Source organism: Actinoplanes derwentensis, assembly GCF_900104725.1.
Classification (GTDB): Bacteria; Actinomycetota; Actinomycetes; order Mycobacteriales; family Micromonosporaceae; genus Actinoplanes; species Actinoplanes derwentensis.
Window position 1 is genome coordinate 2,505,025 of record NZ_LT629758.1, and the last position, 57,064, is coordinate 2,562,088.

General features: G+C 69.1%; 53 protein-coding genes and 2 pseudogenes (2 of these 55 running past the window's edge). 19 read left to right on the forward strand and 36 right to left on the reverse strand.

Annotated elements, in window-relative coordinates; translation table 11 throughout:
* The 16 genes from BLU81_RS11595 to BLU81_RS11675 all read right to left on the reverse strand — a co-directional run.
* Positions 1 to 1,239, reverse strand: partial view of an alkaline phosphatase family protein gene (locus BLU81_RS11595; protein WP_092544200.1) — the 5' portion only. Its footprint begins 129 nt before the window's first position; 1,239 of the gene's 1,368 nt are visible here — the first part of the coding sequence; its start codon is at positions 1,237 to 1,239; the stop codon falls past the left edge of the window.
* On the reverse strand, positions 1,236 to 2,372 hold the full coding sequence (gene eboE / locus BLU81_RS11600; RefSeq protein WP_092544202.1) for a metabolite traffic protein EboE: 1,137 nt from the start codon (positions 2,370 to 2,372) through the stop codon (positions 1,236 to 1,238). The genes BLU81_RS11595 and eboE overlap by 4 nt, the downstream gene beginning before the upstream one ends.
* Positions 2,372 to 3,223 (reverse strand): TatD family hydrolase, encoded by an 852-nt coding sequence (locus BLU81_RS11605; RefSeq protein WP_092544204.1) that lies wholly within the window; start codon positions 3,221 to 3,223, stop codon positions 2,372 to 2,374. The genes eboE and BLU81_RS11605 overlap by 1 nt, the downstream gene beginning before the upstream one ends.
* A complete protein-coding gene (locus BLU81_RS11610) occupies positions 3,223 to 3,747 on the reverse strand; it encodes an EboA domain-containing protein (protein WP_092544206.1) in 525 nt (174 codons plus the stop codon). The genes BLU81_RS11605 and BLU81_RS11610 overlap by 1 nt, the downstream gene beginning before the upstream one ends.
* 12 nt (positions 3,748 to 3,759) lie before the next feature.
* Entirely contained in the window at positions 3,760 to 4,689 is a 930-nt protein-coding gene (locus BLU81_RS11615) for a sugar phosphate isomerase/epimerase family protein (RefSeq protein WP_092544208.1), read from the reverse strand.
* Positions 4,686 to 5,603: an SCO3242 family prenyltransferase gene (locus BLU81_RS11620; RefSeq protein WP_307833801.1), complete on the reverse strand. Its 918-nt coding sequence runs from the start codon at positions 5,601 to 5,603 to the stop codon at positions 4,686 to 4,688. The genes BLU81_RS11615 and BLU81_RS11620 overlap by 4 nt, the downstream gene beginning before the upstream one ends.
* A gap of 74 nt (positions 5,604 to 5,677) precedes the next feature.
* A complete protein-coding gene (locus BLU81_RS11625) occupies positions 5,678 to 6,826 on the reverse strand; it encodes an inositol-3-phosphate synthase (RefSeq protein WP_092544212.1) in 1,149 nt (382 codons plus the stop codon).
* A gap of 127 nt (positions 6,827 to 6,953) precedes the next feature.
* Complete coding sequence (locus tag BLU81_RS11630; protein ID WP_172890791.1) at positions 6,954 to 8,120, reverse strand: Gfo/Idh/MocA family protein; 1,167 nt, start codon at positions 8,118 to 8,120, stop codon at positions 6,954 to 6,956.
* A 54-nt stretch (positions 8,121 to 8,174) separates the two neighbouring features.
* Complete coding sequence (locus BLU81_RS11635) at positions 8,175 to 9,236, reverse strand: substrate-binding domain-containing protein (protein ID WP_092544216.1); 1,062 nt, start codon at positions 9,234 to 9,236, stop codon at positions 8,175 to 8,177.
* Between the two features lie 95 nt (positions 9,237 to 9,331).
* Entirely contained in the window at positions 9,332 to 10,384 is a 1,053-nt protein-coding gene (locus BLU81_RS11640) for an ABC transporter permease (RefSeq protein ID WP_092544218.1), read from the reverse strand.
* On the reverse strand, positions 10,381 to 11,889 hold the full coding sequence (locus BLU81_RS11645; RefSeq protein ID WP_231954763.1) for a sugar ABC transporter ATP-binding protein: 1,509 nt from the start codon (positions 11,887 to 11,889) through the stop codon (positions 10,381 to 10,383). The genes BLU81_RS11640 and BLU81_RS11645 overlap by 4 nt, the downstream gene beginning before the upstream one ends.
* Before the next feature lie 170 nt (positions 11,890 to 12,059).
* Positions 12,060 to 13,199: an ROK family transcriptional regulator gene (locus tag BLU81_RS11650; protein WP_172890793.1), complete on the reverse strand. Its 1,140-nt coding sequence runs from the start codon at positions 13,197 to 13,199 to the stop codon at positions 12,060 to 12,062.
* 572 nt (positions 13,200 to 13,771) lie between these two features.
* A complete protein-coding gene (locus BLU81_RS11655; RefSeq protein WP_092543021.1) occupies positions 13,772 to 14,179 on the reverse strand; it encodes a hypothetical protein in 408 nt (135 codons plus the stop codon).
* Between the two features lie 7 nt (positions 14,180 to 14,186).
* On the reverse strand, positions 14,187 to 15,011 hold the full coding sequence (locus BLU81_RS11660; protein WP_092556768.1) for an IS5 family transposase: 825 nt from the start codon (positions 15,009 to 15,011) through the stop codon (positions 14,187 to 14,189).
* 546 nt (positions 15,012 to 15,557) lie between these two features.
* Positions 15,558 to 15,770 (reverse strand): DNA-binding protein, encoded by a 213-nt coding sequence (locus BLU81_RS11670; protein ID WP_231954424.1) that lies wholly within the window; start codon positions 15,768 to 15,770, stop codon positions 15,558 to 15,560.
* A gap of 500 nt (positions 15,771 to 16,270) precedes the next feature.
* Positions 16,271 to 16,855: a hypothetical protein gene (locus tag BLU81_RS11675; RefSeq protein WP_092544226.1), complete on the reverse strand. Its 585-nt coding sequence runs from the start codon at positions 16,853 to 16,855 to the stop codon at positions 16,271 to 16,273.
* A gap of 125 nt (positions 16,856 to 16,980) precedes the next feature.
* Between BLU81_RS11675 and BLU81_RS11680 the strand changes: the two are divergent.
* A pseudogene (locus BLU81_RS11680) lies at positions 16,981 to 17,311 on the forward strand (ArsR/SmtB family transcription factor).
* Positions 17,311 to 18,051 (forward strand): cation transporter, encoded by a 741-nt coding sequence (locus BLU81_RS11685; protein WP_092544228.1) that lies wholly within the window; start codon positions 17,311 to 17,313, stop codon positions 18,049 to 18,051. Before BLU81_RS11680 ends, BLU81_RS11685 begins: the two are co-directional and overlap by 1 nt.
* Before the next feature lie 337 nt (positions 18,052 to 18,388).
* On the opposite strand, the gene BLU81_RS11690 is transcribed toward BLU81_RS11685, so the two are convergent.
* The 4 genes and pseudogenes from BLU81_RS11690 to BLU81_RS51785 all read right to left on the reverse strand — a co-directional run.
* Positions 18,389 to 19,621 (reverse strand): outer membrane protein assembly factor BamB family protein, encoded by a 1,233-nt coding sequence (locus tag BLU81_RS11690; RefSeq protein ID WP_092544230.1) that lies wholly within the window; start codon positions 19,619 to 19,621, stop codon positions 18,389 to 18,391.
* A 32-nt stretch (positions 19,622 to 19,653) separates the two neighbouring features.
* Positions 19,654 to 19,923, reverse strand: coding sequence for an MDR/zinc-dependent alcohol dehydrogenase-like family protein (locus tag BLU81_RS11695; RefSeq protein WP_197686195.1), 270 nt, complete (start codon positions 19,921 to 19,923; stop codon positions 19,654 to 19,656).
* A gap of 135 nt (positions 19,924 to 20,058) precedes the next feature.
* A complete protein-coding gene (locus BLU81_RS11700) occupies positions 20,059 to 20,484 on the reverse strand; it encodes a (R)-mandelonitrile lyase (RefSeq protein ID WP_092544232.1) in 426 nt (141 codons plus the stop codon).
* A 33-nt stretch (positions 20,485 to 20,517) separates the two neighbouring features.
* Positions 20,518 to 20,619: pseudogene (locus BLU81_RS51785) on the reverse strand (hypothetical protein); the annotation flags it as partial.
* Between the two features lie 171 nt (positions 20,620 to 20,790).
* Here BLU81_RS51785 and BLU81_RS11705 point away from each other — a divergent pair.
* Positions 20,791 to 21,675, forward strand: coding sequence for a helix-turn-helix transcriptional regulator (locus BLU81_RS11705; RefSeq protein ID WP_092556942.1), 885 nt, complete (start codon positions 20,791 to 20,793; stop codon positions 21,673 to 21,675).
* Positions 21,676 to 21,795: 120 nt separating this feature from the next.
* On the opposite strand, the gene BLU81_RS11710 is transcribed toward BLU81_RS11705, so the two are convergent.
* Both BLU81_RS11710 and BLU81_RS11715 read right to left on the reverse strand, forming a co-directional pair.
* Positions 21,796 to 22,329 carry a hypothetical protein gene (locus BLU81_RS11710; RefSeq protein ID WP_092544234.1) on the reverse strand — a complete coding sequence of 178 codons (534 nt, stop codon included), beginning with the start codon at positions 22,327 to 22,329 and terminating at the stop codon, positions 21,796 to 21,798.
* 49 nt (positions 22,330 to 22,378) lie between these two features.
* A complete protein-coding gene (locus tag BLU81_RS11715) occupies positions 22,379 to 23,029 on the reverse strand; it encodes a TetR/AcrR family transcriptional regulator (RefSeq protein ID WP_092544236.1) in 651 nt (216 codons plus the stop codon).
* A 115-nt stretch (positions 23,030 to 23,144) separates the two neighbouring features.
* On the opposite strand from BLU81_RS11715, the gene BLU81_RS11720 reads away from it, so the two are divergent.
* Both BLU81_RS11720 and BLU81_RS11725 read left to right on the forward strand, forming a co-directional pair.
* A complete protein-coding gene (locus BLU81_RS11720; protein WP_092544238.1) occupies positions 23,145 to 23,606 on the forward strand; it encodes a YybH family protein in 462 nt (153 codons plus the stop codon).
* Between the two features lie 125 nt (positions 23,607 to 23,731).
* Entirely contained in the window at positions 23,732 to 24,820 is a 1,089-nt protein-coding gene (locus BLU81_RS11725; protein ID WP_092544240.1) for a LacI family DNA-binding transcriptional regulator, read from the forward strand.
* Between the two features lie 34 nt (positions 24,821 to 24,854).
* Here the strand turns inward: BLU81_RS11725 and BLU81_RS11730 are convergent, their stop codons facing one another.
* Positions 24,855 to 26,069, reverse strand: coding sequence for an alginate lyase family protein (locus BLU81_RS11730; protein WP_092544242.1), 1,215 nt, complete (start codon positions 26,067 to 26,069; stop codon positions 24,855 to 24,857).
* A 166-nt stretch (positions 26,070 to 26,235) separates the two neighbouring features.
* Here BLU81_RS11730 and BLU81_RS11735 point away from each other — a divergent pair, with 166 nt between their 5' ends.
* On the forward strand, positions 26,236 to 27,249 hold the full coding sequence (locus BLU81_RS11735; RefSeq protein ID WP_197686196.1) for a hydroxyacid dehydrogenase: 1,014 nt from the start codon (positions 26,236 to 26,238) through the stop codon (positions 27,247 to 27,249).
* Between the two features lie 41 nt (positions 27,250 to 27,290).
* Here the strand turns inward: BLU81_RS11735 and BLU81_RS11740 are convergent, their stop codons facing one another.
* The 3 genes from BLU81_RS11740 to BLU81_RS11750 are packed head-to-tail and all read right to left on the reverse strand — an operon-like array spanning position 27,291 to position 30,435.
* Positions 27,291 to 28,142 (reverse strand): carbohydrate ABC transporter permease, encoded by an 852-nt coding sequence (locus BLU81_RS11740; RefSeq protein WP_092544244.1) that lies wholly within the window; start codon positions 28,140 to 28,142, stop codon positions 27,291 to 27,293.
* Positions 28,139 to 29,095, reverse strand: coding sequence for a carbohydrate ABC transporter permease (locus BLU81_RS11745; protein ID WP_197686197.1), 957 nt, complete (start codon positions 29,093 to 29,095; stop codon positions 28,139 to 28,141). The genes BLU81_RS11740 and BLU81_RS11745 overlap by 4 nt, the downstream gene beginning before the upstream one ends.
* Before the next feature lie 26 nt (positions 29,096 to 29,121).
* On the reverse strand, positions 29,122 to 30,435 hold the full coding sequence (locus tag BLU81_RS11750; RefSeq protein WP_092544246.1) for an ABC transporter substrate-binding protein: 1,314 nt from the start codon (positions 30,433 to 30,435) through the stop codon (positions 29,122 to 29,124).
* Between the two features lie 210 nt (positions 30,436 to 30,645).
* On the opposite strand from BLU81_RS11750, the gene BLU81_RS11755 reads away from it, so the two are divergent.
* The 4 genes from BLU81_RS11755 to BLU81_RS11770 are packed head-to-tail and all read left to right on the forward strand — an operon-like array spanning position 30,646 to position 38,557.
* Positions 30,646 to 32,148: a glycoside hydrolase family 43 protein gene (locus BLU81_RS11755; protein ID WP_092544248.1), complete on the forward strand. Its 1,503-nt coding sequence runs from the start codon at positions 30,646 to 30,648 to the stop codon at positions 32,146 to 32,148.
* An 18-nt stretch (positions 32,149 to 32,166) separates the two neighbouring features.
* A complete protein-coding gene (locus BLU81_RS11760) occupies positions 32,167 to 33,102 on the forward strand; it encodes a family 43 glycosylhydrolase (protein ID WP_197686198.1) in 936 nt (311 codons plus the stop codon).
* A complete protein-coding gene (locus tag BLU81_RS11765) occupies positions 33,099 to 35,204 on the forward strand; it encodes a glycoside hydrolase family 36 protein (RefSeq protein ID WP_197686199.1) in 2,106 nt (701 codons plus the stop codon). The genes BLU81_RS11760 and BLU81_RS11765 overlap by 4 nt, the downstream gene beginning before the upstream one ends.
* Positions 35,201 to 38,557 carry a putative Ig domain-containing protein gene (locus BLU81_RS11770; protein ID WP_092544250.1) on the forward strand — a complete coding sequence of 1,119 codons (3,357 nt, stop codon included), beginning with the start codon at positions 35,201 to 35,203 and terminating at the stop codon, positions 38,555 to 38,557. The genes BLU81_RS11765 and BLU81_RS11770 overlap by 4 nt, the downstream gene beginning before the upstream one ends.
* Positions 38,558 to 38,654: 97 nt before the next feature.
* On the opposite strand, the gene BLU81_RS11775 is transcribed toward BLU81_RS11770, so the two are convergent.
* The 5 genes from BLU81_RS11775 to BLU81_RS11795 are packed head-to-tail and all read right to left on the reverse strand — an operon-like array spanning position 38,655 to position 44,921.
* Complete coding sequence (locus BLU81_RS11775) at positions 38,655 to 39,482, reverse strand: LacI family DNA-binding transcriptional regulator (protein WP_092544252.1); 828 nt, start codon at positions 39,480 to 39,482, stop codon at positions 38,655 to 38,657.
* A 48-nt stretch (positions 39,483 to 39,530) separates the two neighbouring features.
* Positions 39,531 to 41,924: a glycoside hydrolase family 2 protein gene (locus BLU81_RS11780; protein ID WP_092544254.1), complete on the reverse strand. Its 2,394-nt coding sequence runs from the start codon at positions 41,922 to 41,924 to the stop codon at positions 39,531 to 39,533.
* Entirely contained in the window at positions 41,921 to 42,742 is an 822-nt protein-coding gene (locus BLU81_RS11785) for a carbohydrate ABC transporter permease (protein WP_092544256.1), read from the reverse strand. Before BLU81_RS11785 ends, BLU81_RS11780 begins: the two co-directional genes overlap by 4 nt.
* Positions 42,739 to 43,599: a carbohydrate ABC transporter permease gene (locus BLU81_RS11790; RefSeq protein ID WP_231954426.1), complete on the reverse strand. Its 861-nt coding sequence runs from the start codon at positions 43,597 to 43,599 to the stop codon at positions 42,739 to 42,741. The genes BLU81_RS11785 and BLU81_RS11790 overlap by 4 nt, the downstream gene beginning before the upstream one ends.
* Positions 43,596 to 44,921, reverse strand: coding sequence for an ABC transporter substrate-binding protein (locus BLU81_RS11795; RefSeq protein WP_092544260.1), 1,326 nt, complete (start codon positions 44,919 to 44,921; stop codon positions 43,596 to 43,598). The genes BLU81_RS11790 and BLU81_RS11795 overlap by 4 nt, the downstream gene beginning before the upstream one ends.
* A 213-nt stretch (positions 44,922 to 45,134) precedes the next feature.
* On the opposite strand from BLU81_RS11795, the gene BLU81_RS11800 reads away from it, so the two are divergent.
* Both BLU81_RS11800 and BLU81_RS11805 read left to right on the forward strand, forming a co-directional pair.
* Entirely contained in the window at positions 45,135 to 46,322 is a 1,188-nt protein-coding gene (locus tag BLU81_RS11800; protein ID WP_092544262.1) for an ROK family protein, read from the forward strand.
* A gap of 124 nt (positions 46,323 to 46,446) precedes the next feature.
* Positions 46,447 to 47,421, forward strand: coding sequence for a glycosyl hydrolase (locus BLU81_RS11805; protein WP_092544264.1), 975 nt, complete (start codon positions 46,447 to 46,449; stop codon positions 47,419 to 47,421).
* A 70-nt stretch (positions 47,422 to 47,491) separates the two neighbouring features.
* On the opposite strand, the gene BLU81_RS49130 is transcribed toward BLU81_RS11805, so the two are convergent.
* Complete coding sequence (locus BLU81_RS49130; RefSeq protein ID WP_172890531.1) at positions 47,492 to 48,037, reverse strand: TetR/AcrR family transcriptional regulator; 546 nt, start codon at positions 48,035 to 48,037, stop codon at positions 47,492 to 47,494.
* Between BLU81_RS49130 and BLU81_RS52045 the strand changes: the two genes are divergently transcribed.
* On the forward strand, positions 47,939 to 48,160 hold the full coding sequence (locus BLU81_RS52045) for a hypothetical protein (protein ID WP_373873375.1): 222 nt from the start codon (positions 47,939 to 47,941) through the stop codon (positions 48,158 to 48,160). The two genes, BLU81_RS49130 and BLU81_RS52045, sit on opposite strands and share 99 nt — an antisense overlap.
* 53 nt (positions 48,161 to 48,213) lie before the next feature.
* Here BLU81_RS52045 and BLU81_RS11820 read toward each other — a convergent pair whose 3' ends face one another.
* Complete coding sequence (locus BLU81_RS11820) at positions 48,214 to 49,236, reverse strand: lysylphosphatidylglycerol synthase transmembrane domain-containing protein (protein WP_157751493.1); 1,023 nt, start codon at positions 49,234 to 49,236, stop codon at positions 48,214 to 48,216.
* A gap of 183 nt (positions 49,237 to 49,419) precedes the next feature.
* On the opposite strand from BLU81_RS11820, the gene BLU81_RS11825 reads away from it, so the two are divergent.
* The 3 genes from BLU81_RS11825 (at position 49,420) to BLU81_RS11835 (ending at position 52,500) form a co-directional block, all read left to right on the forward strand.
* Positions 49,420 to 50,634, forward strand: a complete 1,215-nt coding sequence (locus tag BLU81_RS11825; RefSeq protein ID WP_092556952.1) for a cytochrome P450 — start codon at positions 49,420 to 49,422, stop codon at positions 50,632 to 50,634.
* A 3-nt stretch (positions 50,635 to 50,637) separates the two neighbouring features.
* Positions 50,638 to 51,690, forward strand: a complete 1,053-nt coding sequence (locus BLU81_RS11830; RefSeq protein ID WP_092544272.1) for a M28 family peptidase — start codon at positions 50,638 to 50,640, stop codon at positions 51,688 to 51,690.
* 207 nt (positions 51,691 to 51,897) lie between these two features.
* Complete coding sequence (locus tag BLU81_RS11835; protein WP_231954427.1) at positions 51,898 to 52,500, forward strand: Crp/Fnr family transcriptional regulator; 603 nt, start codon at positions 51,898 to 51,900, stop codon at positions 52,498 to 52,500.
* A gap of 78 nt (positions 52,501 to 52,578) precedes the next feature.
* On the opposite strand, the gene BLU81_RS47925 is transcribed toward BLU81_RS11835, so the two are convergent.
* Positions 52,579 to 53,145, reverse strand: a complete 567-nt coding sequence (locus BLU81_RS47925) for a hypothetical protein (protein ID WP_157751494.1) — start codon at positions 53,143 to 53,145, stop codon at positions 52,579 to 52,581.
* Positions 53,146 to 53,228: 83 nt separating this feature from the next.
* Here BLU81_RS47925 and BLU81_RS47930 point away from each other — a divergent pair, with 83 nt between their 5' ends.
* The 3 genes from BLU81_RS47930 to BLU81_RS11850 all read left to right on the forward strand — a co-directional run bounded on the left by BLU81_RS47930 (position 53,229) and on the right by BLU81_RS11850 (position 55,517).
* Positions 53,229 to 53,489, forward strand: a complete 261-nt coding sequence (locus BLU81_RS47930; protein WP_231954764.1) for a Pycsar system effector family protein — start codon at positions 53,229 to 53,231, stop codon at positions 53,487 to 53,489.
* A gap of 337 nt (positions 53,490 to 53,826) precedes the next feature.
* On the forward strand, positions 53,827 to 54,669 hold the full coding sequence (locus BLU81_RS11845; RefSeq protein WP_172890509.1) for a transposase family protein: 843 nt from the start codon (positions 53,827 to 53,829) through the stop codon (positions 54,667 to 54,669).
* Positions 54,670 to 54,968: 299 nt separating this feature from the next.
* Complete coding sequence (locus tag BLU81_RS11850) at positions 54,969 to 55,517, forward strand: DM13 domain-containing protein (RefSeq protein ID WP_092544278.1); 549 nt, start codon at positions 54,969 to 54,971, stop codon at positions 55,515 to 55,517.
* Positions 55,518 to 55,571: 54 nt separating this feature from the next.
* On the opposite strand, the gene BLU81_RS11855 is transcribed toward BLU81_RS11850, so the two are convergent.
* Both BLU81_RS11855 and BLU81_RS11860 read right to left on the reverse strand, forming a co-directional pair.
* Positions 55,572 to 56,699, reverse strand: coding sequence for a sugar ABC transporter substrate-binding protein (locus BLU81_RS11855; RefSeq protein ID WP_092544279.1), 1,128 nt, complete (start codon positions 56,697 to 56,699; stop codon positions 55,572 to 55,574).
* Positions 56,700 to 57,029: 330 nt separating this feature from the next.
* Positions 57,030 to 57,064 carry the end of a hypothetical protein gene (locus BLU81_RS11860; protein WP_197686200.1) on the reverse strand. 1,252 nt of this gene lie beyond the right edge of the window, so 35 of the gene's 1,287 nt are visible here — the last part of the coding sequence; its start codon lies off the right edge, out of view — the gene reads right to left on this strand; its stop codon occupies positions 57,030 to 57,032.

Below are 57,064 nucleotides of genomic sequence, written 5' to 3' on the forward strand. Positions count from 1 at the left end.
CCGGCCGTGCGAGCCGCGGACCGCGCGGGCGCCCGCGTCCAGTCCGACCACACTCATCAGGTAGCGCATGCCCAGCTTCTTGCGGGCCAGCGCCACCGCGGCCCACCGTTTCGCCGCCGCCGGCGCGGCCGGATCGAAGAACAGTTCGGCCGGGTCGTAGCCGGGTTTGCGGTGGATGTCGACCAGGCGGGCGAAGTCCGGGGCGCGGTCGTCGTCGAGCCAGTAGTAGTAGGTGAACCAGGCGTCCGGCTCGGCGACCAGCACCAGGTCCCCGGCGCGCGGATGATCGAGCCCGTGCCGCACCTCGGCCACCCCGGGCAGCCCTTGCAGGATCTTCTCGACCCGGGGCAGGTCGGCCGGATCACGGACGTAGACGTGCGCGATCTGATGGTCGGCCACCGCGAACGCGCGGGACGTCCACGGGTCCAGGTATTCCATGCCCTGCTGGGTGTGCACGCGCAGCAGGCCCTCGGCGCGCAGTGCCCGGTTCACGTCGACCGGCTGCCGGACGTCGGTGATGCCGTACTCGGACAGCACCACCACCGTCGCGTCCCGTTCGGTGGCGGCCCGCAGCAGCGGTTCCAGGACGATGTCCAGTTCGGCGGCGGCCGCTGCCGCCCGCGGATCCGACGGGCCGTAGCGCTGCAGGTCGTAGTCCAGGTGCGGGACGTAGACCAGGGTCAGATCGGGGTCGTGCCGCGCCATCACCCGCTGGGCGGCCGCACAGATCCACTGCGACGACGCCAGACCGGCACCCGGGCCCCAGTACGAGAACAGCGGGAACGTGCCGAGCGCGGCGGTGAGGTCGTCGTGCAGTTCCGGTGGATCGGTGTAACAGTCCGGGTCCTTGCGGCCGTCGGCGTGGTAGACCGGCCGGGGTGTGACCGTCCAGTCGACGTCGGCGCCCATCGCGTACCACCAGCAGATGTTCGCCACCGTGTAACCGGGCTTGTGCCTACGGGCGGCCTGCCACACCTTCTCGCCACCGACCAGACCGTGATGCTGACGCCAGAGCAGCACCTCGCCGAGGTCGCGGAAGTACCAGCCGTTGCCGACCACACCGTGCCCGGCCGGGGTCTCGCCGGTCAGCAGGGTCGCCTGCACCGAGCAGGTGACCGCCGGCAGCACCGGGTCCAGCCGGGCCGAGAACCCGGCGTCGGCGACCGCCCGCAGCCGCGGCATGTGCTCCAGCAGCCGCGGAGTCAGGCCGACCACGTCCAGCACGACCAGCTTGTTCACTCTGCCACCTGCTCGTGGAGAAGATCGCGGGCGTACGCCAGTTCCCCGGCGATGCCGTCGGCCAGTTCCGCCGGGCCGGCCGGGCGCCGGTCGACGGGCAGCACGTCCCAGGTGTAGGTCTCCACGTCCAGGTGGTCGCACCACGGTTCGTCGGCGGCCATCAGGTGGTGCAGCGCGGTCTCCAGGACTTTCGTGGTGCTCGCCAGCGGTGGTGCGGGGGCGACGTGCAGCGGCACGTGGAAATGCACCCGCCACGGACCGGGCAGGCCGGCGGCCAGCGCCTCGTCCAGGTCGTCGGTCGCGGGGCCGTGCGCCGAGCGGGTCTGATGCAGGAACCGGGGTTCGGCGTACTGCTGCAGCACATCTCGGGCCGCGACCGGGTCGGCGACCTCCAGAGCGGCACTGACCTGCACCTTCACCACCGGCAGTCCCTGTTGGGACAGGCGGTGCAGGGCTTCGGCGGGTTCCTCCCAAGCGCACGCCAGGTGGGCCAGGTCGAGGCAGATGCCGAGACGGCCGGTGTCGACCGCTGCCAGCAGTTCGGTGGCCTGGGTGGTGTTCTCGACGACGCAGCCGGGTTCCGGTTCGAAGCCCACCCGTACCGGACGGCCGGTCTGGTCCTCGATCTCGGCCAGTCCGGCGGCGAGCCGATCCAGGTTGCGGGCGGCGATGTCGCGCTGGTCGGGACGCCACGGATCACGCCAGGCCAGTGGCAGGGTCGAGATCGAACCGCGGGCGGCGTCGTCGGGCAGCAGATCGGTCAGCACCCGGGCCAGGTCCAGCGTGTAACGCAGCCGGTCCTCGGTGGTCCAGTCCGGGCGGTAGACGGCATGTTTGACCACCGGAGCCTGGAACGCGGCGTACGGAAAACCGTTGAGGGTCACCACTTCCAGGCCGCGGGTGTCCAGTTCGGTGCGCAGCCGTCGCCGGGCCCGCGGGTCGGCGGCCAGTTCGGCGGCGGCCGGGGCGGCCAGCCACAAGCCGAGGCCGAGTACGTCGGTGTCGAGCCGTTTGCGGACCGGCACCGCGAACGCGTCGAGTTGCGCCACGATGCCGGGCAGGTCCTCGGCCGGATGCACGTTGGTGCAGTAACTCAGGTGCAGCGTCCGTCCGCTGCGATGCCGCAAACGCATCAGCTACCACCCCGCAGGATGGAACTGCCCTCGAAGGTGGCCTCTTTTTCGAGAATGTCGGTCAGGTCCAGGCGTCCGGACTGGCCGTAGAACTCCACCGGATTACGCCACAGCACCCGGTCCACGTCGTCGTCGGTGAACCCGGCGGCCAGCATCGCCTCCCCGGTGCGCAACGTCAGCAGCGGGTCCGATCGGCCCCAGTCGGCGGCCGAATTGACCAGGATCCGGGCCGTGCCGTGGTCACGCAGGATCTGGACCATCCGGTCCGGTGACATCTTGGTGTCCGGGTAGATGGAGAAACCCATCCAGCAGCCCGCGTCGTGCACCGCCCCGATCGTGACCTCGTTGAGGTGGTCCACCACCACGTGATCCATCGCGATGCCGGACTCCTTGACCACCGCGAGGGTACGGTCCACACCGCGCGCCTTGTCCCGATGCGGCGTGTGCACCAGCGCGGGCAGCTCGTACTCGACAGCCATCGCGAGCTGCGCGGCGAAGACCTCGTCCTCCTCCGGTGTCATCGCGTCGTAGCCGACCTCACCGACCGCCACCACCGAGTCCTTGTCCAGGTAGCGGGGCACCAGGGCGAGAGCTTCCCGGCAGCGCGGGTCGTTCGCCTCCTTCGGGTTCAGCGCGATGGTGGCGTGGTGCCGGATCCCGAACTGGGCGGCCCGGAACGGTTCCCAGCCCACGAGCGCGTCGAAGTAGTCGGCGAACGAGCCGGCGCTGGTGCGGGGCTGGCCCAGCCAGAACGCCGGTTCGACGACCGCGCGGACCCCGGCGGCGGCCATCCGCTGGTAGTCGTCGGTGGTCCGGGACGTCATGTGGATGTGCGGGTCGAAGATGCGCATCAAACCTCCAGCAGACTTCGTGCGTCCTCCGGGAAAGAGCGGCCGGCGGCGGCCCGTTCGTCGCGCAGCCCGGCGGTCATCGCCGCGAGTTCGGCGTCGGCCCGGTCGGTCAAGCGATCCACCACCGCCAGGGGTATGCCCATGAACACGCATTTCAGGACCGACTGCCGCCACGCGGGCTGATCCAGGTGCCGGGCGTACGGGCCGAGAGCCGCGGCCACCAGCCGGGTGTCGTTGGTACGGATCGCGTCGTGCAGCAGCGGCACGGCCTCCGCGCCGATCGGTAGTTGCGGTAGCGCTTTGAGGACGGCCAGTTTTTCGTTCGCGTCGCCGTGCCGGTACAGGTCGTCGACATATCGGGGCAGGTCGGCGGCGGGCAGGGCGAGCAGCAGACGGGCTCGGGCGGCCTCCTTCTCCTCCCGGGCACAGTGCCGTCCGGCCGCGGCGAACAGCCGGGTGATGCTCGGTGGGTCGGCGGCCACCCGGGCCACACCGGCTTCGAGCCAAGCGTTGTGCGGGTCCATCACGTTCTCCCCTCAGGCGGCTTTGAGGAATCGCAGGGAGTCGGCCGCCACCGTCGGGGCGGCGTGCGAGTGGCGGGGTAGTTCGACGGCTACCAGGCCTCGGTAACCAGCCCGCTCCAGCGCGGCCAGCACGGGTGGGAAGTCGATCTCGCCGGTGCCGAACTCCAAGTGCTCGTGGACGCCGCGGCGCATGTCGTCGATCTGCACGTTGACCAGGTGATCGGCCACGGCGGTCACGCAGTCGGGCACCGGCAGCGACTCCAGGCAGCGGCAATGGCCGATGTCGAGAGTGATGCCGAAACCGGCTGGTTCGCCGAGGGCCGCGTGCAGGCGGTGCCAGTCGGCTATGTCCTGGACCAGCATGCCCGGTTCCGGTTCGAAACCCAGTGGCATCGCGTGCTGCTGGGCGGTGGACAGGACTTCGGCGCAGCCGTTCACCAGCCGCTGCCAGGCCGTGGTGTCATCGACGTCGGCGGGTTTCACACCGGCCCAGAACGAGACGGCCTCCGCGCCCAGGTCGGCGCCGATCGTCACGGCTCGCTGCAGGAAGTCGATGCGGCGGGCACGTTCGTCGTGCAGCAGGGTCGGCGCGTGTTTGTGCCACCGGTCGAGCAGGAAGCGGGCGCCGGTTTCGATCACCACCGACATCCCGAGGCGGGCCAGACGTTCGGCCAGCGCGTCGACTCGGCGGGAGACATTTTTGGCGTACGGGTTGAGGTGCCCGTGGTCCAAGGTGAGCGCTACGCCGTCGTAGCCGAGGTCGGCCAGTACTGCCAGCGCGTCGGTCAGGCGGTGGTTGCTGAAACCGTTGGTGCCGTACCCGAATCGCAGTCCGCCTGGGGTTTCGCCCTTGCAGCGGCCGCCGTTCGTGCTTTTGCTCTTATCGCGGCCACCGTTCGCGCTTTCACCCGCGTCGCGGCCGCCGTTCGTGCTTTTGCTCATGTCGCGGCCACCTTTCGGGCCAGGCGGGCCGCTGCGGGGGCGAGGACCGCGGTGGCCACGCCTGCCGCTCCGGCACCGGACCTCGCGGCCAGCGCGCCCTGCAACACCGGAAGGGTGGTGATACCGGCGGTGACAGCGTCCTGGACCCGGGCCGCGGTGGGGTCCTCGGCCGCGCGACGTTGCGCCGCCCCGTAGCGGGCCAGATACCAGGTGGCCAGAGCTGCCGCGCCGAGCATCCGGCGACCGGACCGGGCCCCGGCTGCGGCGACGGCCACCGCCGCGGTGGCGGCCAGCGTGCGCCGGGGCAGCGACGGTTCCGCGCCCTCCACCTCGCGCTGGGACAAAACGGTCACCGTGTAGGTGTGCGCGGCCACCACCAGCGCGGACGGCACCGCGGGCCGCCAGCGTCCGCCGGTGCCGAGCAGCACGTTCAGGCCCCGGCAGGTGGCCATCACCGCCGGGCCCGCGACGGTGTTCTTGGCGCCCAGGTCGTACAACCAGATCGCCCCGGCCAGCGACACCGCCACCGGGATCTGCCGTCGCCCACCGGCCGTGACCGCGATGGCCAGCCCGGCCACGGTCAGCCCGGCGGCGATCCCGCCAGCGGTGGCCGGTGACACCCGGCCGGACGGGATCGGCCGGTGCGGACGCTCGACCGCGTCGACATGCCGGTCCGCGAGGTCGTTGGCGGCCATCCCGGCCCAGTACAGGCACACCGACGCGGCAGCCGTCGCCAGCGTGCGCGGCCTGAGCACCCCGGCGGCGGCAGCACCGGCCACGACGTCACCCGGCACCGACAGCGCGGCCGGCGCCCGGGTGAGTTCGACCAGGTCACGCCACCCGGTCCGATGCCGAGGTTCGCGGCGGCCGGTCACATCCGCAGTTCGGTGACCGGGTTCGCTTCGGTCGGTCACGTCAGCAGTTCGGTGACCGGGTTCGCTTCGGTCGGTCACATCACCAGTTCGGTGATCGGGTTCGCGGAGGCTGGTCATGCCTGGGGTCCGGCGCCGAGGGCGGCGGCGAACGCGGTCAGGGTCTGCCACTGGTCGGCCAGGCCGTGCGGGCCGTCGCCGAGCGGGTCCTTGAAGAAGAACGCCAGTTCGGTCAGCGGGCCGGTGTGGCCGGCGGCGTGGGCGGCGCCGGTGAGGCGGGCCAGGTCGAGGATCAGGGGTGCGGCCAGGGCCGAGTCGCAGCCGTGCCAGGTGAATTCCAGGCGCATGCCGGTGCCGAGGAAGCCGTTGAAGCTGATCAGGTCCCAGGCGGTCTTGAAGTCGCCGAGGTCTTCGACGTAGTCGATGCGGACCACACCTTGCGGCTGGTAGCCGAGGGTCTCCGCGAGGACGCGCTGTTTGCTGGCGGACTTGGCGGCGTTGGCACCCGGGTCGGTGAGGGTGGCCCCGTCGCCGCCGCCGAGCAGGTTCATTCCCGACCAGGTACGAACCTGCAGGTGCCGGTGGGCGAACATCGGCGCCAGCACCGATTTGAGCAGCGTCTCACCGGTCTTGCCGTCGTGTCCGGCGTGCGGCAGTCCCTGCCGGCGGGCCAGTTCGGCCAGGGCGGGCAGGCGGGCACCGGCCGACGGGGTGAAGTCGACGAACGGGCAACCGGCGGTGAACGCGGCGTACGCGTACAGGGCGCTCGGTGGCAGGATAGTCGCGCCGGTGCGCAGCGCGTCCTCGAGAGCGTCGATGGTGTCGTGGGCGGGGTGTGGTTCCGGGGCGGGTTCGGTGGACGACACGTTGATCACCACGACCCGGTCCAGGGCGTGCCGCTGCCGGAAGTCGACCAGGTCGGCGACCAGCCGGGCGGCGGTGATGGCTTGATCGGGGCCGTCCGGTACCGGCCGGATCTCGGCGTCGGCGGCGGCCAGGTCGTCGTGCAGTGCCCGGACCAGGGCGGCCGGTACCACCCCGGCGTCGCCGAGTTGTTCGGCCTTCTTGGTCAGCGGTATCGGTGACGGGTCGTGGCCGCCGAACACCAGGTCACCGAATCCGGCGAGCCCGGACGAGCGGAACTCGGGTAGTTCGGTGACACAACCGGTGGGCGGCGCCAGTCCGGCACGCAGCGCGAATGCTCCGACGATGCTGGTCACGGCGACGCTGCCGCGCCCACCGACCAGCCAGACTCCCAAGGACATCGATCCTCCGAACTCGCGACAACGGTTATGGCAGTCACCGGCCGGCGTCGACCGTCCGGACACGGGGCGCAACCGTGTCCGGACCCTCGCTGGTCGACGGCCGGTGAACTCAGTCGGCCGGCGGTGGTCAGGCGGCGATCTCGGTCAGGGCCGGTTCCACCTCCGACCACGAACCCAGTGCGGCGGAACGTTCGACGGCGTCCAGGACGAGCTGGACCTGCAGGGCGTCGGTGAACGACGGCGCGATCGGAGCCCCGGTGCCGATCGCTTCGAGCAGGTCGCGGGCCTGGTGGGTGAAGGAGTGTTCGTAACCGATGAGGTGACCGGGCGGCCACCAGGCGGCGACGTACGGATGGTCGGGCTCGGTGACCAGGATCCGGCTGAAGCCCTGCTCGTCGGAGGGCAGTGCGGCGTCGTAGAACTCCAGCTCGTTCATCCGCTCGAAGTCGAAGACCACCGACCCCTGTGACCCGTTGATCTCCACCCGCAGGCCGTTCTTGCGGCCGGTGGCGAACCGGGTGGCCTCGTAGGTGGCGATCGCCCCGCCATCGAGCCGGGCCACGAACAGCGCGGCGTCGTCGACGGTGACATCACCCGTGCCGGTCACCGTGTCACCGGCGCTGAGTCCGCTCGAATCGCCCGGCAACGGCCGCTGTTTGACGAACGTCTCGGTCAGCGCGCTCACCCCGGAGATCCGCTGACCGGTGACGTACTGGGTGAGGTCGATGATGTGCGCACCGATGTCACCCAGCGCGCCGGAGCCCGCCTTGTCCTTCTGCAGCCGCCAGACCAGCGGGAACTGCGGGTCGGTGATCCAGTCCTGCAGGTACACCGCGCGTACGTGCCGGATCTCGCCGAGCCTGCCGTCGGCGACCAGCCGCCGCATCAGGGCGACGGCCGGCACCCGCCGGTAGTTGAACCCGCACATCGACCGGACTCCGCCGGCTTGCGCCCGGACCGCGGCGGCCGCCATCGCACGTGCCTCGTCGATGGTGTTCGCGAGGGGTTTCTCGCACAGGACGTGCTTGCCGGCGGCCAGGGCGGCGATCGCGATCTCGGCATGGCTGTCGCCGGGGGTGCAGACGTCGATCAGGTCGATGTCGTCCCGGGTGATCAGCGACCGCCAGTCGGTGGTGTGTTCCGCCCAGCCGAGCTGGGCCGCCGCCGCGGCGACCTTGCCCGGATCCCGGCCGCTGACGGCCGTCATCCGGGCCCGCAGCGGCAGGTCGAAGACCCGGTTCACGGTGCGCCACGCCTGTGAGTGCGCGGTTCCCATGAACGCGTAGCCGACCATGCCGATGCGCAGGTCCGTGGTCTGCGTGGACAAGATGGGTCTCCCTTTGTGCGATCAGAAACCGAGCTTGAGGTACGCGCTCGCGTTCTCCTTGGTGATGGTCTCCGAGGCCAGGACGATCTCCTTGGGGACCTGCAGCTCGACCAGGTCGGACAGGCCCTTGCCCTGGCCGATCAGCCGGGCCAGCGAGATCGCCGAGGAGGCCATCGACGGGCTGTAGGTGACGGTCGCCTTGAGTGGGGTCTTGTCGGCCTGGATGTCCTCCATCGCCTTCTTGGAGCCGGCGCCGCCGACCATGATGAATTCGCTGCGACCGGCCTGGTTGATCGCGGCGAGCACGCCGACCCCCTGGTCGTCGTCGTGGTTCCAGAGCGCGTCCATCTTGGGTACGGCCTGCAGCAGCTGGCTGGCGGCCCGCTGGCCGGTGTCGACGGTGAACTCGGCCGGGACCCGCCGTTGCACGGTGAAGCCGGCCGCGGCGAGGGTGTCGGAGAAGCCCTTGGACCGGTTCTGGGTCAGTTCCAGGGAGTCGATGCCGGGGATCTCGCCGATCACCGGGTTGCTGATTCCCTTGGCTTTCATCTGGGCGACGATGTAGTCGGCGGCGGCCACGCCCATGCCGTAGTTGTCGCCCAGGATCTGGGTGCGGTAGGCGCGGGCGTCCGGGAAGGCCCGGTCCAGGTTGATCACCGGGATACCGGCGGTCATCGCCTGCAGGCCGAACGAGTTCAGTTCCTTGCCGTCGTGCGGCAGCAGCACGATGACGTTGGGCTTCTGCCCGAGCAGGGTGGACAGGGCGGCCCGCTGGGTGGCCGCGTCGGAGCCGGACTCGACGGTCTTCAGTTCCACGTCGGAGTAGGCGGTGGCCTGCGCCTTCGCGTTGGTGATGATGGCGCCGAGCCAGCCGTGGTCGGCGGCCGGTGCGGAGAAACCGATGACGACCTTGGTGCCGGGGGCCGCGTTGCCGGCGCTGGCGCCGCCTTCGTTCGGCTTGATCTGGGCGTCGTTGGAGTTCGTCTCGTTGCTGGTGCACGCGGTGAGGAGGGTTCCCGCGCCGAGTGCGGCACCGCCGAGCAGCAGGCGGCGTCGCGACAGGTCGCGACTGCTCTGTGTCATGGTATCTCCCGATTAATCGGTATGGATGGAACGGAAGAAGGGTGCACGGAACCCGGCAGCCGTCACACGGACGGTCGCCTGACGAGAAGCCGGGACTAGGTTCTGTTGCGGCTCAGGAACTGGGTGACGGCTTTGAACCGGAACTGCTGAACCAGGACGGCGGCGATGATGATGCCGCCCTTGACCATGTTCTGGGCCTCGGTGGACAGCCCGTTGATGGCGAACAGGTTGGTGATGGTGGCGAAGATGATCACGCCGAGCAGCGAGCCGACGATGGTGCCGCGGCCGCCGCTGAGCAGGGTGCCGCCGATGATCGCGGCGGCGATGGCGTCCAGTTCGTAGAGGTTGGCCATGGCGGCCTGCGCGGAGGTGGCCTGGGCGGTCAGCATGATCGCGGCGATGCCACAGCAGAGCCCGCTCAACCCGTACAACAGCATGGTGTGTCGTTTGACGTTGATCCCGGCCAGACGTGCGGCCTCGGGGTTGCCGCCGACCGCGATCGTGCGCCGGCCGAACGTGGTGCGGTTGAGCAGCACCCAGCCGACCGCGGCGACCACCGCCAGGACGTAGACCAGCAGCGGGATGCCGAACAGTTTCCCGGCCGCGATGCCGTTGATGAAGGCGCTCTCCGAGATCTGCGTCTGCTTCCCGGAGATCGACGCGGCCAGACCGCGGGCGGCCACCAGCATCGCGAGGGTGGCGATGAAGGGCACCAGCTTGCCGTACGAGATGAGCAGCCCGTTCACCAGCCCGACAGCCAGGCCCACCACGATCGCGGTGAAGATCATGCCGCCGGGGCCGTAACTCTGGGTGGCGACCGTGGTGGCCCACACCCCGGCCAGCGCGACGATGGCGCCGACCGACAGATCGATGCCGCCGCCGATGATCACGAAGGTCATGCCGACCGTGACCACCCCGATCACCGAGGCGAGCTGCAGGATCGACAGGACGTTGTTCCAGACCCAGGCCGAGTCGCTGTAGAGCTGCGGCTGGGTGACCGCACCGATCACGATCAGCGCGACCAGCACACCGACCAGGACCAGGTTACGGATGGTGTTCTCGCTGTTCTCGCCGCCCCACGGGATCCGGCGGGACCGTTCGGTCCCGGACTTCGGATGGTCGGCGACGACCGGTTCGCTGAGGGTCATAGCGCGGCACCTTCCAGGAGCGACCCCGCCATCACGAGATCGAGGACGGCGTCTTCGTCGATTTGTTTGGCGGGCGCGGTGTGGACCACCCGGCCCTCCCGCATCACCAGCACCCGGTCGGCCAGACCGAGCACCTCCGGGACCTCGCTGGAGACCAGCAGCACCCCGACCCCCTCGGCGGCCAGGTCACGGATCACCCGGTAGAGCTCGGCGCGGGCGCCGACGTCCACACCCCGGGTCGGTTCGTCGAGCAGCAGCAGCCGGGTGCCGCCGAGCAGCCACCGCCCGACCACCACCTTCTGCTGGTTGCCGCCGGACAGGGTGCGCACCGGCCGGCTCACGTCACGCGGGCGCAGTTCGAGGGACTCGGCGATCCGTTCGGCTTCGGCCCGTTCCCGCCGGGCACTGGTGAACCCGAACCGCGCGATCCGGGTGAACGTCGCGAGGGTCATGTTGCGGTGGACCGGCTCGCCGAGCAGCAGGGCTTGACTCTTGCGCTCCTCCGGAGCCATTCCCATTCCCGCGCGTACGGCGGATCCGACGTCACCGGGCCGCAGTCCGCGACCGTCGAACTCGACCGTGCCGGAATCGGGGCGGCGCGCCCCGTAAACGGTCTCCAGCAGTTCGGAGCGTCCGGAGCCGACCAATCCGGCAATCCCGACGATCTCGCCGGCGGCGACGGTGAGTGAGACGTCGGTGAACTCGCCACTGCGGCTCAGGCCCGTCACCCGCAGCAGTTCCTCGCGGTCGGCGGGCTCGGGACGCGGCGGGAAGACGTACTCGATGGTCCGTCCGGTCATCCGGCTGACCAGCTCACCGGTCGGGGTCGCGGCGGCCGGGAGGTCGGCCGCGGTGGTGCGACCGTCCTTGAGAACGGTCACCCGATCGCCGATGACCCGGATCTCCTCCAGCCGATGCGAGATGTAGACGACGGCGATGCCCTGGGCGGTCAGTTCCCGGATGATCCGGAACAGGTTCTCCACCTCGTCGTGGGCCAGCACCGCACTCGGCTCGTCCATGATCAGCAGCCGGGCGTCGTGCGACAGCGCCCGGGCCATGCTGACGATCTGCTTCGCGGCGGCCTGCAGTTTGTGGACCGGGCGACGCGGCGGGATCTCACCGTGCCCGAGCCGGCCCAGGATCTCGGAGGTCCGGGCTACGGCCTGCTTGCGGCGTACGAACCCCGCGCGGCGTGGCTCGTGGCCCAGGAACACGTTCTCGGCGACGGTCAGGTCCTCCACCAGGTCCAGTTCCTGGTAGATGGTGGCGATACCGGCATTCATGGCGGCCTGCGGATCGGCGAACGCGACCGGGTCACCGAGCCATTCGACGGTGCCCGAGTCGGGGCGGTGTACCCCGGACAGCACCTTGATGAGCGTCGACTTGCCGGCTCCGTTCTGCCCGAGCAGGCAGTGCACTTCGCCGGCGCGTACCTCTAGTTGGACGCCGTCGAGGGCTTTCACCCCGGGGAAGGTCTTGACCACATCGGTCAGCCGGAGCACCACCTCTGCCTGCTTTTTCACGGCAGCGTCTTCGTTCAGCCTGCCTTTTGCCGAGCCGGTCCCATCCGGCTCGCCTTTCGCTGCGGCGGTCCCATCCGGCTCGCCTTTCGCTGCGGCGGTCTCTTCCGGCTCGCCTTTCGCTGCGGCGGTCTCTTCCGGTTTCGGCGCGGCTGTCATGACGCCTGCTCGAACGCGACGTGGCTGGCCAGCACGGCGGCTCCGGTGACTCCGGCGCGGGAGCCGAGTTCGGAGAGCACGACCGGCAGGTTGCCGGTGGCCAGCGGAAGTGAGCGGCGGTAGACCGCACTGCGGATCTCGGCCAGCAGCAGATGCCCCAGCTGGGCGAGCCCTCCCCCGATCACGATCATCGAGGGGTTGGAGAAACTGACCAGTGAGGCGAGCACCGACCCGATGCGGTGCCCGCCCTCACGAATGAGCTGGATACAGGCGACGTCACCCTCGGCGGCACCGTCGGCGACGTCGCGGGCGGTGAGCGGGCCGTGCGCGGCGAGCCGTTCGGCCAGCGCGGGTGATGCGCCGGAGCGGGCGGCGGCCGTCGCGTCGCGGGCCAGGCTGACCCCGCTGAACAGGGATTCCAGGCAGCCGGTGTTGCCGCACGAGCAGACCGGGCCCTGCGGGTCGACCTGGATGTGGCCGATGTCCCCGGCACATCCGTCGGTGCCGCGGTAGACGTCACCGTTGAGGTGGATGCCGCAGCCGATCCCGGTACCGATCTTGATGAACAGGAAGTCGTCGACGCTGTGCGCCACTCCCCCGTGCCGTTCACCGATCGCCATGATGTTCACGTCGTTGTCGACCACGGTCGGGCAGCCGTGCTCCCGGGTCATCAGCTCGCGTACCGGAAATCGGTCCCAGCCCGGCATGATCGGCGGGGAGACCGGGACGCCGTCCCGGAAACTGACCGGTCCCGGCACGCCGACACCGATGCCGTCGAGCCGTTCGTACGCGCCGTCGATACGAGCCTTGGCCAGCAGTTCGTTGACCCGGTGCAGGATGTTCTTCGGCCCGGAACGGATGTCGGCCGCCTCGGTGTAGGCCGCGACCGGTTCCAGGCGGCCGTTGGTGACCTCGACGTCGATGGAGCTGGCGCCCAGGTCGACGGCGGCGAAATGCAGGCGCGGATGCAGTTGCACGAGAGTGGACCGCCGCCCGCCGCGAGAAGCGGCCATCCCGGCCTCAGCGACGTACTCGGCACCGACGAGCCGTTCGACCTCGGCGAGAAGCCGGGGCCGGGTCAACTCGAGACGGTCCGCGAGCTCGGCCCGAGAGATGGGCCCCTCATCCCGCAACATCTGCAGAAGCCGCAGGTAGGGCGGATCAACCGACGTACGCACGCACAGCCTCCTCGACACAGTGTCACAGGTTTGTTACGTGCGACACACAGTAGAAGCCATCGATGGAGGTGTCCATAGCTTCATATGAATCCGCACCAACTTTTGCCTGAGTCTGCAAAAGAGCCCCGCCCCGGCGGCACGCCGACCTGATCGACCACAGCCGCACCGGCCTGGCCTGCCACTCCACCGGCGGCCGCAGCGCCGCTTCCACAATGGCCGCCGGCTCTCGGACCCAGGCCGGAGTCAACATGGACGAAACGTTCTGCGACCCGATCCCACGTCCGGTCCGCACGGTCAGCCACTCCTGTCACTCGGCACCCGAACACCAGCCCGGCGGACGCAACACTTCACGCGACAGATTCCAGGGCTGCCATTACCTGCCTGACGCACGGTTCGTCCGGTTCGTCCGGTTCGCAGTAGCGTCCGGCTCGTCCGGCTAGCCGTAGCTCAGGCAGGTCATGCGGGTGCTTTGAGGTGTCTGAGCTACGGCTCGGGTGGCTCGGCTGTAGCTCAGAGGGCGGTAAGAAAGATTAGGTCCGTTTCGGGATGAGAGTGAATATTCCGGGTTCGTTCTCGATCAGGATTCCGCGGCTGACCATGCGTTTGAGTCGTGCCCGCGCGCCTTCGACGTGTTTCGGCGCGGGGTCGACGCCGACGGCGAGGCAGACGTCCTTGGCGCGCATCCCGGCCGGGTTCGCCGCGAGAGCGGCGAGAATCTGTTGGTAAGGGGCGCTGGCGATCGTCGGGTCGTCGTCGGTGAACTGCTCGGCGGCAAGGTCGCGCAGGGTCGTGCGGGTAGTCGCCAGATCGGCCAGCTCGCTGTCAAGGCGGGCGAGTTCGGCGGTGAGTGCGGTGATCTGCTCGCGGAGCTGGTCGGCGGCGTGACCAGCGGTGGTCTCTCGCTCGGCGATCAGGTCGAGGATCGCGGTCAGGTACACGGCGGATTCACCGCCAGGTCGGCGTGACGGCGTTCGTCAGCCGACGCACGATGTTGGCCGTGGAGGCCCAGAGCGTGCGTGACACGCTCGATTCGGGCCGGCTCTCGTATTCGCGGGTCAGCCGCCGGTGCAGCATCAGGGTGCCGTTGACCTGCTCGACCAGCCATCGCTTCTTCACCGGCACGAACCCGGGCCGGACATCGGAGCGTTTCACGACCTCCACGTCGATGCCCAGCACGGCACCGTGCAGGGCGAAGTCCTGTTTGAACCCGGCGTCGACGAAGGCACGGGTCACCGTCGGCGTGTGTTCGGCGACCTTGTCCAGCAGCCGGATCCCGATCGCGTTGTCGGTCACGGACGCGGCGGTCACGATCACCGCGATGATCAGGCCGAGAGCGTCCACGGCCAGGCCGCGTTTGCGGCCGGGAACCTTCTTGCCGGCGTCTTTGCCGGTGGTCGCGGCGGGGACGTGGTTCGCGGCCCGGATCGACTGGGTGTCCAGGATGACCGCGGTCGGGTCCTCGGCACGGCCGGCCTTCTCGCGGGCCTGACAGCGCAGCAGGTCATGAATCGCGGCATCGGTGCCGTCATCACGCCACAACCCGAAGTAGTAGTAGGTCACCGGCTTCTGGGGCAGATCGTGCGGCAGGTACGCCCACTGGCAGCCGGTCCGGTTCTGATACAGGATCGCGTTCACGATCTCTCGGAGATCCTGGTCGCCCACGCGTCCCGCGACCGAGACCCGTTTGGCTCTCCAGGCGTCCAGGAACGGGCCGATCAGCGCCCACTGTTCATCGGTGACGTCACTGGGGTACGGCTTACGCACGTTCATGACCAGCCCAACCGTGCAGCCGACCGGCCTGACGTGACCGATGTTCATCTATCACGCCATCGAGTGATCACTATCTACCGCGTACCCGCAGAACGATCTCCAAACGGACCCAACGCATAGATCAACCTAAACAGTCCGTGACCGCCCTCTCAGACAGGTAATACGGGTGCTTTGAGGTGCCTGAGCTACGGCTAGCCGCAGCTCAGGCGGGTTTGGTTCGAGCGTGGGTTATGGGCAGGACAGGGTGCGGCAGGGCGTGCGTGGACGGCCGGCGCGAGGCCGGAAGGGAGTGATGCGGACATTGCGGCGGTAGGGCGTACCTGCGCTGGAACTTGATCTTTTGGTTTTGGCCATGGAACGCTGGGCGGGGGCTGCCCTGCTCTTTCCGGGGCTCCAGAGGTGCACGACGACGAGGGCCACCACCTCGGCTGCACCGCATCGGGCGCAGACCAGTTCGGGGCACTCGTCGTGACCATCCTGGCAGGACGCACCGACGCCGATCCGAAGTCGTCTTCCAGCAGCCCCGTCACCCAACGGCGGCCTTTCTCAAGCCTCGCTGTTGGCGCTCTGATGGCGGCGATGAACACCCATCCAGGTCTCGACGTCACCGACGAGCCAGACCTTGCCCTGAGACAGGTCAGCAACCGGCTGGGGAAAGTCCGCCCTATTAGTGATCATGTAGGCGCGCTGACGACTGACCCCACCGAGCCGAATGCGGATCTCGTGGGCCCCCATGAAACTGAACTGCTCTCTCGACATGCCAACGACTATAGTGTCGAGACTAGTTGCCCCGCACCTTTTGGATCGCCGACAAACACCTCGCCACCGAAGGTTCCACCGGTCGGCTGAATCCCCATGCGAACCACAGCCCTCAAGGCCAGCGAAAACAGCCGTCGCCGGGACCGGGCGGAAATCGGCCGATGCTGGTGTCATCCGAACGCAGGAACGAGCTGTCAAGATTGTTTCGGGCGCCCGTGACCGGGTCGGTCAGGCACGCAATGAGCTTGCCAACGCGATTCGAGACGCTGACCAGGCAGGGTGTACGCCAGGCCGACTTTGTGACGGCTACCGATTACAGCCGGGAGAGGGTGCGCCAGATCGTCCGTGAGGCCTGACCCGACAAACGGCTGTCGGGGTTCCCTCTCGCGAACCTCGTCCCGCGGAAGCCTCGCGTAGCCATCCGAGCACCTCGATCAGGCCAAGGATTGGCCGGCAGCAGGGCACCGGCGAGCCTGCGAGGCTCAGGGGTCGCCGACGGCTCACCTCATGGGCCGTTGCCAGACGCGGAGCGGGCCGAGCGGTTCGAAGCCCAGCCGCACCGCATCTCGGAGATCCTGTTCGTAGCCGACTATCGCCCGGCCCGGAAACGCGCCGGCGATGGCGGCCACGGCCGAGGCCCTCGGGCCTTGCAGGTTCGACAAGCCGACGACGTCGCCGCTGAGGTGCGCGACAACCGAGCCATCGGGTCCACCGAAGACGGTCACCGTCGGGTCTTCGACGATCGAAGAACTGACCACCAGCCACGTCACCGGTATGAGCACGGGATCAGGCGGGCGCCAGATCCAGGTCGCGTCGAACAACGCTTCGAAGCCACGAGGCGCCAGGTCGAGGTCGGCGAAGCTGTCCTTCACCGAGCAGCCCGGCCCGATGTCGATGCCGTCCAGCACGTCCGCGGAGGACACACCGGGCCGCAGAGTCTCGGCATCAGGGTAGAACGGCGGAGAACGCCGGGCGGCATGCCAGCGGTCAGCCGTGAACGTCGTCGGCAAGCCGTGGGCACGGCAGACGGTATCGACCCACTCGGCATTCTCTCGGACGGCCGCGGCCAGCCGGTGACCCGTCATCACGACAGGTTAAGGGACCCCGGGTCGTACCCTTCAGCAGCCGGACGGTCCACTCATGCCACTGAGGGCGGTAGTCCCCGTGGACCCACATCAAAACAGTACAGATTTCGCTGTACTGTTTTGATGTGGAGATACTGACGCACGGCTCGGTGCTGGCCCGTTTCGGTCATGCCCTGTCGGACCCGACTCGGGCACGGCTGCTGCTCGCCCTGCGCGACGGGCCCGGTTATCCGGCCGAACTCGCCGATCTGCTGGGCTGCACACGGCAGAAGCTGTCGAACCACCTGACCTGCCTCCGCGGGTGCGGCTTGGTGGTCGCGGTACCGGAGGGCCCGCCGGGTCCGCTACGAACTGGCCGATCCACGTCTGGCACACGCCTTGGGTGATCTGCTCGGCCTGGTCCTCGCCGTCGACCCCACCGTCTGCGCGGACTCAGCCGACAAGGGCTGCTGCTGATGACCGGCCCGCTGATCCGGATCACCGCACCCGGGCCCAGACCTCAGCGGCGGGCCGTGCTCACCCGCCGGGTTCGGCTACTGGTCGCGGCGACCATCACCTACAACGTGATCGAGGCGGTCATCGCGATCACCGCCGGCACGATCGCCTCCTCGACCGCGCTGATCGGATTCGGGCTCGACTCGATCATCGAGGTGTCCTCGGCGGCCGCGGTCGCCTGGCAGTTCTCCGGCACCGACCCGGAACGCCGCGAGAAGACGGCCCTACGGATCATCGCGGTCTCGTTCTTCGCCCTGGCCGCCTATGTCGGCTTCGAGTCGGTGCGGGCCCTGCTGAGCGGCTCCGAGGCCGAACACTCGACGATCGGCCTGGTCCTGGCGGCGGTGTCGCTGGCGCTGATGCCCGGCCTGTCGTACGCCCAGCGCAGAGCCGGCCGAGAACTCAGGTCCCGCTCGGCGGTCGCCGACTCGAAACAGACGCTGCTGTGCACGTACCTCTCCGCGGTCCTGCTCGTCGGTCTCGCGGTGAACAGCCTGTTCGGCTGGTCCTGGGCCGACCCGATCGCCGCCCTGGTAATCGCCGCCGTCGCGATCAAGGAGGGCCGCGAGGCCTGGCGCGGCGACGCCTGCTGCGCCCTGCCCACAGCAGCCTCGACCGCACCCGGATGCTCCTGCTGCGGCGAAATCCCCAGCAACGAGTTGCCGGTAGAGTCGAGCGCATCGATGGATCATCGAGGGTGACCAGGCCGCCGCCCTGCCGATCCGGCGGAGCCGTGCCGACACCGATCAACGGCTCGGACCTGACTGTGTGGCATCGCGCAGCGCCGCTGGAGATATCGAGGCAGCCAGCACGCCGACGGCGTCCACGACCGCATCACCTGGGACTTCATCAGGTTCGTGCTCGGCTACCGGCGGAGGATACGGCCGCGGATCAACGATCTCGTCGCCGAGTACGGGAGGCATCTGCGATTCGTGACCCTGAACAGCCGACGACAGGAAAGGCGCTACCGCGAAAGCCGAACCGTCCAGATCAGAAACGCCGAGCGCCCGCTGTGACGCGCCCCGAGGAGATGAATGCTCAGCCGGCGGTCATGATGTGGAGGCGGCCGTCGAGTAGGCGGAGCAGGTGACGTCCGACCAGTTCGTACGACGAGTTGAGCAGTTGGTAGTCGACCTCGCCGATCAGGACCCTCCGGCCGGTGTCCAGGTCGAGGTGGTGGACGCTGATCTGTCCCAACGGGTCGTCGGGCCGGGGTCGCAGGACCAGCAGCCGCCCGGCGCCGGCCGTGGAGGTCGCGGGCTGACCGGGCACCTCGTCGCCGAGTCGCTGTCCGGTCCGGGCGTCGATGACCGACACCAGTGGTTGCCGGCCCTCGTCGGAGGTCCGCGGGTCGCGGGACGTCACGATGCGGTTCCCGAGGGCCGACCAGATGCCGTGGCCGGCGGGAAGCGCCCACCGCCGTACCCCGGTTCCGGGATCGATCCCGGAGATCCCTCTCCGGCCGGACAGGCAGACAACCGGGCCGCAGTCCTGCACGAGACCGCCACCGTCCATCTCGGCCCGCCAGCTCTCGGCGAGGGTGTCCAGCCGGTAGGCGGTGACGGTGAACGTGTTGCCGGAACGAGCCTCCACCAGCACGTTGTCGCCGGCGAAGGAGAAGTAGGGCTCCTCCTCGCCCTGGCGGAGCAGGCTACGGCTGAGCAGCGGGGTGCCGTCGTCGTAGCGCAGCAGGGTGAGTTCACCGGTGTCCACGGCGATGATCCCCGACCGCACCCCCACCGCCCCGGCCCGGTCCATCCGCCGTTGCCAGATCGTCGTGCCGTCACGGGCATTCACCAGCCGTAACCCGTTGGGCCTACGCTCGCGCAGCAACACCGTGCCCGCGGTGTGGGCCTCGACGCTGCCGGCCGGCTGCCACAACCGCGCGCCGGTGGCGGCGTCCAGAACCGTGTCGTGCACCAGCAGGAGCCCCGCGGCGGGCAGCACCGAGAACGATTCGGCCGCGACAGCCGCAGGCTCCGTCGGCCGGGTCCAGCGAACACTCCCGGTGGCCAGGTCGTACGCGGTCAGTTCGCCGCCGCCGTCCACCGCCCGCAACGTCCACACCGTGTCCCGGTCGGCCTGCGCGAACAACGTCCGCGTGACCGGTGCCGTCCACAGCGTGCGCACGGCCGGCTCGCCGGTGGGCACCGAATGCAGCGTCCCGAGACAGGCCGCGGCGGCGACTGCCACCGCGAAACCACGCCGCTGGTGGACGGGCGGACCGGGACGATCCGGTTCGCTCAGGTCACCGAGGTCGATCACCGCCATCCGTCGACCCTAAGGGACTGTCTCGCACCGGGTCAGGGTCGGACGAGGACCTTGAGGGCGGTGCGCTCGTCCACGGCCTGGAAGCCGGCCGGGGTCTCCTCGAGGCTGACGGTGCCGTCGAGGACCTTGCCGGGTTCGACCGTGCCGTCGAGGACGTCCGGCATCAGTTCGTCGATGTGGTTGCGAACCGGGGCGGGCCCGCCGGTCAGGGTGAGGTTGCGGCCGAACAGGTTCCAGCCGATGTCGCCGTCGTTGTACTGCGGCACGCCGAAGCGGCTGATCACATCGCCGGCCCGGACCACACCCAGGACCTGCTCGTACGCGGGTGCGTGGCCGACACATTCCAGGACGGTGTGGGTGCCGTCGCCGCCGGTCAGCTCCCGGACCCGCGGGCGATGGCCTGGCCGATCTGACCGGGACCGATGACGATGACGACCTCAGTCACGGATCACGCCACCGATCTGGTTGGCGCTCTTGTACAGGTCGTCGGTCACCGGTTCGAGCCAGGTGGTCGGATCGCCGCCGTCCGGCTCGGCCTCCAGCATCGCCAGGTGGCTCATGAAGGTGTCCTCGGCGGCGCCGTGCCAGTGGTCCTCGCCGGGCGGGCAGAGCACGGTGTCCCCGGCCCGGATCCGGAGCACGCTGCCGTCGCGGATGCCGACCAGGCCGACACCCTCGGTCACGTGCAGCGTCTGCCCGAGCGCGTGCGAGTGCCAGTTGGTGCGGGCGCCCGGCGTGAATCGCACCAGGGCGACGGTCAGCCGGGACGGTCCGGTGCCCTGGTGGATCGGGGTCATGTAGACGGCACCGGTGAACGCGGTAGGCGGCGTCTTGACGGTGGCGCTGACGTGCTTGAGTTCCATCTCGATCTCCTGAAAGCTCGATCTCCGGAAAGATCAGTCGGTGCCGGGAACCTGTTCGGCGACGCTCATCGCGCCCATCGCCTTGGGCCAGCCGGCGTAGCAGGCCAGATGGGTGATCGCGTCCTTGAGTTCGGTCTCGGTGTTCTGCGCGCCCGACGGTTCTTCTCGTCAGCCATGGCGTATCTCCTCCGGGGGTGGGATCACGTCTTCCAGGAAAGCAGGCGACCCGGGCCGGTGGGAGGCCCTGCTGAGGCAGGTAATGACAGGGCCTGTTTCCGGATCCACCCGGGCCCTACCGTGGGTGTCGTGGACAACCGGGACGACATCCGCGAATTCCTGGCCAGCCGACGGGCCAGGATCACCCCTGACCAGGCCGGCCTGCCCGATTTCGGCGGCAGCCGCCGGGTCGCCGGGCTGCGGCGTGCCGAGGTGGCGATGCTGGCCGGTGTCAGCCCCGACTACTACATCCGGCTGGAACGCGGCAACCTGTCCGGGGTCTCCGACCACGTCCTGGACGCCGTGTGCCGCGCCTTGCGTCTCGACGAGGCGGAACGCTCCCACCTGTTCGACCTGGCCCGTACCGCCAACACCGGCCCGCGCGCCCATCGCCGCGCCGCGAAGCAGAGGCAGCAGGTCCGTCCCGGCACCCGGCACCTGCTCGACGCGATGACCGAGGCCCCCGCGTTCGTCCGCAACGGGCGCCTCGACATCCTCGCCGCCAACCGTCTCGGCGAGGCGCTGTTTTCGCTCGCTTTCGACACCGCGGCCCGCCCGGCGAACCTGGCCCGGTTCTGCTTTCTCGACCCGCGTGCAGGGGAATTCCATCCCGGCTGGGACGATGCCGCGGACACCACCGTGGCGTTGCTGCGCACCGAAGCCGGGCGGGACCCGTACGACAGGGCGCTGACCGACCTGGTCGGTGAACTCGTCACCCGCAGCGACGACTTCCGCGTCCGATGGGGCGCCCACGACGTGCGTCTGCACCACACCGGCGTCAAACGGTTCCAGCATCCGGTCGTCGGCCGCATCGATCTGGGTTTCGAGGCCATGCCGATGCCCGCCGACCCAGGTCTCACCTTGACCGCCTACAGCGCCGGACCGGGCACGCCCGCCTCCGACGCGCTGCGCCTGCTGGCCAGTTGGGCGGCGACCACCCACCAACCGGAGGCCGCACCGGGCACCGGGGTCTAAACCCGTTCGCTACTCGCGGCCCGACAGAGCGCCTGCTGGGACAGCGAGCGCCTGCTAGGTCAGAGAGCCTGCCAGGTCAGAGCCTGATGGGACAGGGAGCGCCTGCGCTGGGGCAGGTGGTCAGCTGAGCGCCGCCACCGCCGCGGAGACGACGGCTCCGGCGAGCAGAACTGTTCCGGTTCCCGCACCGACGACGGCGCTTGGGTTGAGGCCCCGGGACCTGGCGACCGGAATCCCCGCCAGCGCGACCAGGGTGATCAGAGCTCCGGCGACGTGGATGGCCGGGAACTCGATGATCACCGCGACCGGGAACAGGTGCACCCCGACCACGAACGCGATCCACGCCGGGGTCCAGTCACGACGGCGCAGGACGGCCAGCAGGACCGCGCCGAGCGCCGCCACACCGAACTCGATGCCGACGACGATGCCGAACGTGCGGCTGGTGTCCTCGTCGAAGACGGTGCCGCCGGTCCAGTGCCGCCAGGCCAGCAGCACTCCAGCGACGACAGTGAGCACGGCGGCCACCGACCCGGCCAGCAGGAACCGCCGCCAGTGGCGGGGCGGGGCCTCCTGCGCCCACCCGAACCAGCCGGAGGCGAAGAACCCCAGCACCGCCGCGTTCACGGCGACATCGCGAACGTTCTCGGCGAACACCCCGCCTCCCCAGCATCCATGGACGACGATGGGCGGAGTTTATCCATCGTCAGTGTGTCGTCGGCAACCCGGCCGCGGTGGCGGCGATCATGCGCTGCAGTGTCGGCCGGAACGGCGGGAAGACACCGGCGATCTCCGGCTCGCGCTCGTACAGCTCGCGCAGCGCCGCCGGCGGGCGGGTCACCGGGAACAGTTTCGCCACGAACGCGCTGCCGGCCATCACCAGCGAAGCCCCGTCGGCCACGGTCAGTTCCGGGCAGGCGGCGGCGATCAACCGGCCCACGGTGAAGTACGTGTCGATGGCCCACGTCTTGTAGGTCCGCAGGGCCGCCATCGAGACGTTGTGTTCCAGCATCGTCTCGGCGTGAGTGGTGAGGTCGCAGTACAACGGCCGGTCGGCGTACGCGTCGGCGAGCGCGGTCGCCACCCCGGCGTAGCCGCTCGCCTGCCGTAGTGCCGCACCTGCGGCGTGCGCCCAGTCCGCGCCCTCCCGCATCGTCAACTGCAGGTAGATCTCCTCGCGCGTCCCGAAATATCGCAGCACGTTGGATTTGGCGAGCCCGACCGCCGCGGCGATGTCGCCGAGGCTGATCCGGGCCACACCGGATTCCTCGGCGAGGACGGCGGCGGTGGCGAGGATGTTCTCGCGCCGCTGGTTCTTCTGCTCCGGGCGCCTGGCCCGCTGAAACGACGCTTCCATGTCAGACCTCACCTTAGTCCCGCCATTAAGAGAACGTCGTTCTCTTGTTAAGAGCACGACGTTCTTATAACGTGCTCCACGACAGTACGACCCTTCGGCCCTGAATGGCAGGCTCATGACCCCCAGCAGCAGCACCGACCTCGGCCACACGATCGACGCCTTCGTGGCCGCCTTCAATGAACCCGCGCCCGACCTCGACCGGGTCATGTCCTTCTTCGCCGAGGACGCCCGCTACCTGCCCGGACACGGCCCCGAACTGCACGGGCTCACGGCGATCCGGGCGGAGTTCGCGCCACAGTTCGCCGGCCGCTACGGCGCGATGACCTTCGACGTGTACGACCAGGTGATCGACGAGTCACGGCGCCGCGCCACCATCCGCTGGGCGTGCCGGCTGGACATGACCGGTGCGGCCGGCCGGCGCGCGACGCCCCTGGTGCGGCTGTTCGCCCGGCTCCGCTACGGCGGCCGGATGCAGTGGCACGGCCTGGACGTCTTCCACTTCGACGCCGACGGCCGGATCACCGGCAAGTTCACCTACGCGACGTTCCGGCTCCCGCTCTGGGAACGAGCCGACTGAATCCGATCAAAGGCGGGCACCGTATCGCCAGGTGAAGGGCGCAGAAAACGCGTTCTCCCGGCCATCGACTATCCTGTGCTCACCCAGCGTGGCCGAGACCCAGCGTGGCCGGAGGAGCATCGCCCGTGGCAAGGAAGTCAGCGCCGGCCGATGCCGGCAGAACCACCGTCAAGGACGTCGCGGCACGAGCCGGTGTCTCCCCCGCCACGGTGTCACGTGTCCTGCTGGAGAACTATCCGGTCGCCGCCGCCACCCGCACGCGTGTGCTCCGGGCCATGCGGGAGCTGGACTATGTCGTCAACGCGCAGGCCCGGGCGCTGTCCGGTTCCTCGGCGAAGAACGTCGCGTTCCTGGCCGACGACATCACCGGCGCGTTCTACGCCTACATCGCCCGCGGGGTCATGCACCAGGCCAAGGACGAGGGCCGGTTGTGCATCGTGTGCAACACCGACGGGGACTGGGATCAGATCGTCCGGTTCATCGATCTGATGCGCCAGCAGGCCGCCGACGCCGTGATCCTGGTCGGCGGCGCCCGGGAGAACGAGGCCCACGAGCAGCGCCTGATCCACTACGCGCACGCTCTCGCCCGGTCCGGGTCCCGTCTGGTGCTGGTCGGCCGTCCGCCACTGTCCGATCCGACCGCCCCGGCCACCGTCGTCGAATACGACAACGAGGGCGGGGCGTACGCGGTGACCGGCCACCTGCTGGCCGCCGGGCACCGTCGGATCGCGTTTCTCGGGCAGGTGCCCGGCCTGGTGACCAGCAGTCAGCGGGTGGCCGGATTCCACAAGGCGCACCGGGCGATGGGCGTCGACCCCGATCCGGGGCTGATCGTGCCCGGCGACCACAGCCGCGTGTTCGGGCACCGGGCCACCCGCCGGCTGCTGGACTCCGGCGCGCGGTTCACCGCGGTCGTGGCCGCCACCGACGTGGTGGCCGCCGGCGCCCTGCAGGCATTGCGGGAGGCCGGAAAGCAGGTGCCCGGGGATGTCGCGGTCGTCGGGTACGACGACATACCGCTGGCCGCCGATCTCTTCCCGGCGCTCACCACCGTGCACGTCCCGCAGGAGGAACTGGGCCGGGCGGCGGTGCGGCTCGCTCTCAGCCGGGGTGAGAACGCCGGGCCGCAGCACCTGATGCTCGGCACACACGTGGTGGTGCGCGATTCGGCACCGCCGCCCGGCCACACCCCGGTCCGCCCGATCGCGCCCTGAGCGGCAACTTCGCGTACAAGAGCGCCCTGAGCGGTTACTTCGCGTACAACAGGGTGCCGAATCCGAGCTGGTCGAAGCCGCCGCTGTTCGGGCCGTAGTCGCCGCCGCCGCCTTCGGAACGGCCGAGTTCGGCGATGGCCTGGATGTTCGGCACGGATCGGCGCAACCGCCCGTAGTAGTGGTAGTACAGCATGTCCCACACCGGCCGGGACTGCCCGCGACTGGCGGCCGAGATGACGGTCTGGCTGGCGGTGGCGCAGTTCTGCCCGGTTCCCCAGGTGTAGGTGGTGTACGGGACGTCGTTGCCGAGGTTGTAGCGGGCGACGTACTCGGCGGCTCGCTGGAACCGGGTGCTGTCGTAGCTGTACAGGTCGTCGCCCTGGTTCCAGGCCATCTCGCAGATCGCGCCCATCTGGCCCATGCCCATCACACTGTGGCCCTGGTCGCGGCCGGACTCCTGCCACTGGGCCAGGCCCTGGCTCGCGTAGACGTACGGCACCGCGTGGGTGATCGAGCCGTTCCCGGCGCCGGTCTTGAAGTAGTTCACGGCCTGGTCGTATTTGGCGGCGTCGTCGCAGAGGATGCCGATCGCCATGATCGAGGCCATCGTGCACAGGTCCCAGTTGGCCCAGTAGTTGGTGATGCAGGCGTCGTTGTGGTTGGTCAGGAAGTCGTTGTTGACCGGGTAGAAGACCGTCAGCATCATGCGCTGGAAGCGGGCCAGGTCGAAGCCGCTGTAGCCGCGCATCAGCTCGCCCGCGTTGGCGAACTGCCAGCCGTAGATGCCGGCCGCGAGGAACCGGTCGGCGTTGCCGGTGATGGTGGTGAGCGTGGCCGACCAGGCGTTGAGGATGTCGCGGGCCCGGTCACCGTGGGCGGTGGTGCCGGCGATGCGCCAGCGCAGAGCGTTCTGGTACGCGGCGTGGATGTCGTGGTAGAGGATGCCGTAGTTCTGGCCGGTGCCGCCGCGGATGATCGTGGCCTGTGGGTTGGCGACCCAGGTCGACTGGGAGTGCGCGTTGGCGGCCAGGCGGTTCCAGCCGGACAGCCACGGGTCCTGACCGGCGGCGACACGCACCTTGGCGCGGTTGAGGTCGCCGGCGTTGTGCAGCATGCCGGGGTGGGTGAAGGTAGCGGGCGCCGCGGCGGCCGGGGGGAGCGCCGGTGCGCTGACGGCGCCGGTGAGCCCGAGGCCGGCCGCCGTCAGCAGGCCCCGGCGGCTGAGGCGGGGGTGGTGACCGTGATTCATGAGTCACTCTCCAAGTGAGAACACGGCGTAGAGAACGTTATCTACGTAACGTAGGCGTAACATCGATGTCCGTCAAGGAAACAGGCGGACAGTGCACGTTGACGGGCACGACGTCGATTTCTAGAGTAGATAACGGTTTCTGTAAGCGCTGCTGAGGTGGAGGAAAATGATCGTGGTGCAACGCCCGGTGGCACTCTTCGCGATGCGCTCCCGGCACATGACCGAGGTGTTCACACCCGACGTGCTGGAGCAGATCGGCCGGCTCACCCGGATCGACCCCGACCTGGTCGCCGAACGCTTCGACGAACCCCGGATCCGGCGGGCCCTGGCCGAGACCGAAGTGCTCATCACCGGCTGGGGCTGCCCGCCGCTGGACGCCGCCACCCTCGCCGGCGCGCCCCGGCTGCGCGCCGTCCTGCACGCCGCGGGCAGCGTCAAGGCCCACGTCACCCAGGCCTGCTGGGATCGCGGCCTGACGGTGTCCTCCGCGGCGGCCGCCAACGCGATCCCGGTCGCCGAGTACGCCCTGGCGGCCATCCTTTTCGCCGGCAAGGGTGTCTTCACCCTGCGGGAGCGTTACCGCGACGACCGGGTGTTCACCCCGGCCGCGATGGTCCCCGGCGTCGGTAACTTCGGCCAGCGGGTCGGCATCATCGGCGCGTCCCGCATCGGCCGGCGCGTGCTGGAGCTGCTGCACCCCTTCGACCTGGACGTGTACCTCGCCGATCCGTACGTGACAGCGGCCGAGGCCGCCGACCTGGGCGCCACACTGCTGCCGCTGGACGACCTGCTGCGTGACTGTGCCGTGGTCAGCGTGCACGCGCCGTCGATCCCGGAGACCCACGGCCTGCTCGACGCCCGGCGGCTGGCCCTGCTCCCGGACGGCGCGGTCCTGATCAACACGGCCCGTGGTGAGATCGTCGACACCGCCGCCCTGACCGTCGAGGTCGGCGCCGGGCGGATCAGCGCCGTCCTGGACGTCACCGATCCCGAGCCGGTGCCGTCCACCTCGCCGCTGTTCGACCTGCCGGGTGTCTTCCTCACCCCGCACGTCAGCGGTTCGCACGGCAACGAGATCCACCGGCTCGGGCAGAGCGCCCTCGACGAACTGCGCCGGTACGTGACCGGCCGTCCCCTCGCCCACCGCGTCCACGAGCACGAGCTGGCCCGCAGCGCCTGACGAGGTCCGGCCGCCGGGCAGGCGGCCGGACCTCGGGTGCCCTATTTGAGGCTGCCCAGAGTGATGCCGGAACGCCAGTAACGCTGCATGGAGAGCATCAGCGCCACCATCGGGATCAGCGAGACGAGCGCGCCGGCCTCGACCAGGCTGGTCAGGTCGAGGGAGTTCTCGACCTTGACGTTGAGCCAGGAGTAGAGCCCGAGCATCGCCGTCCACTTCTGTTCCCCGCGCAGGAACACCAGCGGGAAGTAGAAGGCGTTCCACGCGCTGATGAAACCGAGCAGGAAGATGGTGGCCGCACCGGTGCTCATCAGCCGGACACCGATCTGCAGGAAGATGCGGTATTCGCCGGCGCCGTCGATGCGGGCGGCTTCCAGCAGTTCGGGTGGGATGGCGCCTTCGGCGTAGACCTTGGCCAGGTAGACCGACAGCGGTGCGAAGAAACCGGGCAGGATCACCGCCCACGGAGTGTCGACCAGCCCGAGGTCGGAGAAGAGCAGGAACGACGGGATGGTCAGCAGGGCGCCGGGCACCAGGAACGAACCGATGATGCAGCCCATCAGGACACCCCGGCCGGGGAACTTGTACATGGCCAGGCCGTAACCACAGGCGACGCAGATGAGCGTCATGCCGACGGTGCTGGTCAGGCCGTACCAGAGGCTGTTTCCCATCCACCGCAGGAAGATCCCGTCGTGGTAGGTGAACAGCATCGTCAGGTTGTCCCACAGCCGGAAGTCGGCGAACCAGAGGCCGTTGGTGTTGTACAGGTCGTGCTGGCTCTTGGTGGCCGACACCAGCAGGAACCACATCGGCGCCAGCGAGTAGAGGGTGAACAGGGTGAGACCGGTGAGCACCAGGACCTTCGTCGTCCGGCGGCCGGCGTTCTCGATCATGTCGGTGTCCTGTTCGTGAGCTTGTAGAAGATCGCGGAGACGATGCCGACGACGACGGCCAGAATGATCGACAGGGCGGAGGCGTAGCTCAGGTCACCGACCGCGAACGCCTGGTCGTAGATCATCATGATCGGCGTGAAGTTGCGACCGACCGTCTCCGGCGTCATCGACCGGAACAACATCGGGTCACTGAAGATCTGCAAGGTGCCGATGATGGCCAGGACCGAGGTCAGGACCAGCGAGGTACGCACGAACGGCACCTTGATCGACCAGGCGATCCGCAGTGTCGAGGCACCGTCGACGCGGGCGCTGTCGAAGATCTCCCGGGGGATGTTCTGCAGGGCCCCGTAGATGACCAGGATGTTGAAGCCGATGCTGCTCCAGGCCATGATGTTGCCGATCGACACCCAGATCAGGCCGCCGCTGTAGAAGTCGGCGTCCACACCGAACAGGGCGAAGAACGGCGTCAGCGGGCCGGCCGTCGGGCTGTAGAGGTAGATCCAGATCAGGATCGCCACGATCGCCGGGACCATGTGCGGGAGCAGCAGGGCGACCCGGAAGCGGCCGGCCGCGCGCCGGCCGACCTCGTCGATCAGCAGCGCGGCGGCCAGGCTGAGGATCTGGATGACCGGGATGACGATCAGCGCGAAGAGCGTGACCCGCAGCAGGCCGCCCCAGAACGCCTCGTCACTCAGGCCGCGGCGGAAGTTGTCGAGGCCGCTGAAGGTGACGGTCTGACCGCCGAAGCCGAGCCCGGACGACTTCTTGGTGTAGAGGCTCTCGCTCAGGCCGACGATCACCGGGACGACGATGAAGAGCGCGAAGCCCAGGAAGTACGGCACGGTGAAGGACGCGCCGCGCATCGCCGTCCGGCGGCGGGCCCGGACGGACTGGTTGTCGGTAGGGGACGGTACGGCCGGCGAGCTCGCCGGCCGTACCAGAGTGGTGTTCATGGATCCGCGTCTCTCCTGTCGGCCGGTCAGCTGCTCGCGACGTTGATCCCCTTGGTCTTGAGGTCGTCGGTGGTGTAGGTCTGCATGTGGTCGAGCAGCTGCGCGAAGGTGATCTTCCTGGTCACCGCCAGGGCCCACTGGTCCTGCAGTTCCTTGAAGACGCCGGTGTAGTTGGGGCCGACGATCCACGGGTCGATACCGGCCTTGGTGGCCTTGAGGATGACCGGGACGGCCTCGGCGCGCCGGTCGCCGAAGAGGTTCTTCGGGACCACCGACTCGACCCACGGTGACGGGTCGGGGATCGCGCCGGGCCAGGCATGGGCGCCGGTCTCCGGCAGGTAGGAGGCGTCGATCGCGTCCTTGCTGCTGTTGAGCCAGACGGCGGCCTCGGTGGCGGCGGCGAGATCCTTGCAGCCCTTGGGGATCAGGGTGGCCGCGCCGTGGGCGGGGGTGACGAAGGTGGGGGCGTCCGCGTACTGCGGCAGGTCGACGGGCTGCCAGTCGCCGATGGACTTCTTGAAGTTGGTCTCGTAGTTGGCCAGCTGCCAGGTGGCGGTGGGCAGCGAGACCATCTTGCCCTGATCGAAGTAGGAGATCAGGGCGGGCCGGTCGGTGTAGGTCTGGTTGGCGACGATGCCGTTGTCGACGAGCTGCTGCACGACGGCGGCGGCCTTGCGTGACTCCGGCGAGGTGAAGCCGATCCGCCAGGCGTCGTCCTGCACCGAGTACCAGGTGCCGCCGGCCTGCTGGACCAGGTTGATCAGGGTGCTGGGGTCCTCACCGGCCAGGTTCATCACCTGGACGCCGTGCGGTTTCAGCTCGACACCGGCGGCGATGACGTCGTCCCAGGTCTTGGGGACGGCGATGCCGTACTGGTCGTAGACCGCCCGGTTGATCATCAGGAAGCTGGGCGCCGCTCCGGCGGGGACGCCGAAGTACTTACCGCCGATCGTGACGCCCTTGACCGCGGTGTCGGTGAAAACCCTCTTCTCGACGTACGGCGTGAGGTGCTCGGTGACATCGGCGAGCAGACCCTCGGCCAGCAGGGACGGCACCTCGCCGAAACTCTGCACGATGCAGGGCACGTTCTGCCCGGCGGCGACCGCGTTCCGCAGGCCGGTGGCCGTGGTCGGGTTGTCGGCCTGCTTCACAAACTTGATCTTCAGGTCGGTGTGCGTCTCGTTGAACTTCGCGACCACCGGCTCGATGTTGGGCGCCCACGCCCAGTACTCCACCTCGACCGGCCCCGACGACGCCTGTTCCGCGCCACACGCGGCGACCGGGAAGGTCATGCCCACCGTCAGCGCGGCGGCCAGCCACCGCCTGCTCCTGCCGTCCATCCGGATGCCTCCAAAAGATGTCGCGAGCTATAGAAATCGCTTTCTACGGAAAGTAGGCTTCCGGCTCAGCATCGTCAATAGCTCGTTGCCGCGAGGTTACCGGCGTAGAACGCCCCAGCTCGGAGTAACCTCGCCCGCCCCGGTACATCGACGGAACGGGCGAGGCGTAGAGACCGTTACCAGCATTCGGCGGATGAGGAGCTCTCCCGCGTGATCATCGACCCGATCCTCCCGGGCTTCCACCCCGACCCGTCCGCCATCCGCGCCGACGGTCGTTACCTGGTCGCCACCAGCACCTTCGAATGGTTCCCGGGAATCAACCTGCACGCCTCGGCGGACCTGCGCACCTGGCAGCCGATCGGCGCGGCCCTGAACCGGCCCGAGCAGCTGAACCTGCGCGGCGTGCCGGACTCGGGTGGTGTCTGGGCGCCCGCGATCAGCCACCATGACGGGCTCTACTGGCTGGTGTTCACGGTCGTACGGACCATGAGCGGCACCTACAAGGATCTCGACAACTACCTGGTCACGGCAGTGGATCCGGCCGGGCCGTGGAGTGATCCGATCCCTCTCAACGCCTCCGGGTTCGACCCGTCGCTGTTCCACGCCGCCGACGGGCGCCGCTACCTGCTCAACCTCAACTGGGATCACCGGGCCGGCCGGTTCTCGTTCGGCGGAATCCTGCTGCAGGAGTACGACCACGACCGCCGTGAACTCGTCGGCGAGCCGGAGCTGATCTTCACCAGTGACGAGCTGATGGAGGGCTCACACCTGTTCGAGCGGGACGGCTGGTTCTATCTGATGCTGGCCGAGGGCGGGACCGGCTTCCATCACGGCATCCGGCTGGCCCGCTCGCGGAACCTGCGCGGACCGTACGAGACCGACCCCCGGCCGCTGCTCACCTCGCGCGACGACCCGCGGGCCGCGATCCACAAAGCCGGTCACGGGCAGCTGATCACCACTGCGGACGGGGAACACCACATCGTTCACCTCGGCGCCCGGCCCGAGATGGGGAAGACCGGACTGCGGTCGCCACTCGGGCGTGAGACGTTCCTGCAACGGGTGGTCTGGGACGACGACGGCTGGCTGCGGCTGGCCGGAGGCGGCCACCGTCCGCACCCCGGAACGCCGGGCGTCGACACCCGGCCGCGGCCGGAACCGGCCTTCGCCGGACCGGAATGGATCAGCCTGCGCGGGCCGGTCGCGGCCGACCTGACCAGCCGTCCCGGGTGGCTGCGGCTGCGCGGCCAGGAGAGCCTGGACTCGCTGTTCCACCAGTCGCTGCTGACCCGGCGGCTGACGAGTCTGCACTGCACCGCCGCGGTGACCGTGGACGCGGACCCGCGACGGTTCACCGAGACGGCCGGCCTGGTCGTCTACTACAACACCACCGGCTACCACTACCTCGCCGTCACCCACGACGAGAGCCGGGGCCGGGTGGCCGGGCTGATCAGCAAGTCCCCCGCCGGGGTCATCGAGCACGGATGGCATCCGGTCGAGCCAGGGCCGCTGCGGCTGTCGGCCGAGGTCGACCGGCTCCGTGTGGTGTTCCGTGCCGGTGCGGACCTGCGCTGGGCGGCCGACCTCGACGCGCTGTCCGACGAGATCGGGCCGCCGCTGCGGTTCACCGGCACCACGGTCGGCGTCTGCGTACAGGACCTGGCCCGCCGCCGGTTCGAAGCGGACTTCACCGAGTTCGCCCTGACTGATAGATGACGATTTCCAGGAGGACCCGTGTCCACGCTCGCACCACCGGGGAAGATCGCCCCGGGATCGCTGTTCACCGACCAGGACGGCCGGATCGCCCAACTGCACGGCGCCGGCATCCAGCACCTCGACGGCCGCTTCTGGGCCTGGGGTGAGGACAAGTCGGCCGGCTCCACCTTCGGCGGGGTGGCCTGCTACTCCTCCCCCGACCTGGCCACCTGGACCAGCCACGGGCACGCACTCGCCCCCGACCCCGCGACACCGGACCTGGCACCCGGCCGGATCGTCGAGCGCCCCAAGGTGCTGCCCCGCGCCGACGGCACGTTCGTGATGCTGCTGCACCTCGACTCCCCCGACTACCGCGACGCCCGGGTCGGCTGGGCGATCGCCGACCGCCCCGAAGGGCCCTACCGCTACCTGCACGGCGAACGGCCACTCGGCAACGAGAGCCGCGACATCGGCGTGTTCACCGACACCGACGGCGCCTCCTACCTGCTGTCCGAGGATCGGCCGCACGGCCTGCACATCTACCGGCTCTCCCCCGACCTGCTGCACGCCGAGGCGATCGTCGCGACCACGCTGACCCCGGCCGGCACCCACGGCTACGAGTCCCCGGCCCTGGTCGAACACGACGGCCTCTACTACCTGTTCGGCTCGGACCTGACCGGCTGGTCCACCAACGACAACAAGTACGCCACCGCCACCGGCCCGGCCGGGCCCTGGAGCGACTGGGCCGACTTCGCACCGCCGGCGAGCGCCACCCACGACTCGCAGACCTCCGTCGTCGTCACCGTCCACGGCAGCCTGCGGACCAGCCACGTCTACATCGGCGACCGCTGGATCAAGGACGATCTGTTCCACTCGGCACCGGTCTGGCTGCCGCTGGACATCGGTGGCGGCAAAGCCCGGCTGCGGTACCGGGACGAGTGGACGATCGACCCGGCCACCGGAGTGATCGCGTGACCGTCACCCTGCCCGGCCTCACCGAGGCCGCCGAACAGCAACTGACCTGGGGCAACGATGTGCTCCGCCTGGTCATCGCGCACGGCCCGGGCACCGCCCCACGGCTGGTGGCCCTGTGGCACACCGGCGAACCGCGGCCCGATCCGGCCGGGTTGCGCCGGTCCGCGCTGCCGATCCTGGAGGTCGCGCTCGCCGGGGAGGGACGCTCGGGCACCTCCGGCAAACGCCACGTCGACGGCGCCGCCGCCCAGCGGATGCGCCTGGTCGACACCAGCGCGGACCGCCGGAACGGGATCAGCCGCCTGCGCCTGCACCTGACCGGCGAAGGACTGCACGCGACAGTGCACTACGAGGTCGCCGACGGCATCCCGGTGCTGCGGTCCTGGGCAGAGCTCACCGGCGACCAGCCGGTAACTGTCGAACACGTGACCACCGGTGTGGTGTCCGGCATCGGGCACGGCGCACGCTGGGAGGACGAGGTCGCGCTCTGGACCGCGGCGAACCCGTGGAGCGGCGAGTTCCGGTGGCGGCGGACCACCCTCGCCGACCGCGGACTGTACGACGTCGGCATGACCCGTTACCAGCAGGTCGGCTCCAAGAACCGGATCAGCCTCACCTCCACCGGCGCCTGGTCGACCTCGGAACACCTGGCCATGGGCATCGTCGAGGATGCCCGGTCCGGGCGGATGCTGGCCTGGCAGATCGAGTCCAACACGACGTGGCACGCCGAGCTGGGCGACCGGTACGACGACGTCTACCTGGCCGTGTTCGGGCCCACCGCGCTGGAACACCAGTGGACCGGCCGAATCGAACGAGGCGGCTCCCTGCGTACCGCCGCCGTGGATCTCGTGGTCGTGCCCGGACCAGCGCAAGCCGCGCTCGCCGCCGTGAGTGCCGCCCTGACCGCGCACCGCCGCCGGATCCGCCGGCCGCACCCGGACCACCAGGCGTTGCCGGTCGTCTACAACGACTTCCTCAACGCGCTGATGTCCGACCCGACGACCGAGAAGGAACTGCCACTGATCGAGGCGGCCGCCGACCTGGGCGTGGAGACGTTCGTGATCGACGCCGGCTGGTACGACGACGAGGGCGGCGGCTGGTGGGACTCGGTCGGCGCGTGGGAGCCGTCGATCACCCGGTTCCCGGACGGGGGCCTGGACGCGCTGATGGACCGCATCCGAGCCACCGGCATGACGCCCGGGCTGTGGCTGGAACCCGAGGTCGTCGGCGTGCGCAGCCCGATCGCGGCACATCTGCCCGCGGCGGCGTTCTTCCAGCGCGGCGGGATCCGGGTCGCCGAATGGGGCCGCTACCAGCTCGATCTGCGGCACCCGGCCGCCCGCGCCCATCTCGACACGGTGGTGGACCGGCTCGTCACCCGGTTCCGGCTCGGCTACCTGAAACTGGACTACAACGTCGACACCGGGCCCGGTACCGACGGCGGCACCGGCGAACCGGCCGGCGCGGGCCTGTTCGGGCACGGGCGGGCCCTGCTGGACTGGGTCACCGCGATCATGGACCGGCATCCCGGTCTGGTCGTGGAGGGCTGCGCCGCCGGGGGTTCGCGCACCGACCCGGCCAGTGGTGCGGTGTTCCCGATCCAGTCGCTGACCGATCAGCAGGACTTCCGGGCGATGCCGCCGATCGCCGCCGCCGCACCGCTGGCGATCACGGCGGAACAGGCCGGGATCTGGGCGTCGCTGGACGGTTCGATGAACCGGGACGAGCTGGTCTTCTCCCTGGTAAGCGCCATGCTCGGCCGGGTGCACCTGGCCGGGCGCGTCGACTCCCTGACCGCGGAGCAGCGGGCGGTCGTCCGGGACGGGCTGGCCGTGTACCGCGGCATCCGGGCCGCGGTGGCCCGGTCGGTGCCGGTCTGGCCGCTGGGGCTGCCGGGCTGGCGTGATCCGTGGATCGCCGTCGGCGCCCGCGACGGCGACGACCTGTACCTGGCCGTCTGGCGACGCGACGGCGGTGACGACGTGCCGCCCCTCGACATCGGCGACAGCGAAGTGCTGTTCCCGCCGTGGATCTCGGTGGACACCGGGATCCGGCTCGCCCCGTACTCCGCAGTACTGCTGCGTATCAAGGAGAAACCGTGATCGCCAGAGCCGTCCTCGCCCTCGCCCTCGCCCTCGCCACCGGGCTCACCGTCCTGGTCGCACCCCAGCAACCGGCCCGGGCCGCCGCCCCGGTCACCGTCACCGAGACCGTCAGCGACGCCGGGTTCGTCCACCCCGGCATCGGCCTGTCGGCCGCCGACCTGCGCAACACCCAGACTCAGGTACGCGCGGGCCGGGAACCGTGGGCGTCCTACTTCAGCGCGATGGCCGCCACCACCTTCGCGTCCGCCGGCTACCGGGCCTCCAACTCCCGGTCGGCCGCCGAACCCGACGTGCCGCTCGACCCCACCTTCACCGCGGTCGGCATCCGCAACCGGGAGACCAACGACTCGCTCGGCGCCCTCACCCAGGCCCTGATGTGGACCGTCACCGGCGACGAGGTGTACCGGCGCAACGCCGTCCAGACCCTGCGGACGTGGGCCGGCATGAACCCCGCCAGGTACGCCTACTTCGCGGACGCGCACATCCACACCGGGCATCCGCTCTACCAGTTCCTGATGGCCGCGGAGATCATCCGGGCCACCGCACCGCTGGACGACGGCACACCCGGCACCTACCACGGCTACGACGTCGTCTGGAGCGCCACCGACGACCAGCGGCTGCTGACCAACTTCGCGAACCCGGTGGTGAACACGTTCCTGTTCGCCGGCAACCGCTGGATGAACCAGCACAACTTCGGGCTGTTCGGCCGGATCGCGACGGCCATCTACGCCGACGACCAGGCCGGGTACGCCACCGGCGTCGAGTGGCTCACCGTCAACTCCGGCTATGACGGCTACGACAACGGCGCGATCGCCCCGCAGATCCCGCTGATCACCGCCGACGACCCGGCCAACCCGTACGGCTACGACTTCGTGCAGGTCCGGGAGATGGGCCGGGACCAGGCCCACGGCGAATGCAACATCGACAACTTCACCGGTCTCGCCCGCATCCTCGACGTGCAGGGCACCAGGATCGACCCGGCCGCCGGAACCGTCTCCACCGGGGCGAACGCGGTGAGCGTCTACGACTTCCTGGGCCGACGTCTGCTCGCCGGGGCGAACGCCTTCTTCGGGTACATGCTGGGCGCTGCGGTTCCCTGGGCCGACGAACGCGGCGCGGACTGGAACGGCACCGTCGCTCCCGCGTACCGGGGCCGGATCTTCAACGCGGTCGACGAGCTGTACTCGGTGTACAAGTACGAACGCGGCGTCGACGTCGAGACCGAGGCGCCGTGGGTGGCCGCGCTCTCCGCACGTCAGGACGGGCCGTACTACCACTACGGCACGACCGTGACGAACTTCTGGGCCCCCGGCGACAAGAACCCCGAATACTGGGTCGCGTTCCCGTCCGCGGTCGCCGGAAAGACGCCGACGGCCCGGCCGGCGGACACGACGCTCGGTTTCGACCGGTTCAGTGTGCAACTCGACGACCGGACCGAGATAGTCGACGGCTTCGCCCGCGCCCACGTCACCCCGCAGGGCACCACCAGCGTAGTCACCCGGGTCATGCACGACAACAACGGCGACAACGGCTTGCTGGTACGGTCCGACGGCCCCGCGACCTTGACAGTCCGCGACAAAGAGGACCCGGACCCCCGCAACCCGGACGAGTGGCCGGCCACCACCCTGGCCACCGTCGACATCCCGGACACCGGCGGGCAGTGGCGTTACGTCACCTACCCGGAGGCGGGCACCTACGCCGCCTTCTACCGTCTGACCGGCGCGGCCGGCACCACCGTCGACCTCGAGCACGTGCTGTTGCAGGCCCAGACCACGCTGACGCCACCGCGACTCGACCGGGTCGACGACGCGTACTACCTGACGTCCGGTGACGCGTCGGTGCTCGATTTCGCCGCGACCGGCACCGCCGTCCACACCGTGACCGGGCTGCCCGCGGGCGCCTCGTTCGACGCCGGAACCGGCCGGTTGACCTGGAAGCCCGGCAAGCGGGATGCCGGACGGCACCGGCTGACCATCGCCGCCGACGACGGCGAGAGCGTGACCGCCCGTACCACCGAATTGGTGGTCTCGAAGAACCGCCACCGGACCATCGACGCGGCAGTGGCCGACGGCACCGACCGTGGCGCGGTCTACACCACTGCTACCAGCGAACCGTTCCGGGCCGCGCTCCGAGCCGCCCGCCAGGACCATTCCGCCCTGCCCGCGCTGCTCACGGCCGTCCGGGCACTCCGGCTCCTCAACCCGACCCGGCCGGACGGCAGCCTGAACTACCTCGACGCGGTGGTGACGCCCCTCGGTGTCGACGCCGCCACGCTGACGAAGCTGACCGACACCGACTACGACTCCGGCACCCCGGACCTGCGTGTCGCCTCCTTCGTCCTCGACTTCGGCACCCGGTATCGCGTCACCGTCTCGTCCTTCGCACTGCAGGCCCGGTTCACCTTCGGCAACCGGCTCCAGGGCACCAACGTGTACGGCTCGAACGACGGCATCACCTGGGACCTGCTGACCGCCCACGAGACCGCCGCCGTCAACGCGTGGCAGACGATCGAGGTGGTCGCCGAACACCGGCGCGACCGGTACCGCTACCTGAAGTTCCAGGTCGACCACCCGGGCGTCCCCACCGACCCCGCCTATCCCGGCATCTGGTCGTTCAGCGGCCTCAAGATCAACGGCATGAGGTCCGAGGCCGCCGGTACGATCACCGCCGTCTCGATCACCTCACCGGCTGCCGTGGCCGGCCGGGTGACCACCGGCGACCCGGTCACCGTGGCCTTCGCCAGTCCCACCCCGATCACCGGCGTCACCGTCACGATCGGCGGCCGACCGCTCGCGGCGACCAGCGTGGACGGCCGGTCGTGGACCGCCACCGGCACACTCGGCGCCCTCACCGGCGGCACCCGCCTCGACCTGGCCATCAACCACACCACCAGCGCACGGAAGCGGGCCGCGACCATCCACGGTGCGACCGACGGCACCGCCCTCTACGGATCCGGCGACAGCGATCTGATCGACCTGCGGGCCGCCGTCGTGGACCCGGCCCAGGCAGTACACGCCGCGGCCGTGCTCGACGGGAAGGCGGCCACCTTCAGCGACATCGACAAGTCGCTGACCTGGGACTTCGGGGCGGATTCGACGTTCCGCCTCGATCGGGCCGACCTACTCGCCCGGCAGGACAACAACGGGATGATCCGGCTGCCCGGCCTGGTGTTGCAGGGCTCCAACGACCTGAGCACCTGGACCACGCTCACCGGGCCCGCGTTCAAGACCCTCGCGTGGCAGAACCTGCCGTCCCTGCACGACGGCCGATTCCGCTACCTGCGGGCCGCCAACACCACCTACATCAACATCGCGGAACTTCGGATCTTCGGCGACGTACGACATCAGTGAGTCCGGTTCTGTCATCTCGCCGACGCGTGCCCGCAGTTCCTGACCCGCGGCACCGACCCGGCCGGTGCCCGCCGCCGGTCCCGCGTGTGAAAGGGCGTCAGCGGGTGCTGTCGCGGGCGACGAACTGGGCGGCCGGCGCCTGGTAGACCGCCGGTTCGGCGCCGTCGAGGGTGTCGAGCACGGCGCGGGCCGCCAGTTCGCCGATGCGGCCGACGTCGTGGCTCATCGCGGACAGCGGCGGCACGGCCAGCTGGCACAACGCGGAGTCGTCCCAGGCCACCACCGAGATGTCCCGGGGGACGGCCACGCCCCGGTCGGCCAGTTCGGCGAGCACGGCCAGGGCCATCAGGTCGTTGTCGCACACCACCGCGGTCGGGGCGCCGCCGATCAGCTCGGCCATGGCGGTGCGACCCGACTCGTACGAATAATCGCCCTCGGCGTGCAGCAGCCGCAGCCCGCGCGCCCCGGCCTCCGCCTCGGTGCCCTCGCGCCGCAGTTGGGTGTGTGCGAACGCCATCGGGCCGCTGATGTGCCCGATCACCCGGTGCCCGCGGTCGGCGAGCAGCCGGATCGCCTCCCGGGCGAATCCGGCGTCGTCGGTCCACACCGTCGGCAGGCCGGACGCCGTCGACGGGGCGCCGAGCACCACCGCCGGCAGCTTCAGCCGGTGCACCAGGGCGACCCGGTCGTCGCCGGGCCACAGGTCGACCAGCACGACACCGTCGACCCGGCCCTGGGCGGCCCACCGCTCGTAGGTCTCACTCTCGGCGTCACGGTCGGTGACGACCTTGACCAGCACCGACACTCCGGCCGGGGTGAGCACGCGCTCCAGCCCTTCGAGGAACTCGTGATAATACGGTTCCTCGCCCAGCACCCGTGAGGCCCGCGCCAGCACGAGCCCGACCCGCCGTTGCGACCGCGCCACCGTTCCCTCCCCGTCTGTCCACCAGGCGATACCGTACCGCCAGGGCAGTCACCTGCCGCTGAGGGCCGCGGCCAGGTCGGTGACGACCCAAGGCTCCTTGATCGAGTGGGGGTCGAGTTCGGCCGGGGCGCGCACGTGCAGGGTGGTGGATTCGCCGGGTAGCAGGGTGACGAATCCCTGGTCGACGACGGCGTCCGGGTGGATGCGGTCGGGTTGCAGCAGGATGTCGCGGGCCAGGCCGGTGGCGTGCAGGTGCACGTCCAGGCCGCCGGGCACGATCTCGGCGGTGACCGTCAGGCCGCCGTCGGGTACCGCCGTGTCTCCGGTGTGGTGGAGTGCCCGCACGTCACCGAGGGTCGCCACCACCAGGGCGGCATCACTATGGTCGATAGCGGTCAGCGTGACCGAGCGGGCCGCCGCGCTCACCGGGATGACCGTGGTGGCCAGCACGGCCCCGCCCGTGTCGCGGTGTTCGACCATCAGGTCACCGGTCCACGGGGCGGCGTGGTCGTTGAGGATCGCGACGGCCAGGCCGCCGTCGCGGGGTTCGATGGTCAGGCGACGGTCGGCGTAGAGCGCGCGCAATGCGAAGTACAGCGGTTTGAGACGGCCGGCGCCGTCGATCGCGGCCCACGAGGTGACCGGCCACAGGTCGTTGAGCTGCCACACGATGGTTCCGGCGGTGTGCGGCCAGTGCGAGCGCCAGTGGTCGATGCCGGTGCGCACGGCCCGGACCTGGTTGAGCTGGGTCAGGTAGTGCCAGGCTTCGGTGCTGGCCGGCTCCGGGAAGTGCGGTGCTAGGCCGCGGGCGAGTTTGCCGTTGCCGTCCTCGGCTTTCTGGTGGTGCAGTACGCCGGGCGAGCCGGGCCGCATCGGTTCGTCGGTGACGGCGTCACGCAGGGTGCGCCAGGCCGGCGGGGCCTGCCAGCCGAACTCGGCGACGAACCGGGGCGTGGTGTCGCGGTAGTGCAGGTAGTCCTCGCGGTTCCAGACCTCCCAGGAGTGCATGGTCTGATGGTCGGGCGAGTTCGGGTCGAGGTCCGGGGAGCCGGACCAAGGGCTGCCGGCCTGGTACGGGCGGGTCGGGTCGAGTTCGGCGACGATCGTCGGCAGATCGGTCAGGTAGTAGCCGGATCCCCAGCTCAGGTCCCCGCCGGGGTGATCGTTCCAGCCCATCGCCTCGTGCAGCCAGAGGTTCTCGTTGTTGCCGTTCCAGGTGATCAGGCTGGGGTGCGGGCTGAGCCGGGTGATGTTGTCCCGGGCTTCGGCGTGCACTTCGGAGCGGATCGGTTCCTCCTCGGGATAGCAGGCGCAGGCGAACAGGAAGTCCTGCCAGACCATCAGCCCGAGTTCGTCGCACAGTTCATAGAAGGCCCGGTCCTCGTAGATGCCGCCACCCCAGACCCGGATCAGGTTGACCCCGGCGTCGGCGGCCTGCCGTAACCGCAGCTCGTAGCGTTGCCGGGTCATCCGGGACGGGAAGATGTCGTCCGGGATCCAGTTGACGCCCTTGACCAGGACGGGTTGACCGTTGACGTGGATGACGAAACGGGTGCCGGCATCGTCCGCGCTGCGGTCAATATGTACGGTGCGGAATCCGGTCAATTGTTGATAGCGGTCAAGTTCAGCATCGTCACCGTCGGTCAAGATGACCGTCACCATGTGGAGCGCGGGTTCGCCGTACCCGATCGGATTCCACGGCGTCACGCCGGGCACGTCGATCTCGCGGCGGATGCCGGTCTCCCCCGCCGCGAGATCCAGGACGGCGATCTCGCGGTCGTTGACAAGGACCTTCGCCTGCAGCGCGCGATCCCGGGTGCGCTCGATGTCGACGGCCAGGTCCAGTTTTCCGGAACTTCCGGCGTACGTGGCCAGCGGTCGCACCGCGGCGATCCGGGCGGTGCTCCAGCCCTCGAGGCGCACCGGTCGCCAGATACCGGCGGTGACCAGTGTCGGTCCCCAGTCCCAGCCGAAACTCGCGGCCATCTTGCGAATGAACGGGAACGGCTCCGGATAGGCGTTGGGCCGGTCCCCGAGACGGTCACGCCACTGTTCGGCCTCGGTGTAGGCCGAGGTGAAGTGCACCGCCACTGACGACTCGGCGGTGATCCGGGAGGTCACGTCGAAGCGGTAGGCGCGGTGCATGTTACGGGTCTCGCCGACCACCGCGCCGTCGATCTCGATCCGGGCGACCGTGTCGAGGCCTTCGAAGACCAGGTCGATGCGGTCGGGGACCGGCCCGTCCCAGCCGATGTCACGCTGGTAGGTCCAGTCCTGACGGCCCACCCACGCGACCTTCAGCTCGTTGTCGTCGAGGAACGGATCCGGGATCCGGCCGACGGCGAGCAGGTCGGTGTGCACACAACCGGGAACGGTCGCGGCGAGGTCGACGTCGGTTCCGGACAGCCGCCACGTACCGGAGAGGTCGTTGATCTGTTTCATTTGGTGGCTCCCGCGGTGATGCCGTTGTAGATGAAGCGCTGCAGCAACAGGAAGATCACCACGGTGGGAACGATGACGATCATGGTGCAGGCGGCGATGGTCTCCCACTGCGCCCCGTAGGGACCTTTGAACCGGAACAGAGCGGTGGAGACGACGTTGAGTTCCGGTGATCGCATATAGAGGAACGGGATGTAGAACTCGTTGTAGATCGCGATTCCCTTGATGATCACGACGGTGGCGACGGCCGGTTTCATCAGTGGCAGAATGATCCGCCGGTAAATGGTGAAACGGGACGCGCCGTCCATCATGGCGGCCTGGTCCAGACTCGCCGGGATCGACTGCATGAACTGCAGGAAGATGTAGATCGAGATGATGTCGGTGCCCATGAACAGCACGATCGCCGACCACGGCGTGTTGACCAGGCCCATCGACTTGACGATCTGATAGGTCGCGACCTGCGTGGTGACCCCGGGCACCAGAGCGGCGACCAGGAAGAGCCCGAGGATCAACCTCTTGAAAGCGAATTCAAAACGATTGATGGCGTACGCCGCCAGAGTGCCGACCGCGATCGTACCGGCCAGGGACACCACCAGGATCAGAGTGGTGTTCACGAAGCCGCGCAGCATGTCGCCGCCGGTCCAGGCGGTGACGAAATTGTCGAGGTGCAACCAGTTCCGCGGTGGGGTGAGCGGGCCGGTGCTGCCGTACTCCGCATGCGTCTTGAAGGACGCGAACAGCACCACCACCAAGGGAATCAGCACCACCGCCGACGCGCCCACCAGCGAGGCGTATTTGGCGAACCGCGCCACGATCCTCATGTCAGGGTCACCTCTTCGTCGGGGAGGACCCGGCGCTGGATCCAGGTGAGAAGCAGGACGATCAGCAGCAGGACCACCGCCATCGCCGAGGCCAGGCCGATCTGCCGGAACTGGAAAGCGGTCTCGTAGGCCTGCACGACGAACGTGCGGGTGCCGTTCGCACCGCCGGTCATGATGAACGGGATCTCGAAGACGGCGAGGCTGCCGGAGATCGCCAGAATGAACGAGAGGCTGATGATCCGGCGGATGCCGGGGGCGATGATGTGCCGGAACTGGTGCCACCGGTTCGCGCCGTCGATCTCGGCGGCCTCGTAGATCTCACCGGGAATCGACTGGATCGCGCCGAGGAACAGCACGAAATTGAGCCCGGTGAACCGCCAGATCGACGTGCCGGCCAGGGAGATGTTGGCGAGATCCGGGTCGCCCAGCCACAGCTTGGTGTGTTCGCCGAGACCGAACAGCCGCAGCAGGGTGTCGAGGGTGCCGTCGGGCTGGAAGAGGTAGAGGAAGACGAAGCCGACGGCGACCCCGTTGAGCAGGTACGGGAAGAACAGGATGCCTTTGAACAGGTTCCGGAACCGGGTGTCGAACGACAGGATCACCGCGAAATACAGGGCGATCGCGATCTGCGCGAACGACGCCGCGAGGTAGTAGAGGCTGATCAGGAAGACCCGCCAGTACCGTTCGTCGGTGAAGACCCGCACGTAGTTGTCCAGCCCGGCCGGGGTCATCGTGACGTCCAGGCCGTCCCACTGGTGGAAGCTGTAGAACAGCATGTTGCCGACCGGCACGTAGGTGAAGGTGACCAGCAGGATCAGTGCGGGGGCGACGTACCGCCAAGGGCTCTGCCTGGTCACTTCATGACCCGGGCCTGGGCCGCGCTCCACCGCTTGTTGAGGTCGGCGAAGTAGGACTCCTTGGTGCCGTCGGCGGCACCGCGGGCGATGTCGACGAGTTTCTGCCGGTAGATGTCGCCCTTGAGGTCGATCTCCGACTCCTTGATGATCTGGTCCTCCTTGCCGGCGTTGGTGGTAGCCGGCGGCACCTCCACGAGTTCGACGCCGGTGGCGGTGAAGTCCTGGAGGCTCTGGGGCAGTTCCTGGTCGATGGCCGGCGGGATGGCCTGCTGACCGGCGGCGAACCCGGACTCGGTGACGAACCACGTCAGGAAGGCGTGCGCGGTGGCCTTGTTCGTGGAGTTCCGGCTGACCGCGGCGAGCTTGTCGCCGTCGATCGCGGCGTGGAACTTTCCGCCGTTCTGATACGGGAACGGCCAGAAGGCGATGTCGCCGGGGTTCGCACCGGCGGCCTTGGCGGCTTCCTGCACCTGCGGGACGGCCCACGAGCCGAGCAGCATGGCCGCGATCCGGCCGGTGCCGAGCATCGGCTTGGATCCCTCCCAGTTCGTGGTGAGCGGGTCCTTCTCGGTGAGCTTGCGGTTCACGATGTCGAACAGCAGGCTGTCGGTGACGTACTGGATCCCACCGGGCTGCCACGGTTCAGCGTCGGCCGGGAACTCGTCGTTGATCCGCGGGTCGGCCAGTACCGCGCGGTGGCTGTTCCACTCGCTCAGCGGCCAGCCGTCCTTGTAGTTGGTGTAGTACGGCACCGCGTCGGTCTTGTCGGCGATGGCCTGGAGTCCGGCGAGGAAGTCCTCCGGCGTCTTCGGCGGCGCGGTGATCCCGGCTTGCGCCCAGATCCGCTTGTTGACGACGAAACCCTTGGCGATGCCACCCAGCGACAGGCCATAGCCTCTGCCCTGATGGACGCCCTGGTCGACGAACCGGTACTCGGCCTTGAGTTCCGCGGTGGTGCCGAGCGGTTCGAAGAACTGCGGGTACTGGTCGAGGGCGACGACATTCGGGATCAGCAGTACGTCGCCGTAGTCGCCGCTGCCGAGCTGGGTGGTGACGTCCTCCTCGTAGTTGGTGACGCCCTCGAAGGTGACGTCGGTGCCGGGGTGTGCGGCTTCGAAGGCCTTCGCGTAGTCAGCGAGGGTGGTGTCGACCAGGTCGGTCCGGTTGGTCAGGACCGTGATGTCGCCCTTGACCTCGCCGGAGAAGTCACCGGCGGTGCCGTTGTCCTGGCTGCCGGCGCCGCCGGTACAGCCGGTGCATCCGGCCAGGAGAGCGAACACGGTGGCCGCGCCGAAGCCGGCGAGACGCCTTCTATTGATCATGCTGGGTTCCGTCCACGGATGCGATTCGACGAAGGCGGATGCGGCACCGCCCGTTGAGGCCACAGCATGAGACGGCCGTTACAGCACTGTCAAGATTAGATTACTAATTTATTTTACGCCGAGCAGGTCGGGCCGGGCGCCGTCGCCGGGCCGGGTACGGTATCGCTGAGCGGGCTGGCCGCTCACGGGGATGAACCGGAGCACCGACCCGAGATGGCTCGACGAGAAGCACCCGCCGCCGGGCCGGGGAGTCGCGCCCTCATCGTCGACATCGTCCGGTCGTCGGTGACCGTCACCCGTGTCGAACTGGCCGCGCTGACCGGGCTCACCCAGCCGTCGATCTCCAACATCGTCCGCGACCTGATCGCGGACGGCATCATCCACGAGACCGGCTCGGCCGACTCGGCGCTGGGCCGGCGCCGCAAACTGATCGCGATCAGCCCCGCCAACCGGTTCGGTGTCGGCTTCAGCGTCGGCCCGGACACGGTCACCTGCATGGCCGTCGACCTGACCGGCGGCGTGGTCGGCCGCGAGGTCGTTCCCCGGTTGCCCGGCGAGCCCTGGGACGCGGGCCGGCTGGCCGAGCGGTTCGGCGACTTCACCGCCGGGCTGAACCTGCCCACCGACCGCATCGAGGGGCTGGCGATCGTCACGCCGGCCCCCCAACCCGGCGTCGCCTCCGGTCCCGCCTCCGGGATCGGTGACGTGCGTGGCGAGCTGGCGCGACGGCTCGGCCTTCCGGTGCTGACCGACAACGACGCGGCGGCCGCGGCACTCGGCGAGTTCTGGAGCCGGCGGGTCTCCCGCGAACAGGCGTTCGCCTGCATCTACCTGTCCACCGAGATCGGCGCCGGGTTCGTCTTCGGCGGGGCGCTGTACCGCGGCGCGGACTCCGGCGCCGGCGAACTCGGCCACGTCTCCATCGACTACGACGGGCGCTGGTGCCCGTGCGGCAATCGTGGCTGCGTGCAGCAGTACGCGTCGATGCGCGCGATCGTCGTCGCGGCCCGCGAGGACGCCGGCCTGCGCGCGCGGCTGGCGCTGGACGACGGCGAGTCCAGTGCCTACGACGCCATCGCACGGGCCGCGGTCAACGGCGACACCGACGCCCACCTGCTCCTCGACCGGGCGGCCGAACGGCTCAGCGCGGCGACCACGTCCATGGTGAACCTGCTCAACCTCGGGCGCCTGGTGCTCACCGGGCCGGGAGTCGCCCGCGCCGGCTCGATCTTCGCGCGCCGGCTGCGCGCCCACCTGGACCGGGCGGCGCACGCACGGCAGCGGCCCGGTGTCACGGTCGAGTTGTCGGCGCAGCCCCGGGACGCGGCCGCCATCGGTGCCGCGGCACTGGTCGTGCAGGCTTCCGTCGCCCCAGGTCACACCGCCCGTCAAGCGGGCTGACCGGGCGCGCTGCGGTACCCGTACCAGCAGGCGGCTTTTTATAAATTATTAATGTAACCATTGACACGCCTTCGGGTCTGCCCAAAGCTGGGCGTCACATTCCCCCGAAGGAGGACCCCCTCCCATGAAGATCCCCCGGCTCCTGCTCGCCGGCACTCTGCTGGCGACCACCGTCGCGGCCCCGGCACAGGCGTTCCCCGCCACCCCGAAACAGACCGTGCTCACCTACCTGCGGTCGATCACCGGCAAGAACATCGTCAGTGGACAGCACAACAAGGAACCCGCTGCCAGCCCCGGCCAGTACACCCAGCAGGTCCGCGACATCACCGGTCAGTGGCCCGGTCTGTGGGGCGGCGACCTGATGTTCAACGCCGCCGACGTCGCCAACCGGCAGCGGGTCGTCGACCAGGCCAAGACCGAATGGGCCAACGGTTCCCTGGTGGCGCTGACCTGGCACGCCTGCTCCCCCACCGTCGGCGCCACCTGCGGCTTCGACGGCGGTGTCAAGACCACCATCAGCAACACCCAGTTCCAGCAGGTCGTCACCGGCGGCACCGCGCTCAGCAACACCTGGCGCAGCCGGATGGCCGAGGTCGTGCCCTACCTGCGCCAGTTGAAGGACGCCGGTGTCCCGGTGCTCTGGCGCCCATTCCACGAGATGAACGAGACCTGGAACTGGTGGGGCGGGCGGCCCGGCGTCAACGGCGGCGCGAAGATCTTCCAGCAGATGCGGGACTACTTCGACAGTCAGGGCCTGGACAACCTGATCTGGGTGTGGAACGTGCAGGACAACCCGAACGCCAACTGGTCGCAGTACTACCCCGGTGGCGACTACGCCGACGTGGTCTCCCTCGACGTCTGGTACAAGAACCACCCGTCCAGCGGCGACTACCAGCAGATCCAGTCGATCGCCGCGGGTAAGCCCGTCGCGATCGCCGAGATGGGCAAGGTGCCGACCGCGGCCCTGCTGAACAACCAGCCGAACTGGACCTGGTTCATGATCTGGTCCGAGCAGTTGCGCGGCAGCAACACCAACGCGGAGATCCAGACCGCCTACTACCTGCCCCGCGTCTTCAACCAGGGCGAAGTCAGGTTCTAGCCGTTCTGGCCGAAGACGGCGGTACGGGCGACCGGTCCGCGAGACCGGTCGCCCGTACCGCCACGAGCGGTCAAGCGCCCACGGATGGCGCGTACGCCCGCGCGACCAGCGTGCGCAGGACACCGCGGCGCCGGTCGTGGTCGGCCTCGGTGTCCGCCGAGGTCGCGGTGAAGGTGGTGCTCACCGGTGACCATGTCATGGACAGGGCGATCACCGTGACGAACACGTCGAACGGCTCGAAGCTGTCGTCGATGTGACCGGAGGCCTGCGCGGCCGCGATGTTGTCGAGTTTCTCCTGCTCGCGCGGCGGTGGGCCGGCGGTGAGCGGGCCGGCCGGGCGGCGTTCGAGGCGGCACCAGGCGGCCAGGCGGATCAGCTCGGGGTGCGCGAGGTATTCGTCGTAGAGCCGGACCGCGTATCCGGGAAGATCGGTCCCGTCGACCGGGACGGCGTCCACGATCGCGGTCAGCGCCGCGGTGAAGACCGTTCGGCCGCCAAGGGTGCGGGCGCCAAGGAGCTGGGTGCGGACGAGGTCGTCGTCTCCACCGACGCCACCGCGATGCAAGCGCAGGCCGGGCGGCTGGACTTCGTCCTGGACACGGCGTCGGCACCGCACGACCTGACCCCGTACCTGCGGGCGCTTCGGCTGGACGGGACACTGTGCGCGCTCGGGGCGCTCGGCTCGATGAGCTTCGACCCGCTCGCGCCCCCGACGTCAACGAGGCGCTGGCCCGCTTGAAGCGCAACGACGTGCGCTACCGGTTCGTGCTGGACCTGTCCCGCACCACCTGATCAGCGCGAATGACAGGGGTCACCGGCCGTCGACCGGGCGGCTGTTTCAGGTGGCGTACGCAGGTAGAGGTGTGCGGCGACGCCGGCGGGCAGCGTCAGCCAGAACGTGATGAGACGGTAGGCGAGGACGATGACCACCGCGGTCGCCGTGGTGGCACCGGCCGCGACCAGGCCGGCCAGCAGGCTCGCCTCGATCAGGCCGATGCCGCCCGGGGTCAGCGGCACCTGCCGGATCACCTGCATCGTCAGGTAGACGCCGGCCAGCCGCACCCAGCCGACCTGGGCCTCGAAGGTCGCCGCGACCGCCATCAGGCAGGCCAGGTCGAGCGCCCATTTCCCGGCCGCGAACGCCATCACCGCCGCCCACTCGCGGCCCCGCACCGCCCGGGCGGCGCCGACCGCCCGGCGGATCTCGTTGACGAGGCGGGTGGTGGCGGCCCAGCGGGTCAGCAGCTTCGCGGCGGCCCGCCGGAACCGCCATCCCGCGACGGCCAGCACGGCGGCGAGCAGCACGGCCGCCACGGCCTCGGTCCCGGCCGGCTCCCACTTCCCGGACGGCAGCGATACGACGACGAGCGCACCCACCCCGTACAGCAGAACCAGTGACAACACCGAGATGACGCCGGACAGCAGCGTCACCACCGTCGCCACCGCGGCTGTCGCGCCGCGCCGCTGATAGTGCCGGAACGTGTACGCGGCGGCGACGGCTGCCCCCGCCGGTGCGACCATGCTGATCGCGCCGCCGCTGTAGGTGAGCGCGATCGCGTCCCGACGCCGAAGTTCAACGTCGAAAGCGCCGAGCAAGACCCGCTGCTGGTACGAGAAAGCCAACTGTGACGCGGTTCCGGTGCACACGGCCAGCGCTGCCCACCACGGGTTCATCAGGTTCGCGGCGTCCGAGAGCGACGACAGGTCCGGGAACTGCCGCCGTGCCAACTCGATCGCACCGGCCGTCAGCGCCAGCGCGGCGACCAGCTTCCACCAGGGCGGGCGGCGGCGAGGGGGTTGCGCTGTTGCTGACACGACTCCGACGATCTCCGATGAAGTCAAGCTTGTCGTCGTCCAGGTGCGGCATCCCGACTACCGCAACCGTGGTACCAGCGGGAGGGTGGAAGATTCACCTGATCGTCGCGGCCCGTTCGATGGCGGCTCAAGGGCGGATACCCTCCAGAGAGGATGGCTGTCGACTCCCTCGGAAGGACTCTGATGACCGTCACCGACATCCTCTCCCCCGAATGCCTCGCCGACCCGGCCGGAGTCTGGGAGGCGCTGCGCGAGACCGAGCCGCTCGCCTTCCACGAGGGTATGAACGCGTACGTGATCAGCCGCTACGCCGACGTCGAACGGGCCTTCAAGGATCCGGTCTTCACCAGTGACAACTACAGCTGGCAGTTGGAACCCGTACACGGCCGCACGATCCTGCAGATGGACGGGCGGGAACATGCGATCCACCGGCGGCTGGTCACCCCGGCTTTCCGGGGCGATCAGCTGACCAGCCGGTTCGTGCCGGTGATGCGCCGCAACGCCACCGAACTGCTGGACGCGTTCCGGCACGACGGCGAGGTCGACCTGGTCGACGCGTTCACCACCCGGTACCCGATCAACGTGATCGTCGACATGCTCGGCCTGCCGAAATCCGATCACGGCCTGTTCCACGGCTGGTACACGGCGTTGATGGGGTTCCTGGCCAACCTGACCCAGGACCCCGAAGTGGCCGCGGCCGGGTTGCGGGCCCGCGACGAACTGGCGGACTATCTGCTGCCCCGGATCGCCGCACGTGTCGCCGACCCGGGTGACGACCTGATGTCGGTGCTGTGCACCGCCGAGATCGACGGCAACCGGATGACCGCGGCGCAGGTCAAGGCGTTCGTCAGCCTGCTCCTGCTCGCCGGCGGCGAGACCACCGACAAGGCGCTCGCGAACATGATGCTCAACCTGATCCGCAACCCGGACCAGATGGCCAAGGTCCGCGCCGACCGCACCCTGATCGGTCACGCGCTGGCCGAGACGTTGCGGCACTCACCACCCGTCCAGCTGATCATGCGGCAACCCTCCGCCGACGTGGAACTCTCCGGCGGAACCGTGCCCGCCGGATCCACCGTGATCTGCCTGATCGCCGCCGCCAACCGCGACCCCCGCCACTACACCGATCCGGACCGTTTCGACGTGACCCGCCCCGACCTGGACTTCGCCAAGGCTTACACGGCCGCCGCCAACCACACCGGTTTCGCCCTCGGCCGGCACTTCTGCGTCGGCGCGATGCTGGCCAGGACCGAGGTGGAGGTGGCCGCGAACACCCTGCTCGACGCCATGCACGACATCGAACTGTCCGACCCGCCGGTCCCGCAGGGCCTGTTCACCCGAGCCCCGACGTCGATGCGCCTGCGCTTCCGCCCGGGAAAGGCCGTCGATGTACGGTGAGTCATGTTCGGAGCGGCTGAGCCACGTCTTCCCACCCTGGATCCCGAGCAGATCGGCCGGGTCCGGGAACTGCGCGCAGCGATCGACGACGTCGCGCTGGCCCGGGAGCTGAAGGACCTCCCCGCGCCCCGGGTGCGGGTGCTGACTCCGGCGAGCTGTGCCGCCTTCGACACCGACTTGCGGGAACGGTTCACCCGGGCGGGCTGGGCGGCCCGGCTCGACGAATTCCGTGCGCCGGGCGCGCCTCAGTGGGGTCCCAGCGGCCAGTACGGGGACGTACTTACGGATGTGGATCTCGACGGGGTCAACGTGGTCGCCGTCAAGGAGGGCGAGAGTGCCGAGATGGTGCTGGTTCTCGCCCACCACGACACGGTTCCGGGCACCGGCGGCGCCGACGACAACGGCACCGGGCTCATCGGCCTGCTCGAACTCGCCCGGCTCCTGGGCGCGGCGGAGTTCCGGCGCACGGTCCTGCTCGTCGCGGTCGACCACGAGGAACTCGGTTTCCACGGTGCCCGTCACCTCGTGCGACAGTTACAAGCCGGCGGGCGTACGGTGGTCGGCGCCTACGTCTTCGAAATGCTCGGCTTCGCCAGCACCCTACCGGGCAGCCAGCACCTGCCGTCTGGGCTGAACCTGCTCTATCCCGGGCAGGTGCGCCGGATCCGGCGCAACATGCAGCGGGCGGATTTCAGTGCCGTCCTCTACCGGCAGTCCGGTCGCACCATGGCGGCGCTGTTCGCGGCGGCCCTGACCACCCTGACCGGCCCGGCCGGCGTAGTGCTGCTCCGGGCGCCCACCGACCTGCCGGTGCTCGGCCCGGTACTCGGGCGCCTGGTGCCGTTCACCCAGCACTTCGCCCGCAGCGACCACCTCCCGTTCTGGGATGCCGGCCTGCCCGCGGTCCAGATCACCGACACGGCCAACTTCCGTAACCCGCACTACCACCAGCCCGGCGACCTACCGGACACGGTGGACATGAGCCGGGTCGCCGACGTCACCGCGGCCACCGCTTTCGCCGTGGAGACCCTGGCCCAGCGCCTCCCTCCGGACTGAGCCCGCCGGACGACGGCACCTCCACGTGGCCGATCGAGATCGGCCCCGACCCGGAACCGGTCAGCCGGAGAGGTGGTCCCGCATCAGGCATCGACGATATACGTTCGGTTTGTGGCACCTCACACACAGCAATCAACCAATGGCGGCCTCCGTGTCTTCATCTCGGCAGGCGACTGGACGGACCTGGAAACCTCCGGAACTCGGCAGGTGTTCCACCCGGGTAGTCAGCTGTGCCGCCAGGGCGACATCGGTGACTACGTCTATGTTCTGCTGGCCGGGGCCGTCAAGGTGGTCCGGAGCGAACCCGCGGGCGGCCGGGCGGTTCTGACCGTCAGGTCCGCGGGCGACGTGATCGGTGACATCGCGGCAATCGACGGTGGCCGGCGGTCGGCGTCGGCGTCGGCGTCGGTGTCGGTGTCGGTGTCGGCACTGACTGTCCTGACCTGTCGCCTGCTGCACGGGCCCGATTTCCGGCGCTTCGCGGAACGGCGGGAGGTGGCCCTCGGTTTCGCCCGTTACGCCTACCGGCGACTGAGGAAGTCCGACAGCCAGCGCACCGAGCTGGCCGTCCTGCCCGTTCTGGAACGAGTGGCGCGGGCACTGGTCCGTCTCTATGACGCGGCGGCGAGCGAGCCTGGCCGGAACACCATCGCCCTGCCGCAGCAGGATCTCGCGGACCTGGTCGGCGCCTCGCGCAACGCCGTCGTTCTTGCTCTGGGCGTGTTGAGGGTCGAGCGGCTCATCGAAACGGGCCGCCGATGTATCACCATCCTGGACGTTCCGGAACTCCGTCGTCGCGCCGACGGGTGAATGTTCCGTCACGTGTCGAGCGCCCAATGGTGGGCTGAGCGCGGGCCCCACGGCCGTCACGATGAGCTGGTCAACCAGTCACCGCTGGAAAGGCCCAGGTCGATGACGTCGAGCCATGTTCCATCCCGTCCACTGCCGCCGTATCGAGCGATTCTCGCCATGGACGCCAAGGACTTCACCAAGCTTCCCGGCAGCGTCCACGAGGAGACGTCCGCCGCCATCAAGACAGTCGTCGGCAACGCGATGCGCGATGCCGGGCTTGAGGAGGATTGGTCCGCCCCGTACTTCTTCGGTGACACGGGCGACGGGTTCGCCGCCGGGCTGCCGACGCGCATCCTGCCGTCCCTCATCGACCCGTTCCCGATGCTGCTCCAGGAGAGGCTTGCGAAGTTTCGCGACGACCGCCCCGGCGAGGAGCCACTGCGGCTTCGGGTCAGCCTGCACGTCGGTCCCCTGCCGGTCGATCCGGCGGCGTCGTCGAGCACCGGCAACGGGACGGCTCGTAACGACACCCACCGGTTGCTCGACGCGGATGTGATCAAGGGGGCTCTGCGGGATGTCAGCCCGGAGATCGCACTGGTCGCGATGATCATCTCGGATCGGGTCTACGACGATGTGGTCCGCGGGCGATACGCCGGCCTGCATCCCGACCACTTCGTCCCGGTGACGGCCCGGGTCACGGGCAAGACCCTCGATCAGTTCTCAGTGCCCTGTCGGCGCTGTTCGCCCTGGTACCGCGTCACCAGGAGAACGCAACCGAGTCACTGCACCACTACCGTCAGGTGGCCCGGCGCTTCGGCACCGACCGGGAGGGATTCGTCGCCGCCTGGCTCGCGGCGGCGGTTGATCATGAGGCCACCGAGCGGGCGGTCGCCACGCAGATCTGGGCGGCGAACCTCATCGCGAACCGCAAGTTCACCCGGGTCAGGTGGTCGATCCGTCTACTCGTGGCCGGTATCGCCGTCCTGACGCTAACCGTCCTTTCCTGAGGCGGCGATGCCCCGATGCCGACCTGCCAGAATTGTCGATCCAGTTGGGATGAAAATGATGCCAGCCGCTGCAGAACAGTCTCCGATCCCAGTCGCCGGGAACTGCCGGTGACACCGGAGGACGGACACGATCATGACGTTGTCGCTGTCTGCATCAGCGGCGACAGCGAAGCGGAAGTGTTCCATCGAGCGGCTCAGTGAACTGATCTCAGCAAGGAATTGAAGCCGATTCGGGATGACACGGGTGAATAGGTAGTTTCGGACGGTCCTCGAAAAAGACGTGGAGCCATCGATAGACAGGTCTTGCGACAGATCCACGTCTTCGAGAGGGCTCCACGTGCTGGCTTATCGTGCCATGGTCGACGTCCCGAGGGAACTGGTGCAGTACGTGGCGCGGTTGCTCCATGCCGAGCGCCGCGCCCGTGGCACGCGGAAGAAGACACGTGCGCTGACCTGCTTCTACCAGGCGTTACTCGTACTCGTCTGGTTCCGTAAGCAGGAAGACCTGACACTGCTGGGCGCCGGTTTCGGGGTCTCCCGGGCGACCGCGTACCGCTACCGCGACGAGGGCATCGCGGTGCTCGCCGCCCAGGCACAGGACCTGCACACCGCTCTGAAGCGGGTCGCCGCCGACGGCTGGTCGTACGTCATCCTCGACGGCAAACTGTTCGACTGCGACCGGCTGACCGAGACCACCCTGTCGGTCAAGGGAAAGACGATCGACGCCTGGTTCTCCGGAAAGCACCGCGACTTCGGCGCGAACATTCAGGCGATCATGCGCCCGGACGGACTGCCGATCTGGACATCGGCGGCGATGCCGGGGCATCTGCACGACACCAGCTGCGCCCGCGACCTCGGCGTCACCGCCGCCCTGAACTGGTCCGCCGCCGAACTCGACCTGCCGGCCTTGGCCGACTCCGGCTACGAAAGCACTGGTCAGGGCATCAAAACCCCAATCAAGCAACCGGCCGACGGTAAACCCCTCGCCGTCGACAACCGCGCCTACAACCGGCTCCTACGCGGTCTGCGCTGGCAGGGCGAACGCGGCTTCGCGATCCTCGTCGGACGCTGGAAAGCCCTGCGCCGCACCACGATAAGCCCACGCCGCACCGGCGATGTCGTCGCCGCCGCGCTGCACCTGACCCATTTCGAATACAAATACCTAACCGGATCTTGCTGAGATCAGTTCAGTGGATCGCCAAGAATGACGGATCCGTCGAGATCCAGGCCTTGCAGTGGCAACGCGTAACACATCGGCGGCAGTCCGATCAGCCGGTCTTCGAGATGCAGATCTACTTCGAACCGCAGTAGCCGGACCGGTTCACCACGGTGGCCGGGTCGGCGTGCACAACACCGGCCCGGCCGCCGGTTCGAGGTGCGCCTGCCCGCCGCCTGATCCGCGCCGGCGCTGGTCCGTAAGCAGACCGTAAGCCGTGCGAGCCTGGCGGTCACAGGCCGGCGACAGCTTGACTGGTACACGTGATCCAACGACTTCTCACCCGCCCGGCCGTCTGGGTCGTCATCGCGGCACTCGGTGTGGGCGCGCTCTACTGGTTCCAGCCGTGGCGGCTGTTCACCGACACCGTCGTGACCGACACGCTGTCGAGTCCACCCTCCTCCACACCGCGCTCCTCCGCACCGGCGGCCCCGGACGACGTCCCCACGACGGTGGTGATCGCGGAGGGCTCGTTCGTGACCCATGAGCACGACACCGATGGCGCCGCCCGGGTGGTACGCAATCCGGACGGCACCCACCAGCTGGAGTTGATCGGCCTGGACACCAGTGACGGCCCGGATCTGCGGGTGTGGCTCTCCGACCAGCAGGTGCGCACCGGAACCGCCGGGTGGCGGGTGTTCGACGACGGCGAGTACGCCGAGCTGGGCAAACTCAAGGGCAACCACGGCGACCAGGTCTACCGGATCGCCGCCGGCGTCGATCCCGGGGCGTTCCGCAGCGTCAGCATCTGGTGCAAACGGTTCGCGGTCTCGTTCGGAGCGGCTGAGCTGAAGACCGTCGCGTCACGCTGACGCGCAGCAGCGTCCCCCACCCGGGCCGGGTGGGGGACGCTGCTGCTTTCAGAATCAGACGAGGCCGGCGGTGCGGCAGTAACTGAGGTAGTCCGCGGTGCACAGGGTCTTGGTGTCCACGTAACCGGCTTCGACGATCGACTTGATGTTGCTCAGGCTGATCGCTTTCGGCTCCAGCTTCTTGAACGGGATGTAGAGGCCGGACTCCGGGTCCTTCAGTTTGTCCGCGACGACCGGCTTCTCCTTCTTGTAGAGACCGATCGCCAGGTCGGCCGCGGCGTCCGCCTCGGCCTTGGTGTCCTTGTACACCGTCATGCACTGGTCGCCGGCGAGGATGTTCTGCAGACCCTTGACCGTGGCGTCCTGGCCGGTGACCGGGACCTTGCCGTTGCGGCCCTTCTCCTTCAGCACGTCGATGGCCGCGTTGCCGAGACCGTCGTTGGCGGCCAGCACACCGTCGATGTTCGGGTACTGCTTGTGCATCAGCGCGAAGATCTCGCGGGCGTTGTCCTCGTCCCAGCCGGGAACGAACTGGTCCGGGCCCTTGAGCGCGGTGGCGTCGTCGAACCGGCTGTCCAGGACCGCGTCGTAGCCCTCCTTGAACAGGTAGGCGTTGTTGTCCGACTGCGAACCGTTCAGCTCGGCGATGACCGGAGTGGTGACGCCCTTGCGCCGCAGGCAGTTGAGCAGCCCGGTGGCCTGCAGTTCGCCGACCTTCTCGTTGTCGAAGCTGACGTAGTAGTCGGCGGCACCGTTGAGGGTGAGCCGGTCGTAGTCGATCACCGGCACGTTGCGGGAGTGGGCGTCCTGGATCACGGCTTTGCCGCTGGCCGCGGAGAGGTTCACGATGACCAGCACCTTGAACCCCTTGTCGAGGGCGGTCTTCGCGATCCGTTTGAACTCCTCCTCGTCACCCTCGGCGTTGAAGATCTGCGCGGGGACGCCGGCCGCGTCGAAGGCGGCCTGAAGGTACTTCGGGTCGTCGTCGACCCACCGGGTGGAACTCGTGGTGTCCGGCAGGATCACCGCGACACCGTCGGTTCCGGTCACCTTGCCGCTGCTGGTGCCCTCAGTGGCGGCGTCACTACCGGTAGCGCCTTCGGAAGCCTCGCTGTCACAGGCCGAGAGCGTGACCGACGCCAGAAGACCGACGGCGATCAGGGCGAACGAAGACTTGCGCATGGGGATGGGTGTCCTCTCCGGGTGGGCCCGAGCCGCGTGAACCGCCGCGCCACAGGGGCGGGGAGGGCGATCCACCGTCGGCGAACTGCCACCGTTGGCAACTTTTCGGTAACCGTGCCGCAACAGGGCCCCGTGTGCGGACGCGCCGCATAATGATCACGGTCGCCCTGGCCTGCGTGTAACCGGCCGTTGGGACCGTCAAGAACGGTCCCATCGGTTGATGGTTCCGGGAAACAAGCACTTCAGCGGGCCGGTACGGCCGATGCAGCCGCACCGGGTGTCCATTGATTCACCGTATGCGTTCTCAACATCACCGCAAGCAATGACGGCTCAAGTCGCGGCGCCTGCCGCCTCGACCAGCCGGA

Excerpts from the sequence above, each read along its gene's own strand:
- eboE (WP_092544202.1), bottom strand. The coding sequence starts at position 2,372 with ATGCGTTTGCGGCATCGCAGCGGACGGACGCTGCACCTGAGTTACTGC.
- BLU81_RS11605 (WP_092544204.1), bottom strand. The coding sequence starts at position 3,223 with ATGCGCATCTTCGACCCGCACATCCACATGACGTCCCGGACCACCGAC.
- BLU81_RS11610 (WP_092544206.1), bottom strand. The coding sequence starts at position 3,747 with ATGGACCCGCACAACGCTTGGCTCGAAGCCGGTGTGGCCCGGGTGGCC.
- BLU81_RS11615 (WP_092544208.1), bottom strand. The coding sequence starts at position 4,689 with ATGAGCAAAAGCACGAACGGCGGCCGCGACGCGGGTGAAAGCGCGAAC.
- BLU81_RS11625 (WP_092544212.1), bottom strand. The coding sequence starts at position 6,826 with ATGTCCTTGGGAGTCTGGCTGGTCGGTGGGCGCGGCAGCGTCGCCGTG.
- BLU81_RS11630 (WP_172890791.1), bottom strand. The coding sequence starts at position 8,120 with ATGGTCGGCTACGCGTTCATGGGAACCGCGCACTCACAGGCGTGGCGC.
- BLU81_RS11635 (WP_092544216.1), bottom strand. The coding sequence starts at position 9,236 with ATGACACAGAGCAGTCGCGACCTGTCGCGACGCCGCCTGCTGCTCGGC.
- BLU81_RS11640 (WP_092544218.1), bottom strand. The coding sequence starts at position 10,384 with ATGACCCTCAGCGAACCGGTCGTCGCCGACCATCCGAAGTCCGGGACC.
- BLU81_RS11650 (WP_172890793.1), bottom strand. The coding sequence starts at position 13,199 with ATGTTGCGGGATGAGGGGCCCATCTCTCGGGCCGAGCTCGCGGACCGT.
- BLU81_RS11660 (WP_092556768.1), bottom strand. The coding sequence starts at position 15,011 with ATGAACGTGCGTAAGCCGTACCCCAGTGACGTCACCGATGAACAGTGG.
- BLU81_RS11670 (WP_231954424.1), bottom strand. The coding sequence starts at position 15,770 with ATGTCGAGAGAGCAGTTCAGTTTCATGGGGGCCCACGAGATCCGCATT.
- BLU81_RS11675 (WP_092544226.1), bottom strand. The coding sequence starts at position 16,855 with ATGACGGGTCACCGGCTGGCCGCGGCCGTCCGAGAGAATGCCGAGTGG.
- BLU81_RS11685 (WP_092544228.1), top strand. The coding sequence starts at position 17,311 with ATGACCGGCCCGCTGATCCGGATCACCGCACCCGGGCCCAGACCTCAG.
- BLU81_RS11690 (WP_092544230.1), bottom strand. The coding sequence starts at position 19,621 with ATGGCGGTGATCGACCTCGGTGACCTGAGCGAACCGGATCGTCCCGGT.
- BLU81_RS11700 (WP_092544232.1), bottom strand. The coding sequence starts at position 20,484 with ATGGAACTCAAGCACGTCAGCGCCACCGTCAAGACGCCGCCTACCGCG.
- BLU81_RS11715 (WP_092544236.1), bottom strand. The coding sequence starts at position 23,029 with ATGGAAGCGTCGTTTCAGCGGGCCAGGCGCCCGGAGCAGAAGAACCAG.
- BLU81_RS11720 (WP_092544238.1), top strand. The coding sequence starts at position 23,145 with ATGACCCCCAGCAGCAGCACCGACCTCGGCCACACGATCGACGCCTTC.
- BLU81_RS11730 (WP_092544242.1), bottom strand. The coding sequence starts at position 26,069 with ATGAATCACGGTCACCACCCCCGCCTCAGCCGCCGGGGCCTGCTGACG.
- BLU81_RS11735 (WP_197686196.1), top strand. The coding sequence starts at position 26,236 with ATGATCGTGGTGCAACGCCCGGTGGCACTCTTCGCGATGCGCTCCCGG.
- BLU81_RS11740 (WP_092544244.1), bottom strand. The coding sequence starts at position 28,142 with ATGATCGAGAACGCCGGCCGCCGGACGACGAAGGTCCTGGTGCTCACC.
- BLU81_RS11745 (WP_197686197.1), bottom strand. The coding sequence starts at position 29,095 with ATGAACACCACTCTGGTACGGCCGGCGAGCTCGCCGGCCGTACCGTCC.
- BLU81_RS11750 (WP_092544246.1), bottom strand. The coding sequence starts at position 30,435 with ATGGACGGCAGGAGCAGGCGGTGGCTGGCCGCCGCGCTGACGGTGGGC.
- BLU81_RS11780 (WP_092544254.1), bottom strand. The coding sequence starts at position 41,924 with ATGAAACAGATCAACGACCTCTCCGGTACGTGGCGGCTGTCCGGAACC.
- BLU81_RS11785 (WP_092544256.1), bottom strand. The coding sequence starts at position 42,742 with ATGAGGATCGTGGCGCGGTTCGCCAAATACGCCTCGCTGGTGGGCGCG.
- BLU81_RS11795 (WP_092544260.1), bottom strand. The coding sequence starts at position 44,921 with ATGATCAATAGAAGGCGTCTCGCCGGCTTCGGCGCGGCCACCGTGTTC.
- BLU81_RS11800 (WP_092544262.1), top strand. The coding sequence starts at position 45,135 with ATGGCTCGACGAGAAGCACCCGCCGCCGGGCCGGGGAGTCGCGCCCTC.
- BLU81_RS11805 (WP_092544264.1), top strand. The coding sequence starts at position 46,447 with ATGAAGATCCCCCGGCTCCTGCTCGCCGGCACTCTGCTGGCGACCACC.
- BLU81_RS11825 (WP_092556952.1), top strand. The coding sequence starts at position 49,420 with ATGACCGTCACCGACATCCTCTCCCCCGAATGCCTCGCCGACCCGGCC.
- BLU81_RS11830 (WP_092544272.1), top strand. The coding sequence starts at position 50,638 with ATGTTCGGAGCGGCTGAGCCACGTCTTCCCACCCTGGATCCCGAGCAG.
- BLU81_RS47925 (WP_157751494.1), bottom strand. The coding sequence starts at position 53,145 with ATGCAGGCCGGCGTATCGCCCGCGGACCACATCGTCGTAGACCCGATC.
- BLU81_RS11855 (WP_092544279.1), bottom strand. The coding sequence starts at position 56,699 with ATGCGCAAGTCTTCGTTCGCCCTGATCGCCGTCGGTCTTCTGGCGTCG.